This window comes from Mycobacterium sp. IDUB_3, from assembly GCF_055419585.1.
In genome coordinates, this window is the sequence record NZ_JBVAXZ010000001.1 from 3,315,645 (window position 1) to 3,373,315 (window position 57,671).

Here is a 57,671-nt window from a genome sequence, read left to right on the forward strand (position 1 = left end):
GGGACCACGCCCGCGAGCCACTCACCGACGAGGTGGACGTGGCCATTGTCGGCGCCGGGTTCGGCGGGCTGTTGACCGGGGCACGGCTACGTCAGCTCGGCGTCCAAAGCGTGCGGTTGATCGATCGGGCGGCCGACGTCGGCGGCACCTGGTACTGGAATCGCTATCCCGGAATCGCTTGTGACGTCGAGTCGTACGTGTACATGCCGCTGCTCGAGGAGTTGGGCTACACGCCCACCGAGAAGTATGCGAAGGGCCCGGAGATCTTCGCCCATTGCCGGCGGATCGCCGAGCACTACGACCTCTACCGCGACGCCTGCCTGCAGACCGACGTGCGGGAAATCCGTTGGGATTCGGCCGAATCGCGGTGGATCATCCGCACCGACCGAGGCGACGAGATGCGCGCCAGGTTCGTGTCCATGGCCAACGGTTATCAGGCCAAACCGAAGCTGCCGGGCATCGACGGACTCGGTGCTTTCCGCGGGCATGCGTTCCACACCAGCCGCTGGGACTATGCCTATACCGGGCCGGCGCTGGAGAACCTGGCCGACAAGCGCGTCGGCATCATCGGCACCGGCGCCACGGCGATCCAGTGTGTACCGCACCTCGCCGCCGCCGCCCAGCGGCTCTACGTCTTTCAGCGCACTCCGTCCTCGGTGGACGTGCGGGCCAACCGCGCGACGGATCCGCAGTGGGCCAACGCCTTACAGCCCGGCTGGCAGCGCGAGCGGATACGAAACTTTCAGATCCTCACCGCCGGAGGCCAAGCCGATCACGACCTGGTCGCCGATGCCTGGACGAGCATCACCCGCAAGCTGCCGGTCATGCGTCAGGATCCAGACGGCCTCGGCGATCCCGAACAGCGCGGCCGCGACATCGAACTGGCGGACTTCGCCAAGATGGACGAGATCCGGGCGCGCGTCGCCGCGATCGTCACCGATCCCGCCACCGCCGAGGCACTCAAACCGTGGTATGGGTATTTCTGTAAACGACCTTGCTTTCACGACGAGTATCTGCAGACGTTCAACCGGGACAACGTCACCCTGGTGGACACCCGAGGCCGGGGGGTGCAGCGGATCACCGAAACCGGCGTGGTGGTGGACGGCGTGCCCTACGAACTCGACTGCCTGATCTTTGCAACGGGTTTCGAGGTGGGCACCGACTACTGTCGCCGCACCGGCTTCGAGTTGATCGGCCGCGACGGCGTGACGCTGACCGGACACTGGGGCGAGGGCGTGCGTACCTTCCAGGGCCTGTGCACGACCAAGTTCCCGAACTGCTTCATCGAAAGCATCGCCCAGGCCGGCCTGACGGTGAACTTCCCCTACCTGCTCGACGTGCAGGCCGGCCACGTCGCGTGGATCATCGCGACCGCACTCGCCGACGGGATCACCGAAATCGAGGCCGCACCCGACGCCGAAGCCGAGTGGGTCGACACGGTGGTGGCCCGCTCGGCAGCCAGCGCCGAGCGCGCCAAGACGTGTACGCCCGGCTATTACAACCGGGAAGGCAAGGCCGACAACAAGACTCGACAGGGCAGCTTCTTCTTCGGCGCGCCCACCGAGTATGCCGACATCCTGCAACAGTGGCGGGCCGACGGGAAGCTGGCGGGCCTGCTGATCCGCCGCGCCGGCGACGGACCGTGACAAGCCGAAAAGCCCGGGCGCTCTACGCCATCGGGCGGGTGCGGGCAGCGACCCGGCGCCGGCGGGGACCAAAGGTGGCCATCATCGGTGCCGGGTTCGGCGGGCTGGGCGCGGCCGTGGCATTGCGCCGCGCGGGCATCGACGATCTGGTGATCATCGAGGGCTCCGACGGCGTCGGCGGCACCTGGCGGCGCAACACCTATCCCGGTGCCGCCTGCGACATCCAGAGCCACCTGTACTCATTTTCGTTTGCCCCCAACACATCCTGGAGCCGCACCTACGCGCGGCAGCCCGAAATACTGTCCTACCTGGAATCGGTGGCCGACGAATTCGACCTGCGTCGGCACCTGATGCTCAACACCACGGTCCGCTCCGCCCGGTGGGACCCGCGCGCCGGCGCGTGGCATTGCCGGCTGGAGCGCGACGGGCGGTCGGCCACACTGACCGCCGACGTCGTCGTGTGTGCGGTCGGCCTGTTCGGTTCCGCCAAGCTCCCCGACATCGACGGGCTGCGCGACTTCACCGGCCCGGTGCTGCACACCGCCGCATGGGATCACGACCTCGATCTGAGCGGTCGGACTGTCGCGGTGATCGGCACCGGCGCCAGTGGGGTGCAGCTGGTACCCGAGCTGGCGAAGACCGCGGCGCACGTGACGGTCTTCCAGCGCACCCCGCCGTGGATGGTGCCTAAGGACGACCGCCCCTACAGCACAACGGAATTGGCCCGATTCAAACGCAGCCCCCTGGCGGTGCGCCGCACCCGCTGGCAGATCTGGAAGTTCCAGCACGACAACACCGCGACCTTCGCCGACGACCCCGTGGTGACGGCGCGCACGCAGATTGCGGCGTCGTTCCTGCGCCGCACCGTGGAACACGAACCGTTGCGCCGGGCGCTGACGCCGGACTATCCGTTCCGCTGTAAGCGGGTGCTGCTGGGCGACGACTATTACCGGGCCTTGCAGCGCGACAACGTCGAACTGGTCACGGACTCCATCGCGCGCGTCGGCCCGACATCGGTGATCACCGCATCGGGCGCGGAAGCCGACGTCGACGCGATCGTGTTGGCCACCGGTTTCGAGACGTCTCGCTACCTGTCCGGCATCGAGGTCGTCGGCGCCGGTGGGCGCACGCTGCACGAGCACTGGGGCGACGACCCGTGCGCCTACCTGGGGGTGGCGGTCAGCGGATTCCCGAACTTCTTCATGCTCTACGGCCCCAACACCAATCAGGGCGGCAACTCCATCGTCTACATCCTCGAGGCCGGGGCGCGGCTGGTCGCCAGCGCGGTAAGCCGGCTGGCGCGCCGCGGCGGATACCTCGACGTGCGTCCCGAGGCCGAAAAGCGCTACAACGACGCGCTTTCCGCGGACCTGGAGCGCACCATCTGGACACAGTGCGACAGCTACTTCCGATCGCCGTCCGGCCGGATCGTCACCCAATGGCCTTATACCGAGCTGGAGTACGCGCGCCGCACCTGGCGGCTGCGGGCACGGGAGTGGACACATGGCCGGGTGCGTGAGGATGCCGGTGTGTCCCAAACACGGTGGGCGTATTTATCTTCAGGCTGATTCTCAAGGCTGCCGCCGGGTGGCCCGATCGTTAACATTCTTAAAAGGGTCGGTGCCACACGCGGCTGTTTGGCACATCATCATGGTCGGTGGTGGGAGGTGTGGTTGGCGTGGTGAAACCGCTGTCACCCGATACGGCCCGCTTGCCGCTGCGCCTGCCCTGGCTCAGCATCCTGGGCGTCTTGGCCATCGTCGTGGCCACGACCGCGATCGTGCTGAAGAACCTTCCCCCGGGTGGCTCCAACGAGATTCTCAACGTGTCCTACGATCCCACCCGTGAGCTGTATGCGGCGCTGGACAAGCGATTCGTCGCGGATTATCGCGCGCATAACGGAACGACGCTGAGCATCAAGGAGTCTCACGGCGGCTCGGGACGTCAACTCCGCAGCGTGCTCGATGGCAGTCAAAAAGCCAGCGTGGTGTCGTTGGCTTTGATCAGCGACATCGACACGCTCAGCAAACGTGGCCTGATCGCCGGCAATTGGCAACAGCGGCTGCCGAACGCCTCGGTGCCCTACACGTCGACCATCGTCTTCGTCGTCCGCAAGGGCAATCCCAGGGGATTTCACGACTGGCCCGACCTGATCAAGCCCGATGTGGCCGTGGTGTCACCCAACCCACGGACGTCGGGCAACGGTCAGCTGAGCGTGCTGGCGGCCTGGGGCGCGGTCACCACCCGCGGCGGCAGCCCGGCGCAGGCGGCCGCATATGTGAAGTCGCTGCTGCAGCATGTCGCGGTCTCCGACGCCGGAGCCCGCAGCGCCGGGGACAGTTTCGCGCTGGCCAAGCTCGGTGATGTCCAACTGACGTGGGAGAACGAGGCGCTGCGCGAGGTGGCGGCGAACAGGGACGAGCTGGAGCTGGTCTACCCGCCGGTCAGCATCCTCGCCCAGCCCGCGGTCGCCTGGGTCGATGCGAACGTGACCGATCCCGCGGCGGCCGCGCACGCGAAGGCCTACCTCGAGTACCTGTTCACCGACGCCGCCCAGGAACTCGTGGCGCAGCACGGGTATCGGCCCTTCAAGCCGGCGATCCTGGCCGAGCACGCCGACCGGCTGCGCCCGCTGACGTTGTTCCCGATCAGCGCCATCGCCAAGGACTGGAGCGACGCCCGGGAACAGTTCTTCGGCACCAATGGAATCCTGGACACGATCTCGGCGCCCGTCGCGGTGTCGGGCGCTTAGCGGAAAGACGCCGACAGCGTGGGTGTGCGTGCGAGTTACAACCTGGTGAAGGGCCGGCATGATGTGATCGCCGGACTTACCGTCGCCGCCATATCGTTTCCCCAGGCGATGGCCTATGCTCTGATCGCCGGGGTGGACCCGAGATTCGGCGTGTACTCGGCGATCGTCGTGACCGTGGTCGCCTCGATATTCGGGTCGTCCTCGCATCTGATCAACGGGCCGACGAGCGCCATCTCGCTGCTGGTGTTCACGGCGCTGGCCTTCGTCGACTCGGAGAACTCCAAGGAACTGTTCGAGGCGCTTTTCCTGCTGGCCGTGCTGGTGGGCGCGTTCCAGATCGTGATCAGCCTGTTCAAGCTGGGCAACCTCACCCGCTACATTTCCGAGTCGGTGATCATCGGCTTCATGGCGGCCGCGGCGTTTTTGCTCGCCATCGGGCAGCTGGGCAACGCGCTGGGCGTGCGCGACAAGGGCAACGGCCACATGCAGGTCCTGCGCCGTGTCTGGCTCACGCTCACCCACGGTGATCACATCAACTACCGCGCACTGACATTGAGTGCGGCGGCGGTGGCCCTGGCCGTCGTCTTGCGCAAGCTGGTGCAACGCTACGGCTGGCCACAGGTCGACATGCTCGCGGTGCTCGTCATCACCGCACTCATCGCCTACCTCGCCGGGTGGTCGACCCCGGGGGCGGGCGGCCACACCGCGGTGTCAGTCGCCGCCAAGATCCCGCGCAGCCTGCCCGGCCCGCATGTCCCGGAGGTCCACACGGAGTGGCTGCCGCATCTGTCGACGGGTGCGCTGGCCATCGCCTTCGTAGGCATCATCGAGGCGCTGTCGATCGCCAAAGCCATTGCCTACCAGACGCAACAGAAGATCGACTACAACCGCCAGATCATGGCCGAAGGGCTGGCCAACCTGACCGGCGGGTTCTTCCAAAGCCTGCCCGGCTCCGGCTCGCTGTCGAGGTCGGCGATCAACTTCCAGTCCGGCGCCGCGACGCGGTTCTCCGGAATCGTCTCTGCCGCAACGGTCGCCGCGGCACTGCTGCTGTTCGCCCCGCTGCTCCGTTACGTTCCGCAGCCGGCGCTGGCCGGACTGCTGCTCGTCACTGCCGCCCGCCTGGTCGATTTCAAGCGCCTGATCTACACGCTCAGGGCGTCCCGCTATGACGCGGGGCTGGTGATCGTCACGGCCGTCACCGGCATCGCCGTCGACCTCGACAAGTCGGTGCTGCTCGGGGTGATCCTGTCGATCCTGCTGTTCGTACCGCGGGCGGCCAAGCTGAAGTCGAGGGAACTCGTCGTCACGCCCGAACGCGTTGTCCGCGAGCGTATTCCGGGTGACTCGCCGGATCCCTCGATCGTCATCTATGACCTCGAAGGCGAGTTGTTCTTCGGGGCCGCACCGGAACTCGACCGGTACCTGTCGGCGATCAACCAGCGCATCACCGACGGTGAGATCACGTTCGTGGTGTTGCGGCTCAAGCGGGTGCGCCACCCCGACGTGGTCTGCATCGAGCGCATCGAGCACTTCTTGCGTGAGGTGACCGAGCGCGGCATCACCGTCCTGCTGGCCGGGGTGCGCGACGACACGCTAGGCGTCTTGAACAACGTGGGCTTCAAGAGCTGGTTCCCGGCCGAGCAGGTCTTTCCCGAAGAGGACGAGGAATTCTCGGCCACCCTCAAGGCGGTGCGCTACGCCCACAACAGGCTGGCGGAGCGCAGGGCCGCAGAGCCGTTCACCAGCGCGCCCGAACTCGCCCCGCACGCGGAGCTGTACTACCTGGTCTAGCCGGCGGACACCCTGGCACGTTCGGTCATCGAGGCGATCACGCCGCCGTCGTTGAGAATGTCTGTGCCGGTGAGGTATCCGGCTTTCTCGCTGGCGCAGAAGGCGAGCAGCTCGGCCATCTCTTCCGGCTTGCCCCACCGCGGGACGGCGGCGTTGGCAACCATCGCGCCCGCGCCGGCCTGTTCCTCGAGCCTGCCCATCTCGGTGTCGATGGACCCCGGTGAGACCGAGACGATGCGCAGCCCGCGGGCGTTGAAGCGCTCCGCTTGCGACTGGCTGTACCACTTCACGAAGCTCTTGCTGATGGCGTATGCGAGACCGGATCGCGCATCCTCTGGAGCGATGGAGCACGCCGCCAGCATGGCGTCCATGAAGGCGGCCGCGTCGTCTAACGCCTGTGGAAATTGTGCTGCAGGAATGACTTCCGCGGGCAAAATGTGCGCCGCCATCGACGCCACGTTGACGATTACCGCACCCTCGTCGGCGACGGCGAAGAACTCCTCGTTGACATTGACGGTGCCGACCGCGTTGGTCCGCATGACGTAGTCGGCGGCACCCATGCTCGGGCTGACCCCGGCGGTGTGGATGACGGAGACAACCATGCCGAGACCGTTGGCGGTCCTCAGCAGATCTGCGACCGCCTGCCGGTCCGTGACATCACAGTTGACCACCGTGGGGGTGATGCCGAGGTGCTGCAGTGCGGCGGTCGCGGCCGCCAGCCGGTCCCGCCTGACGTCGCACAGCACCAGGGTGTGGTCGCGGCCGACGATTTTCGCCGTGGCCAGGCCCATGCCGCCCGCGCCGCCTGTGATCACCGACACTCGATTCATATCTGGACCGTATACGCAGGGTGCTGTCGGACCAGGGCTGGGGCGGTCATCGCGCGACGGAGGCCTACTGCGGGTGGGCGGAACCTTGCGGCTCGTGGTGGGGGTGACCGCTGTGCCGGATGGCGGTGCCGAAGAACGGCGCCCCGACGGTGGCAATTAGGTGGCGGCGGTTGACGATCAGCCCGGCGATGGCCACCGCGGTGTAGACGCCGCAGAGCAGCAACCGCCCCTGTGTCGAGAAGATCGGAAACTGGACCACGAACAACGCGAGCAGTGTGCACGCGGCGGACCTGTGGAACCGCAGCGCCAGGATCAGCGCCAGCCCCATCATCGTCTGGGTCGCGGTGAGCAGCACCTCCTCCACCTGCCGGGAGTCGAGGTGCAGGGAGAGCCCGCCGCCGCCCAACAGGTGGGCGATGGGCAAAGACCCGATCAGCAAGGTCCACTGGTTGACCTTGGAGGAGATCAGCATGGCGATGGCCGCCGTGCCCTTGCCGCGGGCGGCGAAGATGGTCGCGATGATGAATTCTGGCGCTTCGGAGGCCAGCGGGGCCAGCCACTGCACCAGCAGGAAGCGGTTGATGCCGAGTTCGGTGCCGGCGGCGACCAGGTTGTCTGCAAAGGGCTTGGCGCACAGCAGAATCACCCCGCCCGACAACAGGAACAGGCCGATCACGGCGACGCGCCGCCGGCGCTCGGGCAGGTCGCCCAACGCGGCCGCGGTGCCGATCAGGTCGGGCTCTTCGACCTCGCCGTGGCTGATCTTGTAAAGGTAGAACCCGAACCAGGCCAGCAACGCCAGCCCCAGCCCGAAATGGATCTGCCCGCTCGCCGGGATCACAAACGCGATGACGCCGGCGATCAACAGGAATCCGAGTTCGACCCGGTTTGCTGGCTCCAGCGTCAAGCCGGTGATCTTCTCCGAGCCGGACTTGCGCGCGACCAGGATGCTCACCAGCACCACCACGGGCCAGCCCAGACCCATCAACAACCTGTTGGACCCGGTCATGTTGGCGGCGGCGTACTGCGTGTAATCCGCGTTGTGGCCGGACACGTAGGCGTAATAGAGGTCCACGGCGTATTCGGGCAGCACGGCGATCAGGGCGAGCAGCGCCGTGGCGAGCCCGCCGGAGACGTCGATCTGCGCGGCCTCGGCTGCCCACGCCAGCAGGAAGCTGGCCGCCACCACCGCTGCCCCGAAGATGAGCAGGGCGAGCACCGCGCCGGTGTGCAGGCCCGCGATGCGGACGACCACGGCCGGGACGATGAATGCGCCGGTGATCAATCCGGAACGGGCCAGGGTGCGGCGCCGCGAGCCTGCCGTCGTCGAGACGGTGGCTGCGGGCCTGTCTGTGGCGAGCATCGTCATCCTTCGCAGGCGGTGGCGATCGGGCGGTTACGTCGGCTCGGTTGCCGTGGTGAACCGGTTACCCAACGTACCCGCGGCGGCCGGCGTCAGCAACGCTGCGGGGTCGCGAAAGGGACGGTGCATCCGAGCCCATATTTGCTGACCAGGGCACTGCGGATGCAAAAGTTAGGCTGCCCCGATTCCGAACTTTGGCAAACCTCTCTGTCATCCGTTACGACGCACAGCGAACGCCCGAAGTTCCCGCCGGTTCCGGCTAGGCGTCCGGGCCCATCGCCGCGGCGGCGGCCTGGGCGAACAGCTCGACGGCCTGGTTGCGGCTCAGCGATGCCAGCAGCTGTGCCGCGGCGCGCATGGTGTCGCCCACCATCAGGGTGGGGCCGTTGCCCAGGTTCTCGAAGGCCTCGGCGATGACGTCGGACACGGCCGCCGCGTCCGGGGGCACCTCGTCGGGGGAGCCGATCAGGCCGCGGGTGTACTCGAGTTCGCGCAAAGCCGGTGTGTTGGTCTTGCCGAGGATGAGGCCCAAAACGTCGACGCCCTTGTCGTGCAGTTCGGCCCACAGCGCCTCGGCGAAGACCATGTCGAACGCCTTCGATGCGCCGTAGGCGACCATGTTCGGCCCGCCGGCCAGCCCGGCCCCGGAACCGAAGATGACGATGCCGCCGCTGCCGCGCTCCACCATCGCGGGCGCGTAGTGGTGACACAACTGCATGGGCACCATGCAATTGCGCTGCACCATGGCTTCGGCCGCCTCGATCGGATTGGCAAGGAAGGGCTCGAAATTGGGGTCGGCACCGGCGCAGTACACGAGCGTGCCGATCTCCAGGTCGCCGGCCGCCTCGGCCACCGCCGCGGCGGCGCCCGGCTGAGCGAGATCGATTGCGACGGTGCGGGTTTGCACCGAATACTTGGCCTCGATGTCGGCCGCGACGCGGTCGAGTACGGCTTGCCGGCGGGCCAGCAGCACCACGTTGACACCGCGCTCGGCGAGCCCTTCGGCGAACGCCGCACCCACACCATCGGACGCGCCGGCCACCAGCGCCCAGGGCCCGTATTTCGTCGCGAATGTCATCTATCCGCCTCCGACCGTCGTGATGCGAACCTGCGTGTAGCGCCGGCGGGCGATGCGCCACCCTGCCGGCGTGCGCACGATGTCGTCGTCGTAGAAGCCGATCGCGTTGACACCAGAGTTGTTGTCGCCGGCCATGATCAGGCCGTCGATGTAGGTGCGTGCCGTGGCATTGTCGCCGTCCAGGGTGATGGCCTGGTTGGTCAGGCGGTGCAACGTGTGTCCGGCCAGGGCGTGCACCTGCTCCATGAAGTCGGCGACTGCGTCGACGCCGTTCCAGGTTCCGATCTCGCCGTAGTCCAGTTGGCAGTCGTCGGTGAAGACGGTGCGAAACAACGGCCAGTCGCGACGGTCGATCCCCGTGGCATAGCGCACCAGCAGTTCGAAGATGTCTTGGCGGTCATCGCGTTCGCTCACGAGGGGCCTCCATTCGGACGGACGACGATCCGGGGCGGGCCGTCGGACCTGCGGGCCTGATCGAGGGCCTCTGGCACGTCGTCGAGGCCGATGATCCTGCCGACACTCGGCAGCGGGTCCAGTCGGCCCGCCGCGATGGCGTCGAGTGTGCCGTACCAGTCCTGCGGGTGTGGTCCCCCCCCGAACTGAATCGTCACGCCTTGGCGGGTGGCGGTGGTGATGTCGAGGGTGTCGCCGGTGTACCAGCCGCCCGCGCAGTAGATGCGGGTGCCCATTTCGGCGGATTCGACCAACTTCTGGATCAGCCCGGGGGCGCCCACGCACTCGAATACGACTGCCGGCCCGGGCAATCCGCGTTGCGCGCGCATCTCGTTGAACGCGTCGAACGGGGACTTTTCGCCCGGGTCGACCAGCACGTGCGCGCCGAAGTGGTCACCGGCCAGCCGGCACCGGTCGGATTTGTAGTCGGCGACGACGATGGGTTCGATACCGCGGCCGGCCAGGGCCGCGACGGCCGAGAGCCCGATCGCTCCCGCACCGATGACGATGGGGATCTCGCCTTGCTGCAGCTGCGCCGAGCGCACGTAGAACTCGCCGACGGCGAACGCATCGGTCAATGCCACGGCGTCGCTGGACACCTCGCCGGGGACGGGCTTGGCCGCCGCCTCCGAAACCACAAGCAGCTCAGCAAAACTGCCCTGCGCCTCGGGATGCTGACCGATGATGCGCATCCCACCGGCGCCGCCGTCGACCAGACGCACCGGCATGGCCGTCACGCGCGTACCTGCGGCGAACTGCTCGGTGCAGCCCGGCCCGTGTCCGACGACCTCGCCCACGAATTCGTGGCCGAGCACGATGTCGCGGTCGGGGTCGTACAGCGAGCGGCCGGTCGGATCGTCGATGGCGAGCTCGGGATGATCCATGAAATGCACGTCGGACGCGCAGATCGCGGTGCTCAACGTCCGCAGCAACAGCTCACCCGGCCCGGGTTCGGGGTCCGGCGTCTCGCGGACCTGTAACCGACCGTCTCGCAAAACCACAGCGCGCAATGCGTTAACTCTCTCGAATAATCGATATAGAATCTCGAATGTTCGTACAACTGTAAAAACGCCGCCGTAAAGGAGTCAAGCGATTCGCGGTTCGACGTCAGCGCCGACCGCGCGCGTGCTCGATGTCGTCGAGCTGCTGGCGCGGTCTCCAAATGCGCGGTTGCGCTTCTCCGACGTGGTGCGCGAGCTGGATCTCACCCAGGCGACCGCGCACGCGATCCTGAAGACGCTGTGCGACCGCGGGTGGGCCAGTCGCGATCCGGTCGCGAAGACGTTCGCGCTTGGTCCCGCACTCGCGGTGGTGGCCGCCCGCACGGACACCGCCCGGCCGCTCGCGCATGCGGCGCGGTCCGCGGCCCTGCGGCTTTCCCGGAAAGTCGGCTACGCCTGTTCGGTGGTCGAGAAGTTCGGTGATTCCTTGGTGGTCACCGCCTTTGAGGGCGAACCGGCCACGCAGCCGGCGGGCATACCGGGTGATCGCATCCCGTACGCGCCGCCGTTCGGCGTGGCGATGGCGGCCTGGGACACCGAAGAGGAACAACGCGGGTGGATCCGGCGGGGCGCCGGTGACAACGCCGACCGCGCCCAGCGCCTGCAACAGGTGCTCGCGCACACGCGTGACCGGGGATTCGACGTCGACTGGACGACGCCGGCGCTCGCGCAGGCGGTGCAGGTGGTCGGCACTTTGGACAGCAGCGAGATGCCGACTCCGGTGCGCCACATCATGGACCAGTTGTTGGTCGAGTTCACCACCATCGGGTTTCTCTCCGACGACAACCCGGGCCGACGCAAGCAACCCGTGGTGACCATCGCCGCTCCGGTTTTCGACGAACGGGGACGCGTTGCCCTGATGGTGGCCGTGCACCCGCTGTGCGCGCTGAGCGCGCGACAGATCCGCGACATCGGAAAACACCTGACCGAAGAGACGGCCGCACTCAGCGGATCGCGACCGCAGCCGGCCGCGATCGATACCGCCATGTAGCCCCGCGGCGGTCGTTACCCGCGCGCCTCGGGGTAGCCTCGCCTGGGAGGCGAAAAGTGGTGTCACATAACTACGTTGTGGACGAGCTGGCCGAATTCGTCATCGGCGCGCGGCCGGCGGATCTGACCGGACAGCCGCGCGCACTGTTGAAACGCAACGTGCTCGACAGCCTCGCGTGCGCCGTCGGCTCGCTGGACGGGGAACTCGTCCCGACGATTCGTGACCACACTGCCCAGTTCGGTGGCGCGCCCACGGCCACCCTGGTCGGCGGCGGGCGGGCGTCGGTGGACCAGGCCGCATTCTTCAACGCGGTGCTGGTGCGCTATCCCGATCTGCTCGACACCTATCTGACCGTGGGCGGCCTGTGCCATCCCGCCGACAACCTCGGCGCCGTGCTGGCCGTGGCCGAGCACACCGGCGCCAGCGGGGCCGACTTTCTGCTGGCGCTGGCGGTCGCCTACGAGGTCCAATGCCGTTTCAGCGCACAGGTTCCCGTGATGGCACGCGGGCTCAACCACGCGCTGCAGCTGTCGATGGCGGTTGCGGCGGGCAGCGCGAAGCTACTGGGGCTGAGCGCTGAACAAACCGCCAACGCCATCGCCGCCGCGGCGGCCGACAACGTGTCGCTGGCGACGGTCCATGCCGAACCGGTGTCGAACTGGAAGGGCATCTCGCCGGCGATAACCGGCATGCGCGCCGTGTACACCACGATGTTGGCCGCGCGCGGCATCACCGGACCCAAGTCGCTGTTCGAGGGCCCGCACGGGTTGGTGCAGCTGTTCGATCAGCCCATCGATCTGCACACCGGCGACCGGAGCCTGCGCTGCGTCGAGCAGACCTATCTGAAGCAGTACTGCTCACTCATCCACGGCCAGGTCGTGATCGACGCGGTTCTCGCCGTTCGGACCGAGAACGGTTTGCGCGGTGCGGATGTCGCGCGGGTGGTCCTCGAGGTCTTCCAGGGCGCATACGACTTCGCCGGTGGCGGCGCATATGGCGACAAAGAGCATCCGATCACCAAGGAACAGGCCGACTACAACCTCAAGTACCTGACCGCGGCCGCCCTGCTCGACGGTGGCGTCGGCCCCGAACAGCTTGAGAACGAACGTGTTCTGCGAAACGACGTCCAGGACCTGTTGTCGCGCGTGGAGGTCAAGCCGGCCGATGATCTGACCGCCGACTATCCGCAACGCACGGCCGCGCGCGTGCACGTGATCGCGAACGACGGGCGAGAGTTCAGCCGCGAGCAGTCGGATTACGAGGGATCACCCACCCGTCCGATGTCCTGGGAACGCGTCGTGGACAAGTTCGGCTGGCTTGCCGAACCCTTCTGTGACGAGCTGCTGCGTGACGACATCGTCGCCGCGGTGGCCCGGCTCGATGACATCGGAGTCGCCGAGCTCACCGGACTCCTCGGGTCGGTGCTTCCCTCCGCCCGGTGCGCGCGCAGCAAGCCGCGCTTCTGACACCCTTCCGACGCACCTCCTGCGCGCCCCCCTTGCGTGGCCGACCGCCCGCCATGAATGATCCGGCCATGGGGAAAGAACACCGCCACAACCGGTGGGAGCTGGTCAGCTGCGCCGTTGCCGGCCACGTCACCTATGCACCCGACGACAAGTCACTCGCCGACCGGCTGAGCGGTAACACCGGGCTGGGCGAAGTCTGGCGCTGCTTGCGGTGCGGCGAATTCACCGTCGGCGCGCCGCACGGACGCGGCCGCGCAGAGGACGCTCCGATGATCATGCGCGGCAAGGCGTTACGTCAGGCCATCATCATCCGCATCCTGGCGGTGGAACGGTTGCTCCGGGCGGTGGTGATCGCGCTGGCGGCCTATGCGGTGTGGAAGTTCCGCGGGGCGCGCGGTGCGATCCAGGCCACTCTCGATCGCGACCTGCCGATCTTTCGCACCGCCGGCTTCAAGGTCGACCAGATGACCGTCGTGCACGAACTGGAAAAGGCGTTGGCCGCCAAGCCGTCCACACTGGCCCTGCTCACCCTGATGCTGGCCGGCTACGCCCTGCTCGAGGTCGTCGAAGGGGTGGGCTTGTGGCTGCTGAAGCGCTGGGGCGAATACTTCGCGGTGGTCGCCACGTCGGTGTTCTTGCCGCTCGAGATCCACGACCTGGCCAAGGGCATCACGATGACCCGGGTGGTGACCTTCACGATCAACGTCGCGGCGGTGATCTACCTGCTGGTCTCGAAACGACTGTTCGGGCTGCGGGGTGGCCGCAAGGCCTACGACGAGGAACGACGCGGCGAGCAGCTGCTCGACGTCGAGAAGGCCGCGGCGGCGAGCTGACCCGCCCGCCGGGCGCCGACGGTCATGCCCGCGTGTCCCTGGGCTGGATGAAAACGCCTTCGGCCTCCACGGTGACGCCGTCCTCGTCGGCCAGGTGGCCGACGGCGAAGATCTTGACACCATCGACCCGGTCGACGCGAGCCTCCGCCCGCAGTCGCCGGCCCAGCGCGGTGGGGCGCCGGTACCGCAAGCTCAGGGTGCCGGTGAACGCGGGCTTGTCGGGCTGATGGGCTGTCGCGCCGAGCACATGGTCGAGCACCAGGGCGCACACCCCGCCGTGAACGGTGTCCGGCGGCCCTTCGTAGGCGGCGCCCAGCACGAACTCCGACCACACCAGGCCATCGGGATCGTGATGGATGACCAGCGGCGGCGCCACCGGGTTCCGCTGCCCTACCACGGCGTTGCCCCACGCAATGGTCTGGCCGTCGGGGGTTCGGTGCACGCCGAACGGCCCGGGTAGCAGTTGATCGCTCAATTCATCTGCCGCACTGTCGATTCTGGCTATCGCCGCCGCCACGGCCGTCGGCCCGGCTTCGGTGCGGATGCTGATGTCGAGGAGCCGGCGAACCGATTCGGCCAGCGGCGCGTAAACCGACTCGAGCTGACTGACATCGATGCAGGGCGTCTGGTCATGCATCCTGGCAACTTAACAGTGCGACCACTGGGTGGGCGGTGCCCGTCGGAGCGGAGCATTGTCCCGGCATACTGCCCTGAGAACGGAGGAGTCAATGGGGACCTATGCCATTACCGGGTCGGCTTCCGGGATGGGCCGCGAGACCGCCCGGCGTCTTCGGGACAACGGGCACAGCATCATCGGTGTCGACCTCAAGGACGCCGATGTGGTCGCCGACTTGTCGACGCCCGACGGGCGTAAAGCGGCGGCCGACCGCGTCCTGGAACTCTCGGGCAACCGACTCGACGGTGCCGTCCTGGCGGCCGGCCTGGGTCCGAGTCCCGGCCGCGACCGCGTCCGCCAGATCGCTGCGGTCAACTACTTCGGGGTCGTCGAATTGCTCGCCGCGTGGCGTCCCGCGCTGGCCGCCGCCGAACGCGCGAAAGTCGTTGCCGTCGGCAGTAATTCGACCACCACCATACCGGCGGTGCCGCGCCGTGCGGTCAAAGCGCTGCTTGCCCACGATGCAGACAAGGCGGTGCGAACGGTGCGGCTACTGGGTCCGGTCGCGCCGACCATGATGTACGGGGCGTCCAAGATCGCGGTCAGCCGTTGGGTGCGGCGACACGCGGTGCGTCCGGAGTGGGCCGGCTCGGGCGTGCGCTTGAACGCGCTATCACCCGGCGCGATCATGACACCGCTTCTGCAGGAGCAGTTGTCCGACCCGAGGCAGGCCAAGGCCGTCCGGTCGTTCCCCGTCCCGGTGGGCGGCTTCGGTGACGCAGGGCACATGGCCGACTGGATGTGCTTCATGCTGTCGGACGCCGCCGATTTTCTCTGCGGCAGTGTAGTATTCGTTGACGGCGGTACCGACGCGTATTTCCGCCCTGATGACTGGCCGAAGGCGTTACCGGCACACCGATTGCCCGGTTATCTGCGCAGGTTCAAGGGTTTTCACTAGCCGCACTGTTGCGGGTCTTTCCTCGCGTCACGGATGTGCCGTACACCACAGTCGGCTTTTCATGGCGTTCACCGCGGCGCGGCGCCCTCGTAAAACGGCTGCGGTGCAATTGAATGAGTCGGCGCACATGCCGAAAGAACAAAGGAACACATTGTGGCAACACTTCCGGCCTGGGTCGGCCAGGCTCCCGCCACTTTCGACGTGGTCGCGCCACTGAAGGCGCGCGCCTTCGATGTAGTGCACGCGGTGCTCAGAAGCGGGCGGCGACCGGTGGACCCGGGCCCGCGCCTGATGCCCAAGGGCGTCGAACGCTGCTGACGTACGACTGGGTCGGCGGTGGATGACTACGCGAAGCACGACGACTACTGGAACCACAACACCGCCTATCACCCGTGGCTGGTCGACATCGCCTCCCGGCACCGCGGCGACGTCCTGGATGTCGGATGCGGCGAGGGGTTGCTTGCCGCGCGGCTAGCCGAGGTGTCGCGCAGCGTCGTGGGCATCGATGCCGACGCGACATCGGTGCGGCGCGCCTCGCGGCGGCTGCGGGCGGTTGGTAACGCGTCGGCGGAATTGCGCCGCTTCGAGGACCTCGAGCAGGCCGAGGGCTCGTTCGACCTCATCACCTTCGTCGCCAGCCTGCACCATCTTTCGCTGCGCGACGCACTGTGGAAAGCACGCCAAATGCTGCGTCTCGCAGGGCAATTAGCGGTCGTCGGACTGTCCGCTAACAAGAGCGTCGCCGACTGGTTGTGGGCCGGTCTGTGTTTACCGGCGGTGCGCATCGGGTCTAGGCTGCACCGGGAAACCCGCAACATCGGCGTGCCCGTCGCCGATCCCCGCGAAAGCCTGGCCGAGATCCGGCAGGCAGCCGAAGACGTCCTACCGGGGGCCCGTATCCGAAGGGGGCTTTACTACCGGTACGCCTGCTCTGGCGGAACGCCTGACGCCCGGTCCCGTTCGCGCCGCCGAGCCCGCGAGGCCCGCAGATTGACGGCATTGCCGCACGTTTTGACGTCGTGCCAGACCCCGCTGTTGTTTTTCGAGCGGTCGTAGAACGTCGACCCGCACCGGTGGTTGTGGCACCGCTTGATCCGCCGCCAGGTTCCGGCGTGCTGGCTCAACAGGATCTCGCCCCACAATGCCGACACCAGCCAGCGCCAGCCGCCGCCGGCGGGATCCAGCCGTACCTCCCCGGAATCGGACAGCGCGAAGGATGCCGCGACGGCGCTGGGGCCGCGTCCGCTGGGCGGTTCGCCGTCCACCAGCTGCTCGACGGTGGCACGCACGGCCCGAAGCCTGACCAGGTCCGCGTCGCCCAGCTCCGGTGGCTGCAGGTCCGCGCCGCGTGCGGCCGACCACGCCCGCACCGCGGCGGCCGCCCAGTCGCCGGCGAGCTTCGGGTCGGCCAACAGGTCCGGCCCGTACCCGTCGATGCCCCTCGTGTTCAAGAAGTCCTGGACCAGACCCAGGCCGCCGGGCGCCGCGGCGCACCCGTATCGCTGTGACGCAACCCACCGGGAAGACATAGGCAAACTATAGTTGACTATGTCGCGCGGGTCAACTAGCGTGACGCAAGCAAAGCATTTTTGCCTAAGTCAAAGGAGAGCGATCATGGTCAACGTCAAGGGGTCCACGGTGGTGGTCACCGGTGGACAACGCGGGCTCGGCAAGGCCATCGTGTCGGAGTTGTTGGAACGCGGCGCGGCCAAGGTCTACGCCACGGCCCGGGCGCCGAAGCCCAGTCAGGACGCGCGCGTGATCAGCGTCGAATTGGAGGTCACCGAACCGGATTCGGTAGCCGCGCTGGCGGCCAGGGCGTCGGACGCCGACATCGTCATCAACAACGCCGGTGTGCTCGGCGCCCGGAGCCTGCTCGCCAGCGACATCGACGAGGTCCGGGCGGTCTTTGAGACCAACTACTTCGGTGCGTTGCGCGTGGCCAAGGCGTTCGCCCCGATCCTGGCCGACAACGGTGGTGGGGCACTTGTCGATATTGCGTCGATTTTGTCGTGGATGCCGGGGTCCGGTGGGTATGGCGACTCCAAGGCCGCACTGTGGTCGACGACGAATTCGCTGCGGATCGAGCTCGAGAAGCAGGGCACCCTGGTGGTCGCCGCGCACCTCGGCTTCACCGACACCGAGATGACGTCCGGCTTCGACGCACCGAAGAACGACCCGCGCCAGGTGGCGCGCGCGATCGTCGACGGCATCGAGGCGGATGACACCGAGGTGCTGGCCGACGACGACACCCGCTACGTCAAGGCGGCGCTGTCCGGACCGATCGAGGCGCTGCCCCGGATGGGGTGATGGCTGGAGCGTGAGAGGTCTGTCCGAAGGCAGAGCCCCGTGGTGTGACGGTGGGTCAATCAGCCCCTTGCGGTGGCTCACTTTGTCGTAGCCAGGACTAGGCTCTCTGCGCTTCGGACAGATCACCGGGTTGTCCCGGCACGACCACCGTCGCACGCGCGCATCGGCGCGACGACGGCCCAAGGTCCTCACGGCCCGGCCCAAAGTCACCAGCGCATCGACCGGCCCGGCGTGTTTGGATAACACCATGTCCGATACGGAACTCGATCGCGTCGTGAGCGCCACCCGCGTGATGTCGGCCAACGCCGCCCGGATTTTCGAACTGATCGCCGACCCGTCGCGCCAGCCGAGCTGGGACGGCAACAACAACCTGGCGTCGTCGGCCGCCGGCCAGCGCGTTCATCGGGTCGGCGACGTCTTCAAGACCACGCTGACCAACGGGGCGGTGCGGGAGAACCACGTCACCGAGTTCGTCGAGGGCAGCAAGATCGCTTGGCGCCCAGCCGAACCCAACAAGCAGCCGCCGGGCCACCTGTGGCGCTGGGAGCTCAGCCCGGTCAACGCCGAGCTGACCACGGTCACCCACACCTACGACTGGACGGAGCTGGCCGACGCCACCCGCCTCGAGCGGGCCCGTGCGACGACGGCCGACATGTTGCGCGAGTCCATGGACCGGCTCGCTCTGCTCGCGCAGTCGCCGGACTAAGGGCCGTCGCCCAGCCGTCGAAACGCCCGGTTGGCGGTCAGCCCTTCTTGGCGCGCACCCACTGGAACGTGCCGAAGTTCTTCACTCGCACGCTGGCAAAACCGTTGTCCTCCAAGACATCGCCGATCTCGTCGTCGCCGAACACGTGCGCCCCGACGTTGGGCATCAGCCGCCAGTACCGGGCCAGCCGACCGGCGGTCGGGACCATGACGGCCAGCCTGCCGCCGGGCCGCAGCACGCGGGCGATCTCGGCTAGGGCGGCCGCCGGATCAGGCACCAATTGCAGCACCGCGGTCGACACCGCGACGTCAATAGTGTTATCGCGCAGCGGAAGTCGTTGTGCGTCGGCCTTGATGAAGCCGACCTGCGGCCCGGCCTCATTGCGTACGGCGCGGGCGAGCATCGGCTCGGAGATATCGATGCCGAGGCCCAGCCCCTTCGGGCCGGCGGCACGCGCCAGCGACGCGGTGACGTTGCCCGGGCCCGAGCCGATGTCCAGCGCGATGCCGCGCTGCGGAACGTCCAACCACTGCAGCGGCAACTGCCACGCGCTGATCCAGCGGCGGGAAAGCGCTTGGGCGTTGTCGTAGAGCATCGACCCGATCGGTGACGCCCACGCCGCCTGGATCGGGCCGGTGTTCTTCTCGACGGCGCCGTCGTTATCGGCGCCGAGCAGGTCGAGATAACCCTTGCTCACGTCGGGATCGGCCGGTGGGTCGATGAGCAGGTCCAGCGCTCGCCGGAGCGCGGGAGGCAGCGAGATGTGCACGTCGGTCATGCGTACTCCTTCGATCAAATGCCAAGCCAGACGCCAGAATCGAATGGAAAGCCGCGAAGCCCTCGGCTCGGACAAAGTCCCCGTCCGCAGCCTACGCCGAGGCTCCGGACGCTTCGACCGCTACGAATTGTCTTCCGGGTTACCGGCGGACGACGGCGTGCTCGCGAGCCAGGGCGTACAGCCGCCAGTAACCGGGCACGCCCTTGAGCGCGGTCTCGCCGCGGTCGCCGAACCTGTGCCGCGAGCCGGTGACGATGTCGCGCAGCGTGGACGACACCAGCACCTCGCTGGGCCCGGCGAGTGCCGCCACCCGCGCGCCGATGTGTACAGCCATGCCCGCGACGTCGGCGCCGCGCACCTCGACTTCACCGGCGTGAATGCCGACCCGTACCTCGATGCCCAGCACGTGAACGGCGTCCACGATGGCGTCGGCGCAGGCGATCGCCGCGCTCGGGCTGCTGAACGTTGCGACGAATCCGTCCCCTGCCGTGTTGACTTCGCGGCCGCCGAAGCGCTGCAGTTCGTGGCGCACGATCCTGTCGTGGTTGTCCAGCAGGTCGCGCCAGCGGTGGTCACCAAGGGCGGCGGCGCGCTCGGTGGAGCCGACGATGTCGGTGAACACGATCGTGGTGAGCAGCCGTTCGGCGTCGGAGCCGCCACGCACCCCGGTGATGAACTCTTCGATCTCGTCGAGCATGGGCGCGGTGTCGCCGACCCAGTACAGGGCGTCCTCGCCGGGCAGTTGGACGAGGTGTGATCCGGCGATGCGCTCGGCGAGGTAGTGCGCGTGCTCGACGGGGCTGAAGTTGGGGTTGTCGCGATGCAGGATCAGCGTCGGCACGCCGACGCGAGGCAGCCGGTCGCGGACATCGCCCTCCCTGACCTTGTTGATGAACGCACGGGCCATGCTGGGCGAGGCGGCCCGGTTGCCGGCCATATCCCACCACGAGCGGAACGCGGCGTCATCCGCCACGGAGGGCGCGATGATGCCGAGCATGTCGAAACCCTGCTCGACGGCGTCCGGCTCCATCCCGATCGACGTAAATCGATCGGCGGCGTCGAGCTCGGCGCCGATGGGGTAGTCGGGACCCCGCAGCGTTCGCGCCGCGCCGTTGGCGATGACAAGGCTGTTCACCCGATCGGAGTGGTCGGCGGCCAGAACCACGCCGGCCAGCGAGGTGAAACCGGGGGCGAAGATAGTGGCTCGCTCGCAACCGACCGCGTTCATGACCGCGAGCGCATCCTGTGCCCACGATTCCGGGCCGAGCATGTCCAGCGGAACCCGGGACGACAGGCCGATCCCGCGCTGATCGAAGCGGATCACCCGGCAGAACGACGCCAGCCGGCGATGAAAGCGGTACATCGAGGGCTCGAGGTCGACGCAGTCGATCGGGATCAGCGGGCCCGGCAGCACGAGCAGGTCCATCGGCCCATCGCCGAAGACCTGATAGGCGATGTCGATCTCGCCGCAACTGGCATACCGGGTCCGCGGAGCGGCAGAACTCCCAGCCACGACTCAAGGCTAGTGCAGGGTGCCGACAAATCCAGGCCCGTTAACGGTCCCCGCCGATGATCGGCACCAGATAGCGCGCGGCGTACTCGCGCACCGCGGCCGGGTCCGAGGTGTCGAGCCGGTCGGTGGGAAAGACGATGATGCCTAGGGCGACGCGAAGCAGGATGTCGGCGATGTTGTCCAGGTCGGGCTCGGCCAGCTCGGCGCCGCACCGCCGCAGGGTACGGGCGATGCCGTCGGCGAACTGGCGAATCGGGAAGGCCTGCGACCGGGAGAACATGCCGAACAGCTCGGGTTCGCTGTCGGCGATCCGCGAATACAGCGGCGAGTCCTGGACCAGGCGCACCCCGAGCGCGAACGCCTCGATCACCGCCTGTCGGGGGTCGCAGCCCGTTGTCGCGCGGTCCAGGGTGCTGAAGAAGAGCCCTGCCTCGCGTCGCACCACGTGGGCGAACAGGTTCTCCTTGGTCGAGAAGCGACGGTAGATGGTGCTGCGGCTGACCCCGGCCCGGGCGGCGACGTCGTCGATGTTGGCGCGGCGCACGCCGTAGGTCTCGAACACGTTGCGCGCGGTGTCCAAGATCGTGCGATCGAGCTCGGTGGGCGAATCGGCACTGGCAGAGCCCGGTTCGGACTGCATGATTGGCGGCATCGTATCAACTCCTCGGCGGGGTTCAGTGCCGACTTTCGGGCGTCGGTCCCGGCCCCGGGGCGTGTAAGCCGTGAGCGGTTGCTAGGCTTTTGGAACAAAGATACGAGTTTGTTTCATTGGTTCACAGCGTTTGGCGGGGACGCAGGCTCCGCCCGGTGCGACGAGGAGGTGGGCATGACCGCCCAGAACGACGCGTTGGCCGCGCCGACAGCGGGGTCGCGGTTTGACACCGGCGTTCGGGAAGCGATGCCCATGCCCATCGACGACGAGGTCGACGACGCCGCACCGCGGCTGGGTCCGGATTCGTTGATCTGGAAGTTCTACGGGGACAACCGGACTCAGCTCTTCGGATTCCAGCGCACCGCCGGGGTGGAGAACTGCATCGAACAGCTCGCCCAGGGCGTGCTGGACCATTCCGTCATCTTCAGCGACACGCTGGGCCGGGCCAAGCGGACCGCGCCGCCCCTGATGAACACCGTCTACTCCGACGAGCCCCACGAGTGGGGCCGCAAGGTGCGCGACTTCCACAAGACGATCAAGGGCACCATCAGCGACGGCTCGAGATATCACGCGCTGAATCCGGAGCTGTTCTGCTGGGCGCACGCCAGCTTCGTCGACCAGGTCATCTACAACGCCGACACGTTCATCCGCAGGCTGTCGTACGCGGAGAAGGAACAGATCTTCAACGAGGGCAAGCTCTGGTACAGCCTGTACGGCGTCAGCGACCGCGGACAACCGCAGACATACGACGACTTCCTGGCCTACTGGGACGAGATGCTCGACCGGTTCGTCCCGCACAAGACCGTGCTGTACGGCACCGGCTACATCCGCAAGGGCATCCCCGGGCCGCGCCGCATTCCCAAGCCGGTGTGGAAGATCCTGTCCGCGCCGCTGAACGCCTACACCCGGCTGGTCGTGGTCGGCACGCTGCCGCCACAGATGCGCGAGGTGTGCCAGCTGCAGTGGGATGCCAAGAAGGAGAAGCGCTTTGAGCGCATCGCCGCGGCCATCCGGGCGCTCAACCCGCTGTTCAACCGGCTGCCCGTCCGGGTGCTCTACACGAGCTGGGCGGCCGCGGCGTGGCAGCGCGCCGGCGTCGACCCGCGCCGGCTGCACAACCACCCGGCCGCGTAACGGATTCTTCGGCGGCCGCCTGGTCGTGACACCGCGCGGGCGCATAGGGCATCGTGGTTAGCCGGCTCCGCATTGGGGCATACCGCTAGGTCGGCCGGGTGGGCCGGTCGAGCGAGCCGATGGCAGGGCGACCCGAAGGAGAACCGCGATGCAGATGACCGGCAATACCGTTCTGGTCACCGGTGGCGGCAGCGGCATCGGCCGCGGCCTGGCTGAATCTTTCCACCGGCTGGGCAACCAGGTGATCATCGCCGCCCGGCGCAGTGACCACCTGCGGGCCGTCGCCGAGGCCAACCCGGGCATGCAGACCTTGTCGCTCGATCAGGGTGACGCCGCCGACATCCGGCAATTCGCCACACAGGTGACCGACCACTACCCGGACCTGAATGTGTTGGTCAACAACGCCGGCATCCAGCGGGTCGAGGATCTCACCAGCGGCAATGTCGGCCTGGCCGAGCAGTCGGTCGCCATCAATCTGCTGGGCCCTCTCCGGCTGACCTCGGCGCTGCTACCGGCGCTGCTGCGCAAGCCGCACGCCACGATCCTCAACGTCACGTCCGGTCTGGCCTTCATGCCCAGCGCGCTCACCCCGACCTACTGCGCCGCCAAGGCGGCGCTGCACTCCTACACCGAATCGCTGCGTTTCCAGCTTCGCGACACTTCGGTGCAGGTGATCGAGATCATTCCGCCGCACGTGCGGACGGCGCTGCAGGGCGAGCGGGGATTCGACCCCCGGGCCATGCCGCTGGAGGACTACATCACCGAGACGATGTCGCTGCTGCAGACGCAGCCGGACGCCAAGGAGATCGTGGTGGAGCGCGTCAAGATGTTCCGGTACGCCGAGCGTGACGGCACCTATGACGACATCTATCCGCGTTTCAACGAGGCGATCACCGCCCTGCTCGGCAGTTAGGCACCGGAGGTAGGCGCGGCGTGGCTCGCGCGGCTACTTCGGCGAACCGGCATGACGCTGAACACCACGTGCACGCCGATGAAACTCCTTGTGAAATAAGGCGATAAAGCGACACGACGACGCGAGTCGACGCCCGGCGTCCTTGGCGTAGCGGTCCACGATGGGACAGGATCGAGGACATGGCCGAAGTCGACTTCTCGTTGTTGGACGTCCCGCGTGCGGCACCGGTCGAGGATGCCGGGGCCTATCTGCGCGCCGCGATCGCCTGGCACTTCGGCGACGACACCGGATCGCCGTTCTGGCTGCGGACCGCGCGCGCACTGGACTTCGACCCGCTGACCGACGTCAGCGCCTTTGCCGATCTGCGATTGTTTCCCAACCTGATCAACGAATTGCGCAGTGTCCCAGTGGAGGATCTCATTCCGCGCGGCTACCTGACCCAGGGATCTGCGCCGCCGGTGCCCCAGATCTTCGAATCCGGCGGTACCACCGGCGCCCCGAAACGCACTGTGCAGATGCCGGATTGGGTCGCGCAGGTCATCGAATGGCAGACCGAGGACTTCGCCACGGGCGGCTTCCGGCGTGGCCAGGGCTTTCTCTGCCTGATGCCGAGCGGGCCACACGGCGTCGGTTACTTCTCCCGGCTGGTGTCGCAGCGGCTCGGGGCGGCCTTCCACGCGATCGACATCGATCCACGCTGGGTCAAAAAGATCGCCGCCCGTGGCGCCGCCGCCGACGTGGCGGCCTACGTCGACCATGTCGTCGAGCAGGCCGTCTTCGTGTTGCAGACGCAGAACGTCGCCAACCTGCACACCACCCCGCCGCTGCTGGAGGCCATGGCCCGCGACGACCGGGTGGTCGACCTGGTCAACGACAAGATCCGCTACCTGCTGCTCAGCGGCGCGCATGTGGATGCCGACACCCTCGACCTGCTGCGCGGGATCTTCCCGGCGACCACGATCACCATGGCGTTCGGCAGCACCATGGTGCTTTCGCAGGCCGTGACCCGAACCGTGGACGGCGACACGTTCGTCTTCGACCCGCGCACCCCGTACGTGGTGTTCTGGGTGGTGGATCCCGACACCGGGGAACGGGTGCCGTACGGGGAGCAAGGCCAGGTGCTGATGAACCACGTCAGCAAGGGCATGTTCATACCGAACAACCTGGAGCGCGACCTGGCGATCAGGATGCCCGGACCGGCTGGCGAACTCAGCGACTCGGTCAGCGAGGTGCGACCGGTGTCCACCTTCGAGGGTGAGGCCGTCATCGAAGGCGTGTACTGAACGTGGCAGGTGAGAACACCGGCGCCGCAGCCGGTTTGGTTGCGCTGGACGCGCTCGGCGCCGACGGCGGATACCGGACCCGCAACCGCGAGGTGATCACCACCACCGCGGGCGTCCCCGTCGCCGAGCTGAGCATGGTTGCGCCGCTGTACGTTTCGCGCACGCTGGGCGCGCAGCGCAAAGCCGCACCGCTGCCGCTCGCCGAGCGCGCGGGGGCACTGTCGCGGGCCGCCGACATCTTCGGGAACGACGTGATCGCCGGACTGGATTTCGAAGCCTATGTCGGGTTGGCCTGCCGCATCTCGGGCATGCCGATCGCCATCACCCGAGCCGGGGCGCGCGGTGTGGCCGACGCGGTCGCCGCCGCGTTCGATGCGGTCCGGCCGGCTCAGCCGGTGGGGACGACGCTGGACTGGCGCGAGGAGCGCACCCGCGCGGGCGGCGCATTGTGGCTGCGCCGGGGGGAGGTGTTCGCCGTGCACGCGGCCGGAAACGGCCCCGGTGTCCATGGGCTCTGGCCCCAGGCACTGGCGCTGGGCTACCGGGTCGCGGTGCGCCCATCGCGGCGCGAACCGCTGACGGCGCATCGGCTGGTGTGCGCGCTGCGGCGGGCCGGGTTTCGCGCCGAGGACGTCGTCTATCTACCCACCGACCATGCCGGGGCCGACGAGATCATCCGGTCGGCCGACCTCGCCATGGTGTACGGCGGCCAGGAGGTGGTCGACAAGTACGCCGGCGATCCGGCGGTGATTGTCAACGGACCGGGACGCACCAAGATCGTGATCACCGCCGACCGGGACTGGCGTGACCATCTCGACGTCATCGTCGACTCGATCGCCGACCACGGCGGCATGGCGTGCGTCAACACCACCGCGGTGCTCTACGAGGGCGATCCGACCGCTCTGGCCCGGGCGATCGCCGAACGACTGGCGACCATGGAGCCGCTGCCCACCGATGACGAACGGGCGAACCTGCCCACCCAGCCCGTCGAGAAGGCGCACGCCCTGGCGAACTTCCTGGCGGCCAAGGCCGCCGGGTCGACCCCGCTGCTCGGCGCCGATCAGGTGGTCGCCGACCTCGGGGACGGCTATGCAGCGCTGCGCCCCGCCGTCCATCTGCTGGCCGAACCCGACATCGACACGCTCAACCTCGAGCTGCCCTTCCCGTGTGTGTGGGTATCGGCCTGGACGCGCGAAGCCGGGGTGCGGCCGTTGCGGCATTCGCTCGTCGTCACCGCGATCACCGGCGACGAGACGCTGATCGACGATCTGGTCGCCGAGCCGACCGTCGCCAATGTCTACTGCGGGCACCATCCGACGTGGTGGCACGCACCGCACATCCCGCACGACGGATTCCTGGCCGACGCCCTGATGCGCAACAAGGGCTTCATCAGGGATTAGCCGGGAATCCCCGTCGGCCTGTCACTCCCCGAAGCCGCTGTGCGGCGACGCGACCGACTGTGCGGCGGGCCCGCCCGTACTCAGGTGGCTGGAGGCGAACGCGACTCCCTTGTCGATCACCGCGCCGTCGTCGGCGTAGGTGTCGTGGGCGGCGAAGTTCATCCCGTCCGAGCAGACCGGGTCCTCGGTGGCGCACACCTTGACGGTCTTGTCCTGGTACGCCGGGCCGATGACCACGGGTGGTTCGTTGAGGAAGTTCATCGCCCGCACGTTGGGCATGCCGAACAGCACCACCGAGGAGACGTGGTTGGCGACGTCGGGAGACAGCGGCTTGGGAACGGTGTTGGGGTCGATGCCGTCGGGCACCGCGGCCGAGGTGACAAAGCCCATAACGGCCGCGCCCTGGGAGTAGCCGCCGAGCACCATCTTGGTGTTGGGGCAGTCGTGGGCCATCGAAGTCACGTGGGCGCTGGCGTCTCTGATGCCGTCGATCCCGGTGGCCCACTGGTCACTGGCGGGGTAGTTGACCGGGTAGACGTCGAACGAGCGTCCGCCGACGCGTTGGTGCAGTGCGTCGACGAAGGCCTGACCGGTGGGGCCCACACCCGGCGCTTCACCGGTGCCGCGGGCGAACACCACTTGCACATCCGGACACTGGGCCGAGGCGGTGGGGATAACGGAAGTGGACAGGGCCGACACGGCCATGCCCGTCGCTGCGATAACTACTGCTGGACCGAGGGAACGAATGATGTGACGCGCAATCATGCCGCCATTGTGCCCAGCCAACACGCCCGCTAAACACAGGAAACACCGAAATTACCGTGTTCTCATAAAAATAACCGCCGCTGATGCGGACGGGCTGAGATTGGTTGTGCGCGGCGTTCATCCGGCGCGCCGCCCGGGCGGCATCCGCCCACCCGTCGCCGGGGTCGCCGAGACCCCGCCTCGGCCGGGGTGGAGCGCGGGCCCGGACTGCAATGTGGTCTGCTACGTGTAGTTACGAGTCGGGGGCACGGTCAAGCAACCGCCGACCCCGGCAAGCGGCTCGAGTGAATGCGGCAGCGAAGTTGAACGCGATAGCGCAGGCCCTGAACACGGTCACGGACCACGTGGCCAATCCGGCGCGGGTGTCGGACCCCGACAAGTTGCGCGGCGCCGTCTTCGGCAAGACCGTTCTGGTGACCGGAGCCTCCTACGGCATCGGTGAGGCGACCGCGCGCAGCCTGGCCGCCGCGGGGGCAACCGTCCTGGTGGTCGCCCGCTCCGAGGAACGGCTCTGCGATCTCACGGCGTCGATCAATGCCGGCGGGGGTCACGCGGTCGCCTACCCGACCGACCTCGCCGACGAATCCGCGGTGAACACCCTGACCAAGCAGATCACCGAAGAGCACGGCCCGCTCGACATCGTAGTGAGCAACGCCGGAAAGTCATTGCGCCGCTCGCTGCATGAACAGTACGACCGGCCGCACGACTTCCAGCGCACCATCGACATCAACTACCTAGGGCCGGTGCGGCTGCTGCTCGGGCTGCTGCCGGCCATGCGCTGCAACGGCAGCGGGCACATCGTGAACGTGTCGAGTGTCGGCGTCCGGGTGGCGCCGGGTCCGCAATGGGGTGCCTACCAGGCCTCGAAGGGCGCCTTCGACCGGTGGCTGCGCAGCGTGGCCCCCGAACTGCACACCGATGGCGTCGATGTCACCACCGTTTACTTCGCGCTGGTACGCACCAGGATGATCGCGCCCACCCCGCTGCTGGGCAGCCTTCCCGGGCTGTCGCCGGACGAAGCCGCCGACGCCATCGCCAAGGCGATCATCGAGCGGCCGCGCACCATCGCGCCGCCCTGGGTGCTGCCGGCCGAGCTGGCCTCCGTCTTGCTGGCCGGGCCGGCCGACTACGCCGCGCGGCTGTGGCATCGCCGATTCCTGAGCCAGCCCGACCCCGACGAGGCCGACGATGACGGATGACCGCATGGTCACCACCGCAGCCCGCGCCCTGCTGCGCTCCGGTCTGCTCACGCCGCCGGCGCCGCTCGCGGGTTTCCGGCTCCTGCGCGAGGCACGCCGTGGCGGCACCAATCCGTACACGCTGCTGGCGGTCACCACCGCCCGTTGGCCCGACCGGACGGCGATCGTCGACGATGACGGCGCGCTGACCTATCGCCAGCTGCAGGATGCGACCGAGTCGCTGGCGCGGCGGTTGGCCGCCGACGGGGTTGCACCCGGGCAGACGGTCGGGGTGATGTGCCGCAATGGACGAGGGTTCGTGGCGGGTGTGTTCGCCGCGGCCGTGTTGGGCGCCGACGTCGTGCCGATGAGCACGGAGTTCCGCAGCGATGCGCTGGCGGCCGCGCTACAGGCCCACCGCATTTCGACCGTGGTCGCCGACGACGAATTCGGCGAGCGGGTCCGGAGTGCGGACGCATCGGTCGCCACCGTCGACCCGGCGAGGGTCGGCACCGAGGAGGGCGCTCGCCCGGACGTCGCCAGCCCCGGTCGCATCGTGCTGCTGACGTCGGGCACCACCGGGAAACCCAAGGGCGTGCCGCGCACACCGCAGCTGCGCTCCGCGCTGGGCGTGTGGGTGACGATCCTCGATCGCACCCGGTTGCGTACCGGTTCGCGGATTTCGGTGGCAATGCCCATGTTTCATGGTCTGGGGCTGGGCATGCTGATGCTGACCTTCGCCCTCGGGGGCACCTTGCTGACCCGCCGCGAGTTCGACGCCGAGGGCGCGCTGGCGCAGGCGTCGCTGCACCGCGCGGACGCCTTTACCGCGGTGCCGGTCGTGCTCGCGCGAATCTTAGAGTTGCCCGAGCAGGTGCGGGCGCGAAACCCGCTGCCCTACTTGCGCACGGTGATCTCCAGCGGCGACCGCCTCGACCCCACCCTGGGCCAGCGCTTCATGGACGCTTACGGCGACATCCTCTACAACGGCTACGGCTCCACCGAGGTCGGCATCGGTGCGCTCGCCACGCCGGCGGATCTGCGCGAAGCCCCGGAAACGGTCGGGAGGCCCGTCGTCGGGTGCCCGGTGCGCATCTTCAACAAGAACGACAAGCCGGTCGGCCCGCGGGTCACCGGGCGGATCTTCGTCGGCGGCGAATTGACCAGCGAGGGCTATTCCGATGGCGCGGCCAAAGCCGTCGTCGACGGCATGACCAGCACCGGCGACATGGGCTATCTGGACAACGCGGGCCGGCTCTTCATCGTCGGCCGAGAAGACGACATGATCATCTCCGGCGGCGAGAACGTGTATCCGCGTGCGGTCGAGAACGCGCTGGCCCAGCACCCCGCCATCGCTGACAACGTGGTTATCGGCGTCCCCGACGAACGGTTCGGTCAGCGCCTGGCGGCGTTCGTGGTGGCGCAGCCGGGCGGCGAGATCGACGTTGCCGAGCTGCGTGAGTACTTGAAGGGCCGAGTCTCGCGCTTCGAACAACCGCGCGACATCAACGTGGTCGACAGCATCCCGCGCAACCCCGCCGGCAAGGTGCTGCGCAAAGAACTGTCCGGCTGAACGCGATCGTCCGGCTCCTTACGCGCGCCGCTACACGGCGCTCGCCGTCGCCGGGCTGAAGGCTCACTCGTCGCCGGGCTGAAGGCTCACTCGTCGCCGGGCTCCAGGGCGGCGACCTGCTTGGCCAGCCAGTTGGGTGCCAGCGCCGAGATTGCGGTGGCACCGGCCGTCGAACCAAGCACACCCGACCAGGCCACCGGCCCCAGCGGCGTGCACCCGAAGAACTGGCTGAGCACCGGCGTCTGGACGATGCCGACCAGCACGCCGGCGCTGCCCAGGGCGGTCGCCACCACGAGCGGGCTGTGCCGGCGGGTCAGCAGTGTCTGCGCCAGCTGCGTCGTCACGAGTGCGGTCAAACCCATTGTAGCCGTGCGGCGTTCGGTGCCCGGCGTCCAACGCCCGATGGCCCAGGCGGCCGTCGCCCCGGCGGCCGTGACGGCGCCGCGGGTCACGATCTGGCGCATCAGCGGGGCGTCGAGCGACGGTGTGGGTCCGGTGAGCACCGCGCGGCGGTGCAGACGGCGCGCCTCGTCGGCGGCCTCGGCGGATTCGTACTCGGCGACGTCGGGCTCGACGTACTGCGAGGTGACCGCGACCGCGAGGGCGGGGAACATGTCGGTGAGCAGATTGACCAGCAGCAGCTGCCGCGTCCCCACCGGCGCGCGGCCTTGGCCGAAGGCGGTCCCGATGATGGTGAACAACACCTCGCCGACGTTGCCGCCGACCAGGATCGTGACGGCGTCGCGAACTCCGCCCCACATGCTGCGGCCCTCGACCAGGGCGTCCATCAGCACGCCGAGATCCTCGTCGGTCAACACGATGTCGGCGGCGCCGCGCGCGGCGGACGAACCGCGACCGCTCACCCCGATACCGACGTCGGCCATCCGGATGGCGGCGGCGTCGTTGGCGCCGTCGCCGACCATCGCGGTCACCCGCCCGCAGCGCTGCAGGGCGGCCACGATCTGCACCTTCTGCTCCGGGCTGACCCGGGCGAACACCTGCACATCGGCGACCAACCGGGCGCACGCGTCCTCGTCGAGACCGGCGAGCTCGGCGCCGGTCACCACCCGCGCGCCCTCGGGCAGACCCAGCTGCCGCGCGATCGCCCGCGCGGTGACGGGGTGGTCGCCGGTGATCAGCACCACGTCGCGCTCGGCGTCCACCAGCGCCTCGATCAGCGGGCGCGCCGACGCCCGGGCCGTGTCGGCCAGGCCGACGTAGCCGAGCAGCTCGAGGTTTTTGGCCGCGGCATCCACGGCGTCGGCGTCGGTGTCGTCGTCGTCGGTCTCGTGCTTCCAGCCGCGCTGCGCCACCGCGAGCACCCGCAGCCCCTGCTCGGCCAGACCGTGCACCACCGCCTCGGCCCGCTTCCGGTCGGCGTCCGGGTCGGCGAACTTGCAGCGCGGAAGGATGACCTCGGGGGCCCCCTTGAGGAACAGAACCGGTGCGTCGGCGGGGTGGCCGTTGTCGTGACCCACCGTGCCGATCGCGGCGGCGAAGCCGCGGCTGGACTCGAACGGCACCTCCGCGAGCATCTCCCAGTCCGAATCGCCATGGCCGTTCAGCGAACTCGCCGCGGTGAGGATCGCCTCGTCGGTCGCGTGCGCGTGGCCCTGGCCTTCCTGCGGCTGGGCGGACGCGCGCGCCGCGGCCCGCAGCAGGCCGGAGGATTCCGGGGCGGTCAGTTTCGGGAAGGGCTCGTGCGGGTCGACGTCGTCGGGCACGGCGCACACCACGCGCAGCCGGTTCTCGGTGAGCGTGCCGGTCTTGTCGAAGCAGATGGTGTCGACGCGGCCCAGCGCCTCGATGGTGCGCGGTGCGCGGACCAGGGCCCCGCGCGCGGTCAGCCGCTGGGCCGCCGAGAGCTGGGACAGGGTGGCCACCAGCGGCAGGCCCTCGGGGACGGCGGCCACCGCGATCGCGACGCCGTCGGCCACCGCCTGGCGCAGCGGCGCGCGGCGCAGCAGCGCCAGCGCCGACACCGTCGCGCCGCCCGCCAGCGTCAGCGGCAGCACCTTGCTGGTCAGTTCCCGCAGCCTGGCCTGGATTCCGGCTGACGTCTCGACGTCGGCGACCGCCGAGATCGCGCGGTGCGCGGCTGTGCCGACCCCGGTTGCGACGACGATCGCCCGGGCATGCCCGGCGACGATCGTGCTGCCCTCGAACAGCATGCTGGCGCGGTCGGGGTCGTTGACGGCGACTGGGTCCACCTGCTTGTCCACCGGAAGCGACTCGCCGGTCAGCAGGGACTCGTCGACCTCGAGGTCTTCGGCGATCAGCAGGCGGGCATCGGCGGGGACCACCTCGGGTGCGGCCAGGTCGATGACGTCACCGGGCCGCAGGGTCTTCGCGGACACCGTCGCGGTGCGGGTCGCGTGCCGCGCGGCCTCCAGCCGGCGGCGCGTCGTCGCCACGGCCGGGACGACCACCCGGCGCACCAGCTGGTCCTGCTCGGCGAACAGCTCGGCGGCGGCGGACTCGGCCCTCAGCCGTTGCGCCCCGCCGGTTATCGCGTTGACGGTCATGACGCCGGCCACCAGCAGCGCGTCGACGTTGCTGCCGACGATGGCCGACGCTGCCGCGCCGACGGCCAGGATGGGGGTCAGCGGGTCGGCGAGTTCAGTCCGGGTGGCCGACGCCAGCCGGGCCACGCTGTGCAGCGGCTTGCGCAGGGGTTCCAGCGCAGGGCTGTACGAAAGGTCGTCGAGACGGCGCCGCCAGGACGGCTCGGTTTCGACGGCCATCGGCCGCGCGCCGCCGGCCAGCCGCGAGTACACGATCTCGGGATCCAGTGCGTGCCAGGCGGTCAGCGGTTGCGGAGTGGGGTCGGGCAGTCGGAGCACCCGGGTGGCCGAGAAGGTTCCGGCCAGCAGCGCGGTGGCCGCGGCGGCGTTGACCGGGTTGAGCCAGCGCCGGAAGCTCACCGGGCTGGCGCCTGCCTCCTGCTCACCGGTGACCAGCAGCAGGCCGGCCAGTGTGGTGCCGCCCTGCGCCAGGTGCACCGCCGACTCGCTGGCCGACCGGGCCACCGGGATGGCCGACAGGATGCGCACCGCGTCGGCCAGATCGGTGCCCGTGATGATGTCCGCCGTCCATGCCGTCGCGGCGCGCGGATCGTCAAGCGCCACACCGACATCGGCAATCGCGAGCGCGGCCAGGGTGTCGGTCGAGGCGAAGTCCCGATGCAGCGCGGTGATCAGCAGCACCGGTCCGCGATCGGCGCGCAGCTCCCGGACCACGTTCAGCAGCGGCGTGCCGGGCGGATGCGTGGTGCCGACGCTGGCGGTGAGGTCTTCGGTGCCCGCGACATGACGCAGTACCACTCGCGCACCGGTGCGGTTCGCGGTCTGGAACAGCGGAATCGCGTAGGGGTCGACCTCCCAGCCCACGTCGACACTGCCGACGCATTCGCCGTCGACGACCAGGTCGGCCTTTTCCAGGCCCTGCGCCGGCGTCGCCGACGACCCTTGGGACGGAACCCATCTCAGTCGCGCGCCGGTCGCGGGCAATTCGTCAGGGTCGGGCTCGGGCGCCTCCTCGCCGTGCAGCAGCGCGTCGGCCACCTCGTAGACCCGGTCGTCGTCCCAGCCGGGAGCGTCTCCGCGAACATGCAAGACCGCGCGATGATCGCCGCGCAGCGCAGCGCCGTCGATGACGACCACTTTCAGCCGGTCCAAGCGGCGCAGCGCGCCCGGGTCGAGCACCAGTTGCCCGGAATTGGCCAGCCCGCGACCCAGAATCGCGGCGAACGCCTGGCGGCCCATGTGCGCGGCGCGGGGCACCCCGGCCTCGATGGCGGCGGCCGCGTCTTCGGTGCCGCCGCCGGCGACCAGCGCGCTGACCGCGGCGATCAGCGAGCCGTTGGCCGCCGAATCGACATAGCTTTCCACCGGCCCGGCCATCGAGCCTTTGGCCTTGTCCATCGCGGCGTCGATCGTTCCGCCGACCACGACGTGGGAGGCGTCACCGGCCGCCGCGGCGGCCCAGCTGTGCCGGGGCAGCTCCGACTTGGCCGAGGAAATGACCGGGACCACCGGAGCCTGCGGCCGGTCGGGAGAGGCAAGCTGCGGCTCGCGGTCGCGCCACACGCGCCGATGCGCCGACGCCTCGGAGACCTGCAGGGTCCGTTGCGTCAGGTCGAGCATCGGGGTGCCGAACGACTGGGTCAATCCGTGGGCGGCCGCCGTCGTCGCGGCCAGGGCGAGGTCGGTGCCCACCCGGCCCAGCCGGCCCTCCAGGATCGAGACCATGCGCGGTTGGTGATTGATCAGCGCGGCCGCGGCACGGGTGGTCTGCGGCGCTGCGGGCAGTCGGGTCACCCATCCGGTGACCGCGGCGCCCATCGCGACGAGATCCATTGCCGCCGCGGTGAGTGGCACCAGAATCGCCAACGGGTTCCCCGGGTCGGCGAACGGCGCGGACAGCGGCGGCGATTCCGACTTGGACCATGTGATGTCGGAGGCGATCGAGGCCACCGTCGCGCGCACCTCGTCCAGAACGGCGTCGTTGTCCGCGTCGTCGGACAGTTCGACCACCAGGCGGCCGAGTGAACCCTCGACGTGCGCCTTGGTCACACCTGGGATTCGGCGCACCGGCTCTTCCACGGCGGGCGCGTACTCATGCCAGCGTGGGAACGGAAGTAGTGGATCCAAGTCCAGGTGTACGCGGTGCCCGCTGTGCCAGCGCACCGGTGGCATGACGGTGCCGGGGTAGCCGTTGGATGAACTGTCCAACCCGATCGCGCGTCCCGTCGTCTGGGCGACCGACTGGATGACCGGGCCGGCGAGTCCGGTCACCGGGCTGGCCAACGCCTGCACCGCGCCCGCGGCCCCGGCCGCGGTGGACACACCTGCCCGCACTACCTGCGCGGCTCCGCCAGCTACGCCAGCGACGACGCTGGAAACGCCGGGAATCTTCACTCGTCACCCTTCACTACGTCTACCGCGCCTAATGATCCTGACGTGTGGAGGACCTGTCCACACGTGGGCCGGGAAGGTGAAACCGTGCGACGACGCCGATGACGATGCAGGTCGGGCCTCCCTTAGAGAGCAAGGGGTGCGATTACGTCCCTGCTCAGAGGTTACCGGGTTGCCGCCAAACCAAACGTGGGGAACAACCCGGCGTCGAGGAAGACGGTGATGCTCGCGATGCCGGTGGCTCCGGTGGTCAACACGTGGATGGAATGGGCCCGCATCGCCCCGTCGGCGCTGCGCCGGTATTCGGCAACGGCGGGTTGGGAATTCGCGGCCGTCGGGATCATCACAATATCGCCGGCCCGGGCCAGGGCACGGTCGGCGAGGAATCGCAGCACGGCGTCCCGGCCGGTGAACCACACTGGCATCGGCGGCATTTCGAGTTTGACGTCCGCTTGCAGCAGCGCCGTCAGCGCCGCCATGTCCGCGTTTTCGAATGCCGCGCAATACCGGTCGAGCAATTCGCGGCGCTCGGCATCGCCGGGCTCGGACATGCTCTCCTCGGCGGGCGAGAGCTCGGCAAGGTGGGCCCGGGCGCGCTGCAGGGAACTGTTGACCGCCGCGGGCGTGGTATCAAGGAGCTCGGCCACCTCGGCCGCGGTGAACTGCACGACGTCGCGCAGGATCAACACCGCGCGCTGCCGCGCCGGAAGCTCCTGAAGGGCCGTCATCACGGCCAGCCGCACGCTCTGCTTGGCGGCGAGGTCGTCTTCGGGGCTCTTGAACATCAGCGCGTCGGGAATGGGTTCCAGCCAGGCGTGCGCGCCGACCCTCGCGTCGAAATCGGCGTCCGGGTCGATCGAGCCGTCCCCCACGCCCATCGGCAGCACGCGGCGGGCACGGTTCTCCAGCGCCCGCAGGCAGGCGGTCGTCGCGATCCGATACAGCCACGTCTTCAACGCCGCGCGTTCCTCGAACGCCGGATAGCCACGCCAGCCCCGCAGATACGTCTCCTGGACCAGGTCTTCGGCGTCGTGCACCGAGCCCAGCATGCGGTAGCAATGCGCGATCAGCTCGGCCCGAAAAGGCGCCGCCCGCTCGACGAAATCCTCCTGCGCCGGCACGACCTACTCCTTTCGGCTGCGAGGGAACCTACTCCCTTAGAGACGTCCCGCCCTCGGAATTCATCGGTCCGCGCGCGATGAATCCAGATGCCGCGTCGTATCTGAATTGGTGAAGCCGCGGCCACGGCCGCAGAACACCTCAGAGAGCGAGAACGACCATGAACCAGCCCCGCACCGCCCACACCGACGGGCTCGCCGGCACCCTCGCGATCGTGACCGGAGCCGGCCGCGGCTTCGGCCGTGCCATCGCCTCCGCGTTGGCGGCCGCCGGTGTGCGCGTCGTCGGCGTTGCCCGCACCCGATCGCAACTCGAGGAGGTGCGCACCCAGCTCGGCGACGCCTTCACGCCGGTGGTGGCGGACGCCGCCGATCCGGCGACGGCCGAACGGCTGATCGACGAGTACCGGCCGCGCACGCTGGTGCTGTGCGCCGGCGCGACGCCGCCGATGTTGCCGCTACAGGAACAGACCTGGGCGACTTTCAGCGAGAACTGGAACTCCGACGTCGCGCAGGCGTTTCACTGGGTTCGCCAGACTCTGCTGCGCCCGCTGGCCCCGGGTAGCTCCGTGATCGTGATGTCCAGCGGCGCCGCGCTGAACGGGTCGCCGCTGTCGGGAGGCTATGCGGGCGCGAAGGCGACCGTCAGGTTCATCACCAGCTACGCCGGCATCGAAGCGCAGCGTGCGGGGCTCGGGATCAGGTTCACCGCCGTGCTGCCGCGGTTGACGCCGGCCACCGACCTGGGGGCGGCCGCCGTCGCGGCCTACGCCAACCGCCAAGGTGTCGACGTCGACTCCTTCGTGCAGGCCAGCGGGCCCTCGCTCGCCGCCGAGCAGGTGGGCAAGTCGGTGCTCGAGATCGCCACCGGCGGCGCCACCGGCCAGGACGCCTACCTGCTCACCGCCGCCGGCCTCTCGCCGCTGGCCTGAACATCCGAGACCGAAAGGCACACAACGTGAACACACCGCCGATCGTGTCCGCCCAGCAGTGGGCGGGTGCACACCAGCAACTGCTGGCGAAGGAGAAGGAACTCACCCGAGCCCACGACGCACTCGCGGCCATGCGACGCAGGATGCCGTGGACAGCCGTGGACAAGCGGTACGAGTTCGACGGTCCCGAGGGCAGGGTCGACCTGTTGGGTCTGTTCGAGGGCAGGCGTCAGCTCGTCGTCTATCGCGCCTTCTACGGACCCGACATCGACGGCTGGCCGGACCACGCGTGCCGGGGCTGCTCGATGATCGCCGACCATGTCGGCAACCTGGCCCACCTGAACGCCCGCGACACCACGCTGGTGTTCGCCTCGCGCGCCCCGCAGGCCGATATCGAGCGGCTCAAGACGCGGATGGACTGGAAGATGCCGTGGTACACCATCACCGATGACTTCGACGCCGATTTCGGGGTGGACGAATGGCACGGCACCAACGCCTTCATTTACGACGGCGACCGGGTGTTCCGCACCTACTTCATCAACAACCGCGGCGACGAGGCGCTCGGAACCACATGGAGTTTCCTCGACATGACCGCATTGGGACGCCAGGAGAACTGGGAGGATTCGCCGCCGGGCTACCCGCAGACCGCTCCCTACGAGTGGTGGGACTGGCACGACGCGTACGGTGAGCACGAACCGTCACGCTGGTTCGGTGAGCCCGACCCGAACGATCCCAACGACCAACGGCCGCCGCGCGAGAACTGAGGCGACCGTTTGCATTACTCGGGCCTGGAACATCAGTAGCACCAGCGCAATTGAATCGTTAAACGGCCAGATTCCGTAGAGCGATCAAAACCGCCAGACAACTCTCCTCGAGTTGCGCTGCGCGCCAGCCCCGGTAGCTGGTGACCGGCGCACCGGATCCCGAAGGCACCGGCCGGCAACACTGGGCGACGGCTGGTGTGGGAAACGGTATCGACAAGAACGCTTGGGCCAGACGGCTAGCGAAGGGGCACGGTGGCGACGCTAGACGGCGGTGTCGGCGTCGGGAGTGCGGGCGGCGTGGTCGGGGTGGGCGGCGCGGCCGCGGGCGGTGTGGTCGGGGTGGGCGGCGACGTGGGCGGAGGGCTTGTGGTCGATATTTCCGAGCGAACGCATTTTACGACCGCCCGGCCCGTCTGCCCCGCCGCTGTCGCGGTGATGACGGCGAGGACGCTTGGTGGCGGTAACGCTCTGAGCGTGGGGTTGGGGCGCGGGATCTTGATGGTCAGCTGTCCTTGCTGGCTGATCGACGTGAAATCGCTGTTGTCGGTGGCCCATTGGACGTCGGTGAGGTCAGCGGTAGTGCCATCGGAGTAGCTACCCTTCGCGGCCAGGGTGTAGGAGCCTGCGCAACTCTGGATGGTCGGTGGGTCGATGGTGATGCCGGTGAGGTCATGCGGCATGAGGGTGATCGCGACCGAGACCGACTGGTTTGCGATGGTTGCCCGTATTTCGGTTCTTCGTGGAGGCCGACCACGACCATCATCCACAGCGGTGACCAGCCCATCGCGATCAACCGCCGCGACTCCGGGGTCATCGGAGGTCCAGTCGACGGCGTTGGTGATGTCACGGGCGGAGCCGTCGCTGTAAGTCCCGGTGGCTTTTAGCTGCTGTGTTGACCCTCTAACCAATGTGGCCTCGGTGGGCGAAACTTTGATCGCGGTCAGCGACTGCGGCTTCACACCGCTGTTGCCGTTGGCTGTAGTGGGGTTGAGTGTGGTGCTCGGCGTTTCGGTCGTAGTGGGATTGGTTGTGGTGCTTGATGTTTCGATTGTAGGTGTAGTTGTGGGCACGGGATTGGCACTGAGGTGCGGAGGCGCCGTGAGGACGAAATGCGTAACGATTGCAGCCGCCGCCAGAACCGAGACGGCGGCGAGCGCAGTCGTGTAAGTGATGAGCATCCGAATTCTCAGGTGGCGCAATCCGATTCGCACCGCCCGCTCTACGTCGAGCGGATGGCTGTCGATGCGTTCCCGGGCGGCGGTTTCCAACGCCTCGTACAGGGCTGGATTGGGCATCAGCGGTCCCCGCCCCGAACGTCGGCGGCGTCCAGCACCGCCTCGGCCTGCGCGATGTGAGCGTCCACCTCAACCGGCGGCAGATTCACCATGTCGGCGACGTCTTCGACCGACAAATCGGCGTATACGGTGAGAACCATGATGATCCGCTCAGTCTGTGACAGGCCCGCCAGCGCCCGGTTGGCGGTGGGGAACGTGTCGGGCGGTGGGCTGCCGGTGAGCCGGCTGTATGCCTTGAGCCGATGGACGAACCAGCACAGTGCGTACACCTCCGTCGCTGCGCTGACTGGGCCACGCCAGCGTTTTGTTGCCTCTGCGATGGCGGCGCTGAGCAGGTCATTAGCCAGCGCGGGGTCGTCGCACAGCAGGTTGGCGGTCACCTGAAGTTGAGGGCGTTGCTCGCTTAACTCGCGGCGTAGCTCCTCGCCACGATTTGCCACCGCGACAACGACTTTGAACAGCGATGGAATGCCGTATTCGAGCTGGGTAATGGCGGGCATCACTCCCGCGGTCAGCACCACGACGCAGCCCAGGGTAATCAGCGTCAAGCCGGTCACGTGGCCGCTCGTTACGACGCCCACCACGATGAGCCCACCGGCACCCACCACCAACGCCACGCGCCAGGGGCGCACGAAGTCTCGCCATGGTCGCGGCGGTGTCTGGCACATGCTGCTCCTCCTGATCGTCCCTTACCTCTGAATCATCAACGGCACAAGGGTGGGTGACGCGCGTAGTCGACTACTCGAATCGGCGGACCGCGCCGTCCTGGGAATGCGGAAGTCCCGATCCGGTTCTGACACGCGTTGCCGGCTCTCGGCACGACGAGTAGTGCACTACGCGCGATATCGACGTCACGCGCTGAAACGATCGTCGTCGGCTGAAGCCGGTGGCCATGATGTGACTTCCGGTGGATGGAGCCGAACCCTCGAAGGGAGAACACAAATGTCTCAAGATGCTGACGGCGGCTTGACCGACGTCATGACCGATCCCGGTAGTGGCGATAGCACCGACACCACCTATACATTCCCGGGCGATACCTCGGACACCGCGAACACGACGGACGCATCGAACGCTGATGACACCGCCGCCACGTCGAACAGCGACGACAGCGCGGACACCTCGGACACGTCGGACACCAGCGATACGTCAACGGCCGATACCTCGGACACGTCGGACACGTCGGACACCAGCGATACGTCAACGGCCGATACCTCAGACACTTCGGACACTTCGGACACGACGGACACGACGGACGCGTCGAACGGCGACGACAGCGCGGCTACCTTGGACACGTCGGACACGTCGGACACCAGCGATGCATCAACTGGCGACACTTCGGACACGTCGACCGTCGACGACACCTCGAACATATCGAATACCGTTGACAATACTAACAATAACGAGACGACGGCCAACGGCGACCCATCTGTGAACGTCGACTACAAGAAGATGGTCGCGATCCCGAGCGGAATCGATGCCGGGGTCAGCGCCGCGTCGCAGGCAACGATGTTGTCGGCGCTCGGCGTCCCCGGCACCCCGCAGGACAGCTGTGGGACACCGTCGCCGGCGCTGCAGAAGTTGATGAAAACCGCGAGCGTCGGCCCGTTCCGGGTGACCGGGTTGGTGCCGGCGGTGGACGCGCTCACCCGCGTCTTCGCGGCGGTCAAATCGGCCCGGCCCGACCTGTACGCACTGCTGGGTACGGCGGGCATGCTGTGCGTACGTCATGTGCGCGGTTCCACGACGAACTTCTCCAACCACTCGTGGGGAACGGCCATCGACATCACCATCGGCGGGCAGCTCACGCCGCGCGGATCGACGACGGTGCAGCAGGGCCTGGTCGACCTCGCGCCGTTCATGCACGCGGAGCGATTCTTCTGGGGCGCCGCCTTTCCCACACCTGACGGCATGCATTTCGAAGCCTCAAACGAGTTGATCGCGGACTGGAAGTCCAACAAAACGATTCCGTGACACTCAGCCGTCCGCTCTTGACGCCGCGCCGCCGCCTCCCATCACCTTCACCCAGGTGGTCCCGGGACCGGTGGCGCGGCGTGCGCCATTGGCCGAATCTTGTTGCGGTGATCGTCAATCAAGAGCGCGTGGGTCGAATGGCGGCGAGTGAGCGCGGGATCGAGTAGTCCACTACTCGTGCCCGCGACGGCTACGCGGAGTTGCATAGTCGCTAGCGCCCATCGGGGCGACAACAGGGCGTTAGGAAACGCTCAGGCATCACGAGGAGATTCCCATGCCAGACGGAGTATCGCAGCTCAGCAGTGTTGGCTGCATAACAAAAGCTTTGCTCGACGCGCTGGATCAGATCGAAAATCAAGTCGCTGCAAGTCAGATCGGCCCCGATGGCAAGCCGCTCGGTTCGGCGGTGTATATGCACATGCCGACCGGATATCCGATAGACCCCAAGATGTTCGCCAATCCGTGGACGCCTGCGGGGGGAGATTCTTCGAGCCAATTCAGCAACGACGGCGCGTTTTCCGCGCCGGCCCAAGCCACGTCCACGACTGCGCCGGCGGGGCCGCCTGGTTCCGTGTATCCGCCGCCGGCGAAGCCCGACCCGCAGATGGAGGCGTCCATTCAGGCAGCATTCTTTACGTCGAAGCTTGTCGACCAGATGCTGGAAGTGACGCAGAATGGCGTCGCAACGGCTTGGCCTGATCGAAACGTCAGCGTTGAGTACTTCACGGTGGTCGAGGGCATGCAGCCGATGGACAAGTCGACTCCGGCCCAAGCGGTCCTCGATAAGATAGCCGCGGCGCAGGATCTCCTGTACATCAAGGACGCCAACGGAAACCGCATCGGCTATACGCCGCTTTACGCACAGTTCCGGCGCAATCAGCAGGCGTGGACCGACGCGATCGCCGCGCAGGCGAGTGCCTATGCGCAGGCGATGGCCGATCCCGTCGCAGGACAGGAGTGGCCGATTGTGGCGCGCAGCTATGCAAACAAAGTCACCCAGGCGCTGAACGACTTCAACAGCATGGGTCGCCAGCAGGTGCAGGACGCTCTCGATACGATTGCGACGCAAGGAGAAAGCGCGATCACTGCACTGGCTGCATTGGCGCGCCAGCTGTATGACGCCTTTCAGGTCCAGCTGGCCGGCGGCATTTCGGCCAACGTTCCCTGGTCTTATATCAGCCCGATGTCGTGGTGGGACTACACCGACGAATCCTTCGGTGTCCAAAAGCTGACTGGAACAAGCCAGGCCCATGACGCAAGAACGAATTCCGCGACGGGTTCCTTCGCGAGCAACTGGCAGCGGCAGCAGTCGGAGTCGAACAGTGCCAGCGGCGGGTTCAACGTAGGTATTTACAGCGCCTCCGCCAGCGGCAGTCACGCTGATGCGTCCAACGCCTTCGGCAACAATGCAAACCAATTCAATTGGACTAGCCACCAAGATAATTCGAGCTCTGCTTCGGTCTCGCTGGAGTACTTCATCGCGACTATCGAGCGCCCATGGTTCCTCGGCGATATCTTCAACCTCAAGGGCTGGTATCTGGTAGGCCAGCGCGCCAACAGCATCAGCGACGGGACCGTTGCCAATCAGATCGGAGATAAGTGTCCCGCGATTCTGCCTATGCTGCCCAAAGGGTTCCTCATCGTCCGCAACGTCAAGATCACCTGCGACGACTGGGGTGATTTCGGCACCAGCTTCAGTCAGGCGGCGCAAGCGAGTCAGGGCTCGGGACAGTCGAGTTCGAACTCGCTCGCGGTATCCGGAGGCTACCTGTTCATGAAGGGTTCGGCCCAGCACCAGGACCAGCAATCCTCCGGTGCCTTCGGTTCGCAGCAGACGAGTTCGGGTTTCACATTCACGTCCGACGGTAAGAAGGGCGGAACGTTAGAACTGCTGGGTTCGCAGATCGCCGGGTGGATCGGGCAAATTCAGCCCGCGGCCCCGCTGATGGACGACCCCACGCTGCCGAAGCCGACTTCGGCGAACTCGCCGGAGGCGATGGCGGGGGCCGGAGCCACACCGGCGCCGGGGAGCTGAGCAGCATGGCCGGCGGGGACACCCTCGCAACGGTTGGCGAGAAGGTGACGGATGTCTTCGTCCACGCGTTCGCAACCGGGAACACCAACATCTCGCTGGTCTTCCTGCCCTTCGCGTTGCCGACGCCGGACGACATCGTGCAGGGCGGTGTGGTCAATCCAACCCGTTTGGCCGCATTCCTGGTGCCGAATTTCGATGCGCCCTACCTGATGTCACCATCGCAATATTCCGTCCACGGACAGGATCTCTACTACGGCACGGCGAGCCAGATCTATCGGCTCGCCGTGTCCGCTGCCCGACCGACAGCCCCAGTCGGGAGCGATGTCTGGACGCGCATCAACTCCGAAATCGCGATGGCCCAGGGGCTGCTGGGCCCTGCCGGCGTCACGCCCGAATTCGCCTGCGTGCCGGATGACTGGGTCTTGCCGGATTCGACCTACTGGTCCACATTCGATTCGACGCAGATACAAAACGCCACTCCGGCGGAGAGCAGCAGCCCGCGATTGCAGCTCCAGCGGGCTGTCAACCCGTACCTATGGACGATCAAGCCCGCGGAGGAGCAGGCTGCCCCCATCCAGAACCTGACATATCTTCATGAATTGAATCCGGCGCTGGTGACCGCAGCGACGGAGAGCCCAGTCGCGGCAACATCGACCGTTAAACTCAACCCTGCTGTGGTAGCGGCACTTTCGTTCCGGCCGGCTGCGGCCCAGCCCGCCGCCGTCGACGCTGCAGGCGTGCGGCAAGCCATTCGGTTCCTTCCTCAGGCGCTACCCGGCTCCGGCGCCTCGCGCATAAGGCCAGATCGGGTTATCTGGCATGGCCCGATCTTTCAGCCGCCGCCGCCACCCCCGCCGCCGCCCCCGCCGCCCCCAACGTCGAGCATGTCGGTGTCCTTCAAATACATGTCGGCAACCATCGGTTTCGCGGCCGCAGGCGTTTCTACCTGGGACGGGGTTTTCCTCGCCGACCCCAATTGGTACGTGCCGGGCATGCCGAGAGGCGGCCTGTTGCCGGCACCGAACGTTGCGGTCACCCAGGGTGAAGCTGCGCTGATGTACGGTCTCCCGATCGCGATTGTCGTGGTCAAAGATCTCAATATCTCGGTGCAATGGAGTGGTCAGGACCAAGCGTCTTTGAGCGGCAGCGACTTCGTTGGCCCGTTCTCGTTGGCGGGCGCCTCGACCACTACTTCCGATGGGACATGGACCTATTCGCGACCGGGTATGCAGGTCGTCGCGCTGTTGTGCAGCCACCTGCCCGTCCTCCCGCCAGCGGATGCGCCCGATGTCGTGCGGCCGGCGACGGATACTGGACCGCAAGACACTTCCGCAGATGGTTCGGCGACGCCCTCGGGCGGCGATCCGGCCGCTGGGGAGGCGGGAGATTCCTGAAATTCCATCAAAACGAACGCCCAAAACCCTTGTGATTGATGGATCTGAGCTCGGTCGTCGGCTGACCAACCGAACCGGGTTTTCTGAAAGCTTATTGGCGCCGAATCATCTTGCGTGGGAACGCCTCTAGGGGCTGGAATACTCGATACCCTGCTCGACATCGTCGGACATCACATCATTATCGAACTGTTCGGGTTTGGAGGTGTTCCAGCCCACAAGGAAGTTCTCGTCCATCCGGTTTTGCTGGCCCAGCAGAGTTGGCGTCTGCGACTTGCCGAGGTTGTTTTGAACCTCGTCGCGGAGCTTGTCGATCAGATCGAGATAGCTGATGTCGGCGCCCGACGATGCGACGACGTTGACCAATGCTTGAGTGAGCGCGCTGTGGGTATCGGCTTCCCACGCGGACTCGTCGTAACGGCACGCCGCCACCACGCACGATTTAGACCCCGCAACGAGAGCCTTATTGTCGTCGACGCTGCATACCACGCCATTACCCTGCCCGGCGACGTTGGAAACGTTGCCGTCGAAAGCGGTGCTCCCCGGGGCGATTAGAACGCCACACGGCACGATCGCAGACATGGTGTTGACGCAGGACTGCACCACATCGGCGGAGTAGCTTGCCGACTTCACCGGCTCGTCCGGCGTACCCTCATGGATGCCGCCGGAATTGCAGCTGTCGAGGATCACGGTGAAGTTGACGAAGGACGGCTGCAGTGAATCGGCCAACGCATGCAGATCGAGATCGGCAATCGGCGCGCCACTAGCGGGGATGAAACATTCGTAGTAACGCTGCGGGTTCGATTCATCGGCCGGCAACCGGCCGCCGTGCCCGGAGAAGAAGAATGTCGCAACGTCGCCTGCGTCACTGACCGCGAGCAGGTGCTTGATCGCGGCGTAGATTGCGTCACGCGTGGCGGCGCCGTCCGTCAGTGACGCGATAACGGTGGCATTGAAGCTCTGGCTCAACAGCGTGTTCATCGCGTCGGCGTCGTCGAGCGAGCGGTTGAGATTGCTCACCGACCATCCTGGCGGCAGGCTGGCCTGCCCGGTGTAGTCGTTAACGCCGACGATGACTGCTCGGTGTGTCATGTTGTGCTCCTGTGAAATTCGTCGTTTTCACCGCCACCCGGGCCCGGCGACGCCGCGCAGTGGATGGCGGTCTGGACTACTTGAGGACGGCATTTCGAAGATCGTCGAGAGTGGGGCGCGCGGCGCCCATGACGAACACGCTGATGTCGATCTTGGTGAAGCCCGGAACAGTGTGTGGATAGCCGGCAAGGTAGGACGTGTTGTCGCCGCAGTACTGCCATAGGACGATCTCTTCGAGCTGGAAGGCCTCGAGGCCGTGGCGGACCATCTGCTGGGTGTAGCTAGGGTTCCAGGCCACATCGCAACCCATCTTGTCGGTGATTCCGAGATCCCGCATCGCACCGCGACCATAAAGCATGACGCGACTTCCGAGTTCGGACTTCAGCTTCTGTGCGCATGCACTGACGCAGTCGATGACCTGCTGCGCGCTGGCGCGGTGGTTGGCGTTGCCGGCGCCGCCCAACTCGACGTCAACGATCGGCATGATGTCGCCGTGGTCCCACCCGCCGGCGGCGTCGATAGCCTGCAGGTATGCCGCGGCTTGATCGCCACCCGCCGTGTCGAACTTGAGAAACAGATACGCGCCACGGAACCAACTACTGCCATAACGTGATCCGCCTGCATCCTTGACCGCCGGCCAGTTGCGTGCGAACCATCCGCCATCGTTGAAAGTCTTGCCTTCCCAGGCCTTGATGATGGCCCCATAGAACTGCGGCTGGGCGACCAGTGCGCTCCAGGGTGGATTCATTCCGCTGTCGCCCGAGTACTGGTCGACGATCAGGTAGGGCGGACCCGGGTCGGCCGCCGGCGCGTCCGCGCTTGTCGAGGAGACGCTGGGCTGGGTGGTGTCGGCACCGGCGTCGGGGTCAGCCGTATCGGATGTCTGCGGTTGGGGTACCGGTGCTTCGAGGGGGTCGATCCCAGAGTCGCTGGTCGCGTCAGTCTCCGCCGGAACTGTATCGCTGGTGGAGTCGTTCACGACTCCACTGTCGGCGTCGGTACTGTCGTCGGTGTCGGTGTCGGTGTCGGTGTCGGTGTCGGTGTCGCGGTTGGTATCGGTGCTGTCGTCGGTGGATGTGCTGTCGTCGGTGGAGGTGGCGGCATCATCGCCGGCGTTGGCGGAATCGCTGTTGTCGCCGTGGTCGACGATCCAAGGTGCGGTCATGATCAATGCCCCAATCGGAAGTTCGTGCGCGACAGACCTTCTGCCGCTGGGGTTTATGGCGAGGTATTCAGTGCCTGGCCGAATTTCGTAAGCCGATGGTTTCACCGAGCCGGGCCGGACACACGCGTAGGCCGGTACTCGTTTTTGGTGTCAGCCAGCCATGGATCGCCGAGTAGTGGGTCCCCATGCAAGTTCCTGCTCCCGCTGTCGTCGATCTTCGAGGGCTGGGAAAACCCCGCAACACAGGACGAGGTTGCCGTCCAGGGCCCCGGATTCACGCGCAGCGTGACGTGTTCGCCTTCAGGCCGATTGGCGGACGCCACCGCAGATCCGGTATCCGGCGCCGCGGATACCGGATCTATCCGGGTGGCCGATAAACGCGCGTCGTTCATGGCCGTGTGCACCCGCCCGGCGGGTCTGACTAGGTGTCGGCACCGGCAAGCTCGGGCTCCGGTGTTTCGGACGCGCCGGAGTCATCCGAGCTGTCCGGCGTGTCGGAGGTGTTGGAATCGTCTGTGTCCGTTGTTTCGGAGCTGTCTGGGCTGCCCGATGTGTCCGTGGTGTCTGGCGAGTCCGAAGTATCGGAATTATCTGTGTTGTCCGAAGGTTCAGAATCGTCCGAGCTGTCCGAGCTGTCCGAGCTGTCCGAGCTGTCCGACGTGTCCGACGTGTCGGAGGTGTCCGAGGTGTCTGTGGTGTCCGAGCTGTCGGACGCATCCGACGCATCCGACGCATCCGACGCGTCCGATGTGTCCGCGGTGTCTTGCGAGTCCGACGTATCGGAATTATCTGTGGCGTCGGTGGTTTCGGAATTGCCCGAGCTGTTTTGGGTGTCCGAGTTATCCGCCGAATCTGGGGTGCTCGACTGACCCGACGTGCCGGAGGAGTTCGAGGTATGCGATGCATCCGAGGAGCTGGACAAGCCGAAAAGGTCCCGGAGCTGAGGTGTCAAATTGGAGTCCGTCGGGTGGTGAATCGTGCCTACGGTGAACCCCTCTACCTGCTTGATGGCGCCCATCATTTTCTGGAGTTCGGCATCGCTCAACGCCTTGACGACCCGGGTTGTGTCGAGACCAGTCAACTGGTGAATCCGGGCGGCGTACGCGACGGGATCGTTGCGGGGATCGCTGGCTGGCGCGTATTTCTTCATTGCGTCGACGATGCTAAGGCTGCCATAGACATTGGATCGCAGCACGTCGTGCAGCGCCGTCCATCCCGAGTTGTAGTCAGGGAAGATCGCAAGCCCGCGCTTGTCGACGCCAATTGCGTTCTTGTACGGAAGTTTCCCTGGTAACAGATTTCCCGGGTTGTTGTTTCGCCACGCCAGCGTACCTCCCTCGAGGATGCAGTCTGCATAGGCGACGAAGGGATCCTGCGAGGATCCTGGAGACAATTTAGACATTGCGTTTTCCGTTCTGTGAGGTTGTTATGGTTGTCGTCGGGAAACCACTCCCAGGTCGACGCGATTAGGTCTACGCCGGCTTTTGTTAGGGAACATGCGTAGCGGACTACTCGAATCGTCAGGATCGTCAAGGTGCCAGTCGCCCAACCCGGTCCGGTTGAGGCAACCACGTGCCATGTCCCGCAACCCCGCGCCGGTTCCGCAACCCCGCGCCGGTTTCCGCGACCGGGACCGGGACCGGGACCGAAAAGCGTGGTTCTGCGATAGATCTCGGCGGCCAGCTGGGGGAAAGGACCGCCTCAATCCTCGCGGTGGCGTTCGTAGTCCCAGCGCTCCAACCATGTACAGAGGTGGTGCATTCCGACGCTGACCATGAGCAGGACAACGCATTCACCGGCTACGGTCAGGCCGTTCACGGTCGTTCCATAACACGAGCCGTGGCGGCGCACTCAAGGTAAGTTGCGCGCCGTTGTGGAAGGCGGTGAACCGATCTCCGCTGGGCGAGTGAGCGCTGCGACCATCGTTGCCAGGGCGAGATGGTAAGGGAGCGCGGGATTGTCGTGATCTGCGGTGGGGCGATGAGGACGCCCGTTGCCGCGGCCGCCTCACCCCTCACAGCAGGTGGATACGGCGGCGTATGGCAAGCAGGCGTGCGGCCGGTTCCAACGGCTGCCGTGGGTGTAGGGGCATTCTGGCGTGGTGCCACTGCTCCTGAAGTAGATGCCATCTCATCTCCCTGGGCGATTGCGTTTCCCGTGGGCTCGGTGTCTGACGAAAACTTACGGAGTCACCGGTATTGCGGGCACGCGTAGCGGGCTACCCGATGTGCAGCGAAGAGTCCTGCGGTACCGGTCTGATGGCTGGCCACACCTGTCGATGTTCGCGCAGTGCGTCTTATTCGGGACATGCGACCAGCGTGGGAGCTAAACCCGTTGCGCACATGGATAATTCACGGCCCCGCGTGCCGTTCATACGTCGTGGATACCAGGGATTTGCGGCGACGTCGGCTGGGTGTGCAGGAGCGGCGGGCTTCGTTGCGGTCAGGCACTACTCGATGACGTCTTGGTGTTACCACCAGGGTGAAGTAGTGTCGCCGCAACCAACAGAGTCAGCTGATTTTATTGCACGCGACGATGGCCGCCAGCTCTTCGCGGTCGGAGACGTCGAGTTTGATGCAAGCGCGGTAGATGTGGCCTTCGACGGTGCGCACGGACACCGTTAGCTTGTCGGCGATCTCGCGGTTGGACAAGCCTTCGGCTATTAGGGCCGCGATCTCCCGTTCCCGGGAGCTGATCGGAAGGGGTCGGACCGCAGCCCGGATCGCCGGGGTGGTGGCGCCACCGCACACCGCGGCCAGTCGCAGTGCCCGCGCCGCGACTTCGGTGGTGTGCCGGCTGTGGCCGCTGCGGTCATAGAGCACGACAGCTTGGGCGGCGGCGTCCGCCGCCGAGAGCAGCAGCCCCGCGTGCTCGAAGTCGACGCTCACCGCGTCCAGAGCACGCGGATCGGACCCGGCCACCGCCACAGCGTGGCGGGCATACAGCAGGGCCGATGTACCGTCGACCTGCTTGGCCAGTGCGCCTAGCCGAGCGGCGACGGAGCGGTCCCCGAAGCGGGCCGCGTGGTGCAGGGCCTCCGCTTCGATGGCGTACTGCCCCGCTCGACGGGCGGTGTCGGCGGCGGCGCGCGCCAGATCGATTCCGGTGCGTTCGCCGCCACGGGCGGCAGCGAGCCACGACTTGGCGATGATGGCCATCGGCTCGTGCAAGGCGAGGTGGGGACCGGCGTGCTCGTTGGCGTCGGCCAGCACCCGCTCGGCTTCTGACGTTCGGCCCAGTGCTGCATAGGCCCGGGCCAACAGCAACCGACAGGGCAATCGCCACGGCAGCGAATGCTCGGCGTTCAGCGCGGCGAGCGCTTGCTCGAAGGAGTCGATGGCCGGAGGAAATTGCCCGCGGTAGCTGGCGACGAGCCCGGCCATGATTTTCGCTATCGCCCAGCCGACGAACTGTCCTTGTGAGGAAAACCGGCTGTAGTCTGCCACCCGCTGGTCGGCCTGATCCAGCCTGCCGGTGTGGGTCAACGCCAGGATGTCGCCGTAACGGACCATCCAACGGATCATCCCGTCGGTCGCCTTCTGTTCTGCGCGACACCGTGCGGCGATCGGTTCGAAGTCGGCGCCGCGGCCGGCGACCGGCATGGCCAGACCAGCGGCGAACGCGGCGAAGTCGACGGCCTGTTTGGGTGCCGTAGGGTCGGCCAGTACGGTCTCGGCGGCCGCGATGCCGTCCTCAATCTTGTTCTGGTGCACCGCCATTGCCGCGCCGGTGGCGGTCACGATGAGGCGCAGTGCGGGGTGGGTGACCCGCTGGCACATCAGTGCCAGGATGTCCTGGGCGTGGGCCACTTCGCCCATCGACCAAAACAGCGTGGACAGCCGTGGGATACCCCACAGAACTAGCTGCAGCTCGTCGAGGTCGTCGGGTTCGAACTGCGCCAGGATCGCGTCGGCTTCGCCCGGCCGCCCTTGCCACAGCACGGCGCGTGATAGTAATTCGGCGGCGCGAAGCCCATCGCCGTGGTCGAATGCGCTGCGCGCCAGGCGTTCCCCGAGTGGAAGGTTGGCCAAGAAGACGGCGTCTTTTGCGGCCGCGATCAACAGACCGTTGTCGGTGACCTGGTCGCTGTCGACGGACAGTTGCGCCAGGCGGATGCGGTCCGCGGCCGAGGTGATGTCTCGGCCGGCCAGCACCGACACGATGCGCCCCCGCAGCCTTCGCGCCGATGCGGTACCCGTGCGGCGGCGCACCACATCTCCGTACAGCGGATGGCTGATGCGAGCGTTGAGCAATGGACCGTCACGCACAATCCGGATGAGCCCCTGCAGCTCGGCAGCGTCGACGGCACCTTCGCCGGCCAGCTCGACGAGCGCATCGAGGTCCAGCGGCTCGCACAACGCTAGAAACTGGAGCGCGCCCAAGGCCTCGGCGCCGGCGCGATCAAGCCGGTTCTCCATCAGTTCGGCCAGCCCGGAAGAGACGGCGGTGGGGCCCCGCAGCTGCCAGACGCCATCGACCTCGGTCAGAGTACGCGCTTCGACCGCGCCTTCGACCATGTGCCGCAAGAACAGTGGGTTGCCACCGGAGGCCGTCCACATGACGTCGGCGGACAAGCCTTCCAGGGTGCCGCCGAGCACCGACTCGACCAGCGTGATGCTCTGGTCCTTCGACAGCGGCTGCAGATCGAACCGCTGCAGGTAGCCGTCTTTCCACAGCGAGGTGACCGCATCGGGTACGGGTTCACCGCTTCGGACTGTGGCTACGATGCGGCCGGCGCGTTCGGCGGCGATGTGGTGCAGCAAGGTGGCCGACAGTTGGTCGAGCAAATGCGCGTCGTCGACGCCGACCACCGGCTCCGTGTCGGCCAAGAGGTTTTCGCGTGCGGCGGCCAGCAACGCGATCGGATCTCGCGCGCCCGTGGTCCCCACCCACTGCAGGAATGCACCCAGCGGGATGGTTTGGGACGATTCGGTGCACGCGGCCCAGTGCACGGGCGAGGGCAATGTGGCGGTGACGGTGCGGGCCAGCGTTGTCTTACCGACGCCGGCGGAACCGATGAGCACAACCCCGCGCTGTGCGTCGCCGGTGAGCGCGCCGCGGATCGCTTCCTGCTCCTGCGGCCGTTCCAGCAACTGCCACTGGCTGCTCATGGAAGGAAAGTCTAAGGCCGCGTCAGCTCCGTCGCCCAGAGAGTTCGCTGGTGAACGCAAATTAACGCTGCGTCCACTGCTCACCGCCTGTGCCGCGTGGGCTCGGGTCGAGGCGGTAAGCGGGCCAGCGCTGTCAATGGGGCAGGTCGGCGACAGTTGGCTCGAGGAGGGGGACATCGTTCTTCTCATGGCGGAACGTGCTGGATGCTTCGTAGACCTTGAGTTTGAGGCGGTTGATGGGGCCCAGCGGTCGGTGGGCGGCCAGGCCGCGCCACGAGTTGTACGACAGCACGTCGTCGCCGAACCGACGCCGGTCGGGGGAATCCGGGTTCTGTTGCGGGTAGCTGAGTTTGGCCACGCCGATGTGTGGGCTGAGTTCTTCGGGCCACGGCACGGTGGCGTCCTCGATGGGCATCCTGGACAGGTCGGTGCACAGCTGGGCCCGCAGCTCGAATTCGGCGCTGTTCGTCGCGAAGAACTCGAACACCTGATTGCGGTAAGCGTCGTAACCGGCATCGGCCGGCAGCGGCTGGCCGGCTAGCGTCGTCACCGATTTCGACAGCGGCGCAATTTCAAATTTGGCGACATGATCGCCCCACCGGATGGGAGCCGACGAATAGAAATTCTGCCCGAGGATGTGGGTGTTGGGTTCGATAAAAATCTCCACGGCGTTGGGCATCGCCATCCCCACGTGGCCCAGGACGGACTTGGCCCGCGTGAGCAGCGCGCCCAAAGCGGTAAGCGCGGGATCGGACAACCGAGCCAATATCCACGCCAGCGGCATGCCCCGGCGCAGGTATGCCCGCACGTCGGCAAAGGGGAATTCGCGGTGGGTCACCAGCAGAAAGTCCTGAGTGGCGGCGTCATCGTCGGCCAGAATGCGCTCGCCGGGTTCGTCCAGTAGCACCTTGATCGCAAGGCCGTGCACCCCGCGTATCTGGTCACTTCGGATGACCCCGGAGGTGGTGGACAGCCGGGTGATCACCGGGTAACTGCGTGGCTCAGAGAACAAGCCTTGAGCCAACTCAGGACGCAGGTCGGGGTAGACCGTGAGCTCACCGCGCAGCACAGCCAGCGTCTTGGCGTGGGCGTCGCGCAGCCCGTGATGAAACTTCTTGTACGCCCATTCGTTGTTGCCGTGCAACGACTTCACGATTGCGTCGATCTCGCGATCCTCCTCGCCGCCCGGCTGTTCGAGCGCGTCGCTGTAGGGGACGTAGGTGGGCTGCGTGCCCGGTGGCGGCGGGTAGCGGCGCGCGGTGGTCGGCGGCGGGGAGATCCGCGTCGACGGCCGTACGGGCGTTGTGGGCCAAGGGGCGAACGGGTTGTCGACCGATCGCAGGGTGGGCTCCAGGGCTGGGAAATGCCGCACCAGGGTGGTGCGCAAGGAGTTGGTTCGTACCCACGCCATGCCGGCCTCGGTGTACGTCGCCGGGGTGAAATCGGTGGTGAAAAAGCGGTCGCTTCGTAGTCGGCGGGAGGCCATCAGGATGAAAATTCGGAAGGCGGTGTCGCTGAACCCGAAACCGGCCGGCTTGGGTTCGGCGTACAGGCCGACCATGAGGTCAACGCGTTCGACGTCGCCATAGATCTGGCGAAGCTCTTCGGCCCACACCGGGTTGTCGGTGAGATCCTCGAAGGTGGCGGCCGGCTTGAGTCGGAGCATTCGCCGAAAGGTGTTGTAGCGCGGCACCCCGCGCTCCCGGATCCGCAGGATGTCCGCGGCGGCCAGGTCGATGGGAATGTCGTTGACCCGGTGGAAGTCCTGCAGGTGGACGGGGAAGTTGTGCAACGTGATCTCGCCCGGGTGAGCCACGCCCATCGAATAGAGCAGGTCGTCGGCCGGCCACTGCGCCAGGCGCTCTCGAACGTTGGGCACGGCCAAGTCCGGGAGTTGGTACTGCGCCAGCTCTTCGTCGTTTTGCAATGAGCGCACCGTGTAGTCGTCGGGGATCAGGGGATGCATGCGGTAGACGGCGACGAATTCCTCGGTCAGCGAATAGGGCACGCCGTCGTGATCGGTGGGCGATCCGGGGATGCCCTGCAGCACTTCGTTGGGGGTGATGCGGCCGAAGCGCTCCTCGAAGCGCTGCCCGAGCACCCCAAACCAGTTGGCCCGCATGGCCGACCCGGTGGTGGGGTGGGCGATGATTGCCGGGGTCCACTCCAAGGTGTGGATCTTTGCCATCAGCGCCGCGTTGACCAGACGCGCTTTGTCGTACAGCTGCTGGTCACTCAGCTGGGGATACTGCTGGTGCAGCTCGCGACAGATTGCGTTGTGCTCACGCAGGAACAGCGAGTGCAGCAGCGCCAGTCCGACCCAGAAGTTGGCCCGGACCGCGCCGTGCGGGTCGAGGTAGGTCTCGAGTTCCTCCGGATGCAGGCCGACGTCGTCGATCCTGACCTGTCCCAGCTCGCCGGTGCGCAGACCATCGGCGAATCCCTTTGTGTTGCCGTAGATTTGGGATCCATCCCACCAGTGGGTGTCCTGCGTTACGAACGTCGGCGGCCCGGACGCGTCCGGGCTGGGGTCCGGTGGCGTCCGTTTGATGGTCATCGTCGGCTCGGGCCACGGATCGGGAGCCTCGATGGGGATCTCCCAGGGATTGTCACTGATGGTGCCGTGGCTGAACCAATCATGGACCTCGAACTGGATCCACGCGGCGGCTAATAAGTTCAGGGTGGTGGCGGGTTTGAACGTGTCGCGGGTCAGCAGTCGTCGGCTGATCACGCGCGGGTTGGGTTCCAGGATGCGGTCGGGCCCATCGGGATAGGTCAATTCGACGGCGACGTTTCGGCCGAATCGACTGCCCAACGATCCCATCAGCGGATACTGCAGGTCGTTGTTCGTCCCATCCAGGGTGCGGCCATCGCGAAAGGAAGTGATGTCGTCGCCCGGCGGCGGGCGGTCATCGCGTCCGCGGCCGGTGTCGTAGAGATTGTGGGCCCGCAGCTGCTCCCGCAATCCGATGAGGACCGCCAGCCCTAACGGTTTGGGAAGCCGGGACCATCCGATCCACCGGTCGGTCATCTCTGCTACTCGCGCCAGCTGATCGACGAGCATCATGGTTGCCTCCACTTAACGGATGCGGCTGGCACACTGTCCCGGGTGACCGCACGGCAGCGATTAAATATCGCGCGCCGCCATTTCGCAGGGAGCGCTGCGGTGTCGTCGCGTCTCGCACACACGGTGCTCCCCGTTGTGGCCTGCCGTTGGTAGCTGAAGCTGCAGTGGACACTAACAGTTCGTCGGGCGTGGGGAGGGCGGTTGTGTCGGGCGGTGGTGAAGTGGCATCGCGGGTATCGGGCACCTCTGGTGCCGCTGCCGTGCGGCGGCCTCGGCGCTTCACACCCAAGCACTCGGTTCGCTGACCCCATCAGCCTTCCTTCGGGTCTATCCAAAGAGCAGAGCGACCCGAACGCTAACGACGGTTTGGCCGGTGCGCACGGGTAGTCGACTACCCGACTACCCGATGTGCTCGCCGCCGTCCGGCGGCGCCGCGTTCGATTGACCACCGCACGCTGGGTTGTTGACATCAGGGGAGGCCGGCTGCGTGGGTGAGGCCGCGATTGCGTAGTGGGAGAGCCCGGGGTGCTGATATCACCGCAAAAGTCTAGGTGGCCGTTGATAATTCGCCCATCTGCCGACCGCGCTATCTGGACACGAAGTATGCGCCCGGCAAGCCGGCGCCTACGCCGAATCGCCGGACAATACTTGGGAATCCGGCACGGACGACCCGCCACCCAAGGAGGTCACAGCCGATCGAGTAGTCGGCTACCCGTGAAATCAACCCGGCGCGGGGCGATCATCGAGGTCGGCCAACCAACATCGCGACGACGGAGGTCGAGATCGGCGGATTTCGATATGCCGCGGTATCGATCTCGGCTGCCATGTCGCCGCGGTTTGGCCGGCTTGGACGCAAACCCGCTTGCGAATGCGAACGACCTGCTAGACAAGGACCAACGGTGGTATGCGAAATGCCGGCTGAGCTGCCGTGGCGGCACCGCCGCCTGACGGTGACCAGTTTGACGGGTCCCTCAGCTCGGGTGATTAGGGGCGTCGGCCGGTGAGAGGAGGAGCGATGTCAATCAGACAGGTCTTCGTTGCGGCAACAGGGTGTGGCGATGGAAGCCGCTGAGCCCGGTCGGGTGCCAACCAATTCGTTGATCAGTCCCCTGGCGGTGCGGACCGCAGAGGAGCTGACGCCCGAGCAGGTGACGATGACGGTGACTCATGTCGATGACGACACGAAGGTCACCACGCGCATGGTCCTCCTCGAGTTGCGATTCAACCCCGGCGACAACCCGAGGGCCGTGAACAATCGGTTCCGAAAGCTGTGGCGGACGGTGTTTTCGGGCACCTCGGCACCGCCCGCGCCGGCGTTGGTGGCCCGACACTACTGGCGCTGCGTGCTGACCACCGAGCAGATGCGGGCGTTGGCCGCAGCCGACGTCGCGGCGGCCGAAAGTAGCTCACCGCGGGGTGTCCCGGCGATCTACCGCATCTGGCCCGACTATGTGATGCGGGGCCACCTGGACCGCTCGGTCACAACCGTCAAAGCTGATGCCGCCGTGCGGACCTACGGCTGCGCCGGCAACGGCATCGTTTGGGCGGTACTGGATTCGGGTATCGACGCCAGACATCCGCACTTCACTCGGTACGCCAACCTCACCGATCCGCTGGTAAAGCAGTGGCACCGCGACTTCACTGTCGGCAACACCACGCGCGGCGGGCCGTTGACTGACGCTTATGGCCACGGGACACACGTCGCCGGCATCATCGCCGGCGTGGCGCCCGACAACGACGAACTGCTGATCGCATCCAACGAACCCACCGATCAAGATCTGCCGCGGTGGGCCCTTCGCACGCTGGCCCCGGGAACCGCGCTGAGCGGGGTTGCGCCGCAGACCAAACTGGTCAGCCTCAAAGTGCTTGACGACGACGGCAATACGGTGTCCAGCGCGGTGCTCGACGCGATCGACTGGGTGCGCCGCGTCAACTCCGGCGGTCGCAGCATTCAAATCCACGGTGTGAATCTATCGCTGGGTTCGGATTGGCCGCCGTCGGACTGCGCGGCCGGTCAAAGCCCGATCTGCCGAGAGCTCGATCTGCTCGCCGCCACCGGGGTGGTAGTCGTGGTGAGCGCCGGTAACGCCGGTGCGGCCGGAACGCTGAGCGGACCAAGCAGCGATGTGCGGGGGCAGCTGTCCACTATCACCGACCCGGGCAATACGGCCTCGGCGATCACCGTTGGCTCGGTGCATCGCTACAAGCCGCACACGTACGGCGTCAGTTTCGACTCCTCGAAGGGTCCGACCCTCGATGGGCGAAAGAAGCCGGACGTGGTGGCTCCCGGTGAGCGCATCACCTCGGCTGCAACGGGTTCGTTCGTTGCGGGCGTGGATGTGCTGGCGCCGAACAATCCCAAGCACGTGGCCCGCTACCGCGAAGATAGCGGAACATCGATGGCCGCCGCGCACGTGTCGGGGGCGGCCGCGGCGTTCATGTCGGCTCGCACCGAATACATCGGACAGCCGCAACTGATCAAGCAGCTGCTCATGGATAGCGCTACCGATTTGGGCCGCCACGAGTTCTATCAGGGTGCAGGTCTGATCGACCTCATGCGCGCCCTGTCCAACGTGTAGATGATGTGGAGGTTCATGCGATGACGACAATTCAGGGATTGCCTTACTACGAGGTCGATTTCAACGCCGACGGCAGTCTCAACAGCGCCACCGGCGCCGGCTCCGGCGGCCTGCCCGAGGCGATCGCCGCCGGCGGTATCTCCGACCTGTTCGTGTTCTCCCACGGATGGAACAATGGCGTCGACTCCGCCCGCGACCTGTATGCGGCGATGTTCGGCCTCCTCGCTGATCAGTTGGGCGCCCGGGCAG

General features: G+C 67.0%; 45 protein-coding genes and 2 pseudogenes (2 of these 47 cut by a window edge). 25 read left to right on the forward strand and 22 right to left on the reverse strand.

The window, feature by feature from the left end; all coding sequences use genetic code 11:
- The 4 genes from ACZYVJ_RS15365 to ACZYVJ_RS15380 all read left to right on the forward strand — a co-directional run.
- Nucleotides 1-1,646 carry the 3' portion of a flavin-containing monooxygenase gene (locus ACZYVJ_RS15365; protein ID WP_463831805.1) on the forward strand. The gene continues 154 nt to the left of window position 1, outside the view, so 1,646 of the gene's 1,800 nt are visible here — the last part of the coding sequence; its start codon lies off the left edge, out of view; its stop codon occupies nt 1,644-1,646.
- Entirely contained in the window at nt 1,643-3,214 is a 1,572-nt protein-coding gene (locus ACZYVJ_RS15370) for a flavin-containing monooxygenase (protein WP_463831806.1), read from the forward strand. The genes ACZYVJ_RS15365 and ACZYVJ_RS15370 overlap by 4 nt, the downstream gene beginning before the upstream one ends.
- 110 nt (nt 3,215-3,324) lie before the next feature.
- On the forward strand, nt 3,325-4,398 hold the full coding sequence (locus tag ACZYVJ_RS15375; RefSeq protein WP_463831807.1) for a sulfate ABC transporter substrate-binding protein: 1,074 nt from the start codon (nt 3,325-3,327) through the stop codon (nt 4,396-4,398).
- 18 nt (nt 4,399-4,416) lie between these two features.
- Nucleotides 4,417-6,192, forward strand: coding sequence for a SulP family inorganic anion transporter (locus ACZYVJ_RS15380; protein WP_463831808.1), 1,776 nt, complete (start codon nt 4,417-4,419; stop codon nt 6,190-6,192).
- Here ACZYVJ_RS15380 and ACZYVJ_RS15385 read toward each other — a convergent pair.
- From ACZYVJ_RS15385 to ACZYVJ_RS15405, 5 genes are all read right to left on the reverse strand, one after another.
- A complete protein-coding gene (locus ACZYVJ_RS15385; RefSeq protein ID WP_463831809.1) occupies nt 6,189-7,022 on the reverse strand; it encodes an SDR family oxidoreductase in 834 nt (277 codons plus the stop codon). The genes ACZYVJ_RS15380 and ACZYVJ_RS15385 overlap by 4 nt on opposite strands.
- A gap of 64 nt (nt 7,023-7,086) precedes the next feature.
- Nucleotides 7,087-8,391 (reverse strand): sodium:proton exchanger, encoded by a 1,305-nt coding sequence (locus ACZYVJ_RS15390; protein ID WP_463831810.1) that lies wholly within the window; start codon nt 8,389-8,391, stop codon nt 7,087-7,089.
- A 253-nt stretch (nt 8,392-8,644) separates the two neighbouring features.
- Entirely contained in the window at nt 8,645-9,463 is an 819-nt protein-coding gene (locus ACZYVJ_RS15395; protein WP_463831811.1) for an SDR family NAD(P)-dependent oxidoreductase, read from the reverse strand.
- Nucleotides 9,464-9,877, reverse strand: coding sequence for a nuclear transport factor 2 family protein (locus tag ACZYVJ_RS15400; protein WP_463831812.1), 414 nt, complete (start codon nt 9,875-9,877; stop codon nt 9,464-9,466).
- On the reverse strand, nt 9,874-10,917 hold the full coding sequence (locus ACZYVJ_RS15405; RefSeq protein ID WP_463833007.1) for a zinc-binding dehydrogenase: 1,044 nt from the start codon (nt 10,915-10,917) through the stop codon (nt 9,874-9,876). Before ACZYVJ_RS15405 ends, ACZYVJ_RS15400 begins: the two co-directional genes overlap by 4 nt.
- 124 nt (nt 10,918-11,041) lie before the next feature.
- On the opposite strand from ACZYVJ_RS15405, the gene ACZYVJ_RS15410 reads away from it, so the two are divergent.
- The 3 genes from ACZYVJ_RS15410 (at nt 11,042) to ACZYVJ_RS15420 (ending at nt 14,207) form a co-directional block, all read left to right on the forward strand.
- Nucleotides 11,042-11,908, forward strand: coding sequence for a helix-turn-helix domain-containing protein (locus ACZYVJ_RS15410; RefSeq protein WP_463831813.1), 867 nt, complete (start codon nt 11,042-11,044; stop codon nt 11,906-11,908).
- Nucleotides 11,909-11,985: 77 nt separating this feature from the next.
- On the forward strand, nt 11,986-13,374 hold the full coding sequence (locus tag ACZYVJ_RS15415; protein WP_463833008.1) for an MmgE/PrpD family protein: 1,389 nt from the start codon (nt 11,986-11,988) through the stop codon (nt 13,372-13,374).
- 68 nt (nt 13,375-13,442) lie between these two features.
- Complete coding sequence (locus ACZYVJ_RS15420) at nt 13,443-14,207, forward strand: DUF2127 domain-containing protein (RefSeq protein WP_463831814.1); 765 nt, start codon at nt 13,443-13,445, stop codon at nt 14,205-14,207.
- Between the two features lie 22 nt (nt 14,208-14,229).
- Here the strand turns inward: ACZYVJ_RS15420 and ACZYVJ_RS15425 are convergent, their stop codons facing one another.
- Entirely contained in the window at nt 14,230-14,844 is a 615-nt protein-coding gene (locus tag ACZYVJ_RS15425; RefSeq protein ID WP_463831815.1) for a PaaI family thioesterase, read from the reverse strand.
- Between the two features lie 91 nt (nt 14,845-14,935).
- Between ACZYVJ_RS15425 and ACZYVJ_RS15430 the strand changes: the two genes are divergently transcribed.
- The 3 genes from ACZYVJ_RS15430 to ACZYVJ_RS15440 all read left to right on the forward strand — a co-directional run bounded on the left by ACZYVJ_RS15430 (nt 14,936) and on the right by ACZYVJ_RS15440 (nt 16,837).
- Entirely contained in the window at nt 14,936-15,781 is an 846-nt protein-coding gene (locus ACZYVJ_RS15430; RefSeq protein ID WP_463831816.1) for an SDR family oxidoreductase, read from the forward strand.
- A 153-nt stretch (nt 15,782-15,934) separates the two neighbouring features.
- Nucleotides 15,935-16,099, forward strand: a complete 165-nt coding sequence (locus ACZYVJ_RS15435) for a hypothetical protein (RefSeq protein WP_463831817.1) — start codon at nt 15,935-15,937, stop codon at nt 16,097-16,099.
- An 18-nt stretch (nt 16,100-16,117) separates the two neighbouring features.
- The gene (locus ACZYVJ_RS15440) at nt 16,118-16,837 is read left to right on the forward strand and encodes a class I SAM-dependent methyltransferase (RefSeq protein WP_463831818.1); all 720 of its coding nucleotides are present in this window, start codon (nt 16,118-16,120) and stop codon (nt 16,835-16,837) included.
- On the opposite strand, the pseudogene ACZYVJ_RS15445 reads toward ACZYVJ_RS15440, so the two are convergent.
- Nucleotides 16,807-17,310 (reverse strand): annotated as a pseudogene (locus tag ACZYVJ_RS15445) (CGNR zinc finger domain-containing protein); the annotation flags it as partial. The gene ACZYVJ_RS15440 and the pseudogene ACZYVJ_RS15445 sit on opposite strands and share 31 nt — an antisense overlap.
- Nucleotides 17,311-17,395: 85 nt before the next feature.
- Between ACZYVJ_RS15445 and ACZYVJ_RS15450 the strand changes: the two are divergent.
- Both ACZYVJ_RS15450 and ACZYVJ_RS15455 read left to right on the forward strand, forming a co-directional pair.
- Complete coding sequence (locus ACZYVJ_RS15450) at nt 17,396-18,091, forward strand: SDR family oxidoreductase (protein WP_463831819.1); 696 nt, start codon at nt 17,396-17,398, stop codon at nt 18,089-18,091.
- A gap of 247 nt (nt 18,092-18,338) precedes the next feature.
- Complete coding sequence (locus ACZYVJ_RS15455; RefSeq protein WP_463831820.1) at nt 18,339-18,797, forward strand: SRPBCC family protein; 459 nt, start codon at nt 18,339-18,341, stop codon at nt 18,795-18,797.
- A gap of 37 nt (nt 18,798-18,834) precedes the next feature.
- Here the strand turns inward: ACZYVJ_RS15455 and ACZYVJ_RS15460 are convergent, their stop codons facing one another.
- From ACZYVJ_RS15460 to ACZYVJ_RS15470, 3 genes are all read right to left on the reverse strand, one after another.
- Nucleotides 18,835-19,575 carry a class I SAM-dependent methyltransferase gene (locus ACZYVJ_RS15460; RefSeq protein WP_463831821.1) on the reverse strand — a complete coding sequence of 247 codons (741 nt, stop codon included), beginning with the start codon at nt 19,573-19,575 and terminating at the stop codon, nt 18,835-18,837.
- Between the two features lie 139 nt (nt 19,576-19,714).
- Complete coding sequence (locus ACZYVJ_RS15465) at nt 19,715-21,088, reverse strand: adenylate/guanylate cyclase domain-containing protein (RefSeq protein ID WP_463831822.1); 1,374 nt, start codon at nt 21,086-21,088, stop codon at nt 19,715-19,717.
- A 40-nt stretch (nt 21,089-21,128) separates the two neighbouring features.
- A complete protein-coding gene (locus ACZYVJ_RS15470; protein ID WP_463831823.1) occupies nt 21,129-21,728 on the reverse strand; it encodes a TetR/AcrR family transcriptional regulator in 600 nt (199 codons plus the stop codon).
- 186 nt (nt 21,729-21,914) lie between these two features.
- Between ACZYVJ_RS15470 and ACZYVJ_RS15475 the strand changes: the two genes are divergently transcribed.
- From ACZYVJ_RS15475 to ACZYVJ_RS15490, 4 genes are all read left to right on the forward strand, one after another.
- Nucleotides 21,915-22,874 (forward strand): oxygenase MpaB family protein, encoded by a 960-nt coding sequence (locus ACZYVJ_RS15475; protein WP_463831824.1) that lies wholly within the window; start codon nt 21,915-21,917, stop codon nt 22,872-22,874.
- Between the two features lie 148 nt (nt 22,875-23,022).
- Entirely contained in the window at nt 23,023-23,787 is a 765-nt protein-coding gene (locus ACZYVJ_RS15480; RefSeq protein WP_463831825.1) for an SDR family oxidoreductase, read from the forward strand.
- Nucleotides 23,788-23,966: 179 nt separating this feature from the next.
- Entirely contained in the window at nt 23,967-25,070 is a 1,104-nt protein-coding gene (locus ACZYVJ_RS15485; RefSeq protein WP_463831826.1) for a phenazine antibiotic biosynthesis protein, read from the forward strand.
- Nucleotides 25,071-25,105: 35 nt separating this feature from the next.
- Nucleotides 25,106-26,470, forward strand: a complete 1,365-nt coding sequence (locus ACZYVJ_RS15490; RefSeq protein ID WP_463833009.1) for an aldehyde dehydrogenase family protein — start codon at nt 25,106-25,108, stop codon at nt 26,468-26,470.
- A 21-nt stretch (nt 26,471-26,491) separates the two neighbouring features.
- Here ACZYVJ_RS15490 and ACZYVJ_RS15495 read toward each other — a convergent pair whose 3' ends face one another.
- A complete protein-coding gene (locus ACZYVJ_RS15495) occupies nt 26,492-27,235 on the reverse strand; it encodes a cutinase family protein (protein WP_463831827.1) in 744 nt (247 codons plus the stop codon).
- Between the two features lie 302 nt (nt 27,236-27,537).
- Between ACZYVJ_RS15495 and ACZYVJ_RS15500 the strand changes: the two genes are divergently transcribed.
- Entirely contained in the window at nt 27,538-28,434 is an 897-nt protein-coding gene (locus ACZYVJ_RS15500; protein WP_463833010.1) for an SDR family NAD(P)-dependent oxidoreductase, read from the forward strand.
- On the forward strand, nt 28,424-29,986 hold the full coding sequence (locus ACZYVJ_RS15505) for an AMP-binding protein (protein ID WP_463831828.1): 1,563 nt from the start codon (nt 28,424-28,426) through the stop codon (nt 29,984-29,986). Before ACZYVJ_RS15500 ends, ACZYVJ_RS15505 begins: the two co-directional genes overlap by 11 nt.
- A gap of 86 nt (nt 29,987-30,072) precedes the next feature.
- Here ACZYVJ_RS15505 and ACZYVJ_RS15510 read toward each other — a convergent pair whose 3' ends face one another.
- Nucleotides 30,073-34,905: a cation-translocating P-type ATPase gene (locus tag ACZYVJ_RS15510; RefSeq protein WP_463831829.1), complete on the reverse strand. Its 4,833-nt coding sequence runs from the start codon at nt 34,903-34,905 to the stop codon at nt 30,073-30,075.
- A 161-nt stretch (nt 34,906-35,066) separates the two neighbouring features.
- Nucleotides 35,067-36,023: a sigma-70 family RNA polymerase sigma factor gene (locus ACZYVJ_RS15515; protein ID WP_463831830.1), complete on the reverse strand. Its 957-nt coding sequence runs from the start codon at nt 36,021-36,023 to the stop codon at nt 35,067-35,069.
- A gap of 158 nt (nt 36,024-36,181) precedes the next feature.
- On the opposite strand from ACZYVJ_RS15515, the gene ACZYVJ_RS15520 reads away from it, so the two are divergent.
- Nucleotides 36,182-36,952, forward strand: coding sequence for an SDR family oxidoreductase (locus ACZYVJ_RS15520; protein ID WP_463831831.1), 771 nt, complete (start codon nt 36,182-36,184; stop codon nt 36,950-36,952).
- Nucleotides 36,953-36,978: 26 nt separating this feature from the next.
- Entirely contained in the window at nt 36,979-37,716 is a 738-nt protein-coding gene (locus ACZYVJ_RS15525) for a DUF899 domain-containing protein (protein WP_463831832.1), read from the forward strand.
- Nucleotides 37,717-37,952: 236 nt separating this feature from the next.
- On the opposite strand, the gene ACZYVJ_RS15530 is transcribed toward ACZYVJ_RS15525, so the two are convergent.
- From ACZYVJ_RS15530 to ACZYVJ_RS15540, 3 genes are all read right to left on the reverse strand, one after another.
- Nucleotides 37,953-39,011 (reverse strand): Ig-like domain-containing protein, encoded by a 1,059-nt coding sequence (locus tag ACZYVJ_RS15530; protein ID WP_463831833.1) that lies wholly within the window; start codon nt 39,009-39,011, stop codon nt 37,953-37,955.
- A complete protein-coding gene (locus ACZYVJ_RS15535) occupies nt 39,011-39,679 on the reverse strand; it encodes a sigma-70 RNA polymerase sigma factor region 4 domain-containing protein (RefSeq protein ID WP_463831834.1) in 669 nt (222 codons plus the stop codon). The genes ACZYVJ_RS15530 and ACZYVJ_RS15535 overlap by 1 nt, the downstream gene beginning before the upstream one ends.
- Before the next feature lie 348 nt (nt 39,680-40,027).
- The gene (locus ACZYVJ_RS15540; protein WP_463831835.1) at nt 40,028-40,381 is read right to left on the reverse strand and encodes a hypothetical protein; all 354 of its coding nucleotides are present in this window, start codon (nt 40,379-40,381) and stop codon (nt 40,028-40,030) included.
- Between the two features lie 58 nt (nt 40,382-40,439).
- Between ACZYVJ_RS15540 and ACZYVJ_RS15545 the strand changes: the two genes are divergently transcribed.
- The 3 genes from ACZYVJ_RS15545 (at nt 40,440) to ACZYVJ_RS15555 (ending at nt 44,411) form a co-directional block, all read left to right on the forward strand.
- The gene (locus ACZYVJ_RS15545; RefSeq protein ID WP_463831836.1) at nt 40,440-40,982 is read left to right on the forward strand and encodes a M15 family metallopeptidase; all 543 of its coding nucleotides are present in this window, start codon (nt 40,440-40,442) and stop codon (nt 40,980-40,982) included.
- Nucleotides 40,983-41,256: 274 nt separating this feature from the next.
- The gene (locus ACZYVJ_RS15550; RefSeq protein WP_463831837.1) at nt 41,257-43,017 is read left to right on the forward strand and encodes a hypothetical protein; all 1,761 of its coding nucleotides are present in this window, start codon (nt 41,257-41,259) and stop codon (nt 43,015-43,017) included.
- A gap of 5 nt (nt 43,018-43,022) precedes the next feature.
- Nucleotides 43,023-44,411 (forward strand): hypothetical protein, encoded by a 1,389-nt coding sequence (locus tag ACZYVJ_RS15555; protein ID WP_463831838.1) that lies wholly within the window; start codon nt 43,023-43,025, stop codon nt 44,409-44,411.
- Nucleotides 44,412-44,537: 126 nt separating this feature from the next.
- On the opposite strand, the gene ACZYVJ_RS15560 is transcribed toward ACZYVJ_RS15555, so the two are convergent.
- The 6 genes and pseudogenes from ACZYVJ_RS15560 to ACZYVJ_RS15585 form a co-directional block, all read right to left on the reverse strand.
- Nucleotides 44,538-45,500 carry a caspase family protein gene (locus ACZYVJ_RS15560; RefSeq protein WP_463831839.1) on the reverse strand — a complete coding sequence of 321 codons (963 nt, stop codon included), beginning with the start codon at nt 45,498-45,500 and terminating at the stop codon, nt 44,538-44,540.
- A gap of 76 nt (nt 45,501-45,576) precedes the next feature.
- A complete protein-coding gene (locus ACZYVJ_RS15565; protein WP_463831840.1) occupies nt 45,577-46,665 on the reverse strand; it encodes a GH25 family lysozyme in 1,089 nt (362 codons plus the stop codon).
- A 421-nt stretch (nt 46,666-47,086) separates the two neighbouring features.
- On the reverse strand, nt 47,087-48,067 hold the full coding sequence (locus ACZYVJ_RS15570) for a hypothetical protein (RefSeq protein WP_463831841.1): 981 nt from the start codon (nt 48,065-48,067) through the stop codon (nt 47,087-47,089).
- A 1,108-nt stretch (nt 48,068-49,175) separates the two neighbouring features.
- Nucleotides 49,176-51,776 (reverse strand): helix-turn-helix transcriptional regulator, encoded by a 2,601-nt coding sequence (locus ACZYVJ_RS15575; RefSeq protein WP_463831842.1) that lies wholly within the window; start codon nt 51,774-51,776, stop codon nt 49,176-49,178.
- Nucleotides 51,777-51,909: 133 nt separating this feature from the next.
- Entirely contained in the window at nt 51,910-53,055 is a 1,146-nt protein-coding gene (locus ACZYVJ_RS15580; protein WP_463833011.1) for a catalase family protein, read from the reverse strand.
- Nucleotides 53,056-54,807 (reverse strand): annotated as a pseudogene (locus tag ACZYVJ_RS15585) (peroxidase family protein); the annotation flags it as partial. It lies immediately after the preceding gene.
- A 1,094-nt stretch (nt 54,808-55,901) separates the two neighbouring features.
- Here ACZYVJ_RS15585 and ACZYVJ_RS15590 point away from each other — a divergent pair.
- Both ACZYVJ_RS15590 and ACZYVJ_RS15595 read left to right on the forward strand, forming a co-directional pair.
- Entirely contained in the window at nt 55,902-57,422 is a 1,521-nt protein-coding gene (locus ACZYVJ_RS15590; protein ID WP_463831843.1) for a S8 family peptidase, read from the forward strand.
- Nucleotides 57,423-57,442: 20 nt separating this feature from the next.
- Nucleotides 57,443-57,671, forward strand: the 5' portion of a protein-coding gene (locus ACZYVJ_RS15595; protein ID WP_463831844.1) for a serine/threonine protein kinase. 1,043 nt of this gene lie beyond the right edge of the window; 229 of the gene's 1,272 nt are visible here — the first part of the coding sequence; the start codon lies at nt 57,443-57,445; its stop codon lies off the right edge, out of view.

Bases quoted from the DNA above. Each gene is read 5' to 3' on its own strand.
- ACZYVJ_RS15540 (WP_463831835.1), bottom strand. From the start codon at position 40,381: ATGTTCGAGGTGTCGTCGACGGTCGACGTGTCCGAAGTGTCGCCAGTT.
- ACZYVJ_RS15450 (WP_463831819.1), top strand. From the start codon at position 17,396: ATGGTCAACGTCAAGGGGTCCACGGTGGTGGTCACCGGTGGACAACGC.
- ACZYVJ_RS15470 (WP_463831823.1), bottom strand. From the start codon at position 21,728: ATGCAGTCCGAACCGGGCTCTGCCAGTGCCGATTCGCCCACCGAGCTC.
- ACZYVJ_RS15550 (WP_463831837.1), top strand. From the start codon at position 41,257: ATGCCAGACGGAGTATCGCAGCTCAGCAGTGTTGGCTGCATAACAAAA.
- ACZYVJ_RS15565 (WP_463831840.1), bottom strand. From the start codon at position 46,665: ATGACCGCACCTTGGATCGTCGACCACGGCGACAACAGCGATTCCGCC.
- ACZYVJ_RS15535 (WP_463831834.1), bottom strand. From the start codon at position 39,679: ATGTGCCAGACACCGCCGCGACCATGGCGAGACTTCGTGCGCCCCTGG.
- ACZYVJ_RS15395 (WP_463831811.1), bottom strand. From the start codon at position 9,463: ATGACATTCGCGACGAAATACGGGCCCTGGGCGCTGGTGGCCGGCGCG.
- ACZYVJ_RS15560 (WP_463831839.1), bottom strand. From the start codon at position 45,500: ATGACACACCGAGCAGTCATCGTCGGCGTTAACGACTACACCGGGCAG.
- ACZYVJ_RS15555 (WP_463831838.1), top strand. From the start codon at position 43,023: ATGGCCGGCGGGGACACCCTCGCAACGGTTGGCGAGAAGGTGACGGAT.
- ACZYVJ_RS15460 (WP_463831821.1), bottom strand. From the start codon at position 19,575: ATGACCGACGTGCACATCTCGCTGCCTCCCGCGCTCCGGCGAGCGCTG.
- ACZYVJ_RS15530 (WP_463831833.1), bottom strand. From the start codon at position 39,011: ATGCCCAATCCAGCCCTGTACGAGGCGTTGGAAACCGCCGCCCGGGAA.
- ACZYVJ_RS15520 (WP_463831831.1), top strand. From the start codon at position 36,182: ATGAACCAGCCCCGCACCGCCCACACCGACGGGCTCGCCGGCACCCTC.
- ACZYVJ_RS15570 (WP_463831841.1), bottom strand. From the start codon at position 48,067: ATGTCTAAATTGTCTCCAGGATCCTCGCAGGATCCCTTCGTCGCCTAT.
- ACZYVJ_RS15495 (WP_463831827.1), bottom strand. From the start codon at position 27,235: ATGATTGCGCGTCACATCATTCGTTCCCTCGGTCCAGCAGTAGTTATC.
- ACZYVJ_RS15430 (WP_463831816.1), top strand. From the start codon at position 14,936: ATGGGGACCTATGCCATTACCGGGTCGGCTTCCGGGATGGGCCGCGAG.
- ACZYVJ_RS15485 (WP_463831826.1), top strand. From the start codon at position 23,967: ATGGCCGAAGTCGACTTCTCGTTGTTGGACGTCCCGCGTGCGGCACCG.
- ACZYVJ_RS15390 (WP_463831810.1), bottom strand. From the start codon at position 8,391: ATGACGATGCTCGCCACAGACAGGCCCGCAGCCACCGTCTCGACGACG.
- ACZYVJ_RS15575 (WP_463831842.1), bottom strand. From the start codon at position 51,776: ATGAGCAGCCAGTGGCAGTTGCTGGAACGGCCGCAGGAGCAGGAAGCG.
- ACZYVJ_RS15480 (WP_463831825.1), top strand. From the start codon at position 23,023: ATGCAGATGACCGGCAATACCGTTCTGGTCACCGGTGGCGGCAGCGGC.
- ACZYVJ_RS15385 (WP_463831809.1), bottom strand. From the start codon at position 7,022: ATGAATCGAGTGTCGGTGATCACAGGCGGCGCGGGCGGCATGGGCCTG.
- ACZYVJ_RS15590 (WP_463831843.1), top strand. From the start codon at position 55,902: ATGGAAGCCGCTGAGCCCGGTCGGGTGCCAACCAATTCGTTGATCAGT.
- ACZYVJ_RS15475 (WP_463831824.1), top strand. From the start codon at position 21,915: ATGACCGCCCAGAACGACGCGTTGGCCGCGCCGACAGCGGGGTCGCGG.
- ACZYVJ_RS15505 (WP_463831828.1), top strand. From the start codon at position 28,424: ATGACGGATGACCGCATGGTCACCACCGCAGCCCGCGCCCTGCTGCGC.
- ACZYVJ_RS15425 (WP_463831815.1), bottom strand. From the start codon at position 14,844: ATGCATGACCAGACGCCCTGCATCGATGTCAGTCAGCTCGAGTCGGTT.
- ACZYVJ_RS15420 (WP_463831814.1), top strand. From the start codon at position 13,443: ATGGGGAAAGAACACCGCCACAACCGGTGGGAGCTGGTCAGCTGCGCC.
- ACZYVJ_RS15455 (WP_463831820.1), top strand. From the start codon at position 18,339: ATGTCCGATACGGAACTCGATCGCGTCGTGAGCGCCACCCGCGTGATG.